Source organism: Arachidicoccus rhizosphaerae, from assembly GCF_900107765.1.
Taxonomy (GTDB): domain Bacteria; phylum Bacteroidota; class Bacteroidia; order Chitinophagales; family Chitinophagaceae; genus Arachidicoccus; species Arachidicoccus rhizosphaerae.
On sequence record NZ_FNQY01000014.1, the window covers coordinates 1 to 57,671 of the forward strand.

Annotated in this window: 46 protein-coding genes (1 of these 46 running past the window's edge); 28 read left to right on the plus strand and 18 right to left on the minus strand. The window is 42.7% G+C overall.

Annotation, left to right across the window (positions count from 1 at the left end):
- Positions 1-347 precede the first annotated feature (347 nt).
- Positions 348-1,325, minus strand: coding sequence for an RteC domain-containing protein (locus BLU80_RS12360; protein ID WP_091398795.1), 978 nt, complete (start codon positions 1,323-1,325; stop codon positions 348-350).
- 659 nt (positions 1,326-1,984) lie between these two features.
- Between BLU80_RS12360 and BLU80_RS12365 the strand changes: the two genes are divergently transcribed.
- From BLU80_RS12365 to BLU80_RS12425, 13 genes are all read left to right on the plus strand, one after another.
- Positions 1,985-2,980 (plus strand): helix-turn-helix domain-containing protein, encoded by a 996-nt coding sequence (locus BLU80_RS12365; protein ID WP_091398797.1) that lies wholly within the window; start codon positions 1,985-1,987, stop codon positions 2,978-2,980.
- Positions 2,981-3,725: 745 nt separating this feature from the next.
- On the plus strand, positions 3,726-3,920 hold the full coding sequence (locus BLU80_RS12370) for a hypothetical protein (protein WP_091398799.1): 195 nt from the start codon (positions 3,726-3,728) through the stop codon (positions 3,918-3,920).
- Between the two features lie 55 nt (positions 3,921-3,975).
- A complete protein-coding gene (locus BLU80_RS20005; protein WP_262482928.1) occupies positions 3,976-4,512 on the plus strand; it encodes a DUF4134 domain-containing protein in 537 nt (178 codons plus the stop codon).
- A gap of 123 nt (positions 4,513-4,635) precedes the next feature.
- Positions 4,636-5,022, plus strand: coding sequence for a hypothetical protein (locus tag BLU80_RS12380; protein ID WP_091398801.1), 387 nt, complete (start codon positions 4,636-4,638; stop codon positions 5,020-5,022).
- A gap of 202 nt (positions 5,023-5,224) precedes the next feature.
- Positions 5,225-5,581 (plus strand): DUF4133 domain-containing protein, encoded by a 357-nt coding sequence (locus tag BLU80_RS12385; protein ID WP_091398803.1) that lies wholly within the window; start codon positions 5,225-5,227, stop codon positions 5,579-5,581.
- Between the two features lie 167 nt (positions 5,582-5,748).
- Positions 5,749-8,415: a TraG family conjugative transposon ATPase gene (locus BLU80_RS12390; RefSeq protein WP_091398805.1), complete on the plus strand. Its 2,667-nt coding sequence runs from the start codon at positions 5,749-5,751 to the stop codon at positions 8,413-8,415.
- A 131-nt stretch (positions 8,416-8,546) separates the two neighbouring features.
- Positions 8,547-9,392 (plus strand): conjugal transfer protein TraI, encoded by an 846-nt coding sequence (locus tag BLU80_RS12395; RefSeq protein WP_139188147.1) that lies wholly within the window; start codon positions 8,547-8,549, stop codon positions 9,390-9,392.
- A gap of 41 nt (positions 9,393-9,433) precedes the next feature.
- The gene (locus BLU80_RS12400) at positions 9,434-10,138 is read left to right on the plus strand and encodes a hypothetical protein (protein WP_139188148.1); all 705 of its coding nucleotides are present in this window, start codon (positions 9,434-9,436) and stop codon (positions 10,136-10,138) included.
- Positions 10,139-10,194: 56 nt separating this feature from the next.
- Entirely contained in the window at positions 10,195-10,938 is a 744-nt protein-coding gene (locus tag BLU80_RS12405) for a TerB family tellurite resistance protein (protein WP_244518894.1), read from the plus strand.
- Between the two features lie 94 nt (positions 10,939-11,032).
- A complete protein-coding gene (locus BLU80_RS12410; RefSeq protein WP_091398817.1) occupies positions 11,033-12,307 on the plus strand; it encodes a TraJ family protein in 1,275 nt (424 codons plus the stop codon).
- Positions 12,308-12,368: 61 nt separating this feature from the next.
- On the plus strand, positions 12,369-13,040 hold the full coding sequence (gene traK, locus BLU80_RS12415; protein WP_091398820.1) for a conjugative transposon protein TraK: 672 nt from the start codon (positions 12,369-12,371) through the stop codon (positions 13,038-13,040).
- 79 nt (positions 13,041-13,119) lie between these two features.
- Positions 13,120-15,069 carry a conjugative transposon protein TraM gene (gene traM, locus BLU80_RS12420; RefSeq protein ID WP_091398823.1) on the plus strand — a complete coding sequence of 650 codons (1,950 nt, stop codon included), beginning with the start codon at positions 13,120-13,122 and terminating at the stop codon, positions 15,067-15,069.
- A gap of 118 nt (positions 15,070-15,187) precedes the next feature.
- The gene (locus BLU80_RS12425; protein WP_091398824.1) at positions 15,188-16,210 is read left to right on the plus strand and encodes a DUF4138 domain-containing protein; all 1,023 of its coding nucleotides are present in this window, start codon (positions 15,188-15,190) and stop codon (positions 16,208-16,210) included.
- 270 nt (positions 16,211-16,480) lie between these two features.
- Here the strand turns inward: BLU80_RS12425 and BLU80_RS12430 are convergent, their stop codons facing one another.
- Both BLU80_RS12430 and BLU80_RS12440 read right to left on the minus strand, forming a co-directional pair.
- Positions 16,481-17,599, minus strand: a complete 1,119-nt coding sequence (locus BLU80_RS12430) for an AAA family ATPase (protein WP_091398825.1) — start codon at positions 17,597-17,599, stop codon at positions 16,481-16,483.
- Positions 17,600-18,087: 488 nt separating this feature from the next.
- Positions 18,088-19,905: a hypothetical protein gene (locus BLU80_RS12440; protein ID WP_091398837.1), complete on the minus strand. Its 1,818-nt coding sequence runs from the start codon at positions 19,903-19,905 to the stop codon at positions 18,088-18,090.
- Between the two features lie 265 nt (positions 19,906-20,170).
- Here BLU80_RS12440 and BLU80_RS12445 point away from each other — a divergent pair, with 265 nt between their 5' ends.
- The 5 genes from BLU80_RS12445 to BLU80_RS12465 all read left to right on the plus strand — a co-directional run bounded on the left by BLU80_RS12445 (position 20,171) and on the right by BLU80_RS12465 (position 22,617).
- Positions 20,171-20,419 carry a type II toxin-antitoxin system ParD family antitoxin gene (locus BLU80_RS12445; RefSeq protein WP_091398839.1) on the plus strand — a complete coding sequence of 83 codons (249 nt, stop codon included), beginning with the start codon at positions 20,171-20,173 and terminating at the stop codon, positions 20,417-20,419.
- 233 nt (positions 20,420-20,652) lie between these two features.
- Positions 20,653-21,363: a transposase gene (locus tag BLU80_RS12450; protein WP_091398842.1), complete on the plus strand. Its 711-nt coding sequence runs from the start codon at positions 20,653-20,655 to the stop codon at positions 21,361-21,363.
- 8 nt (positions 21,364-21,371) lie between these two features.
- Positions 21,372-21,602 carry a transposase gene (locus BLU80_RS20135; RefSeq protein WP_091398844.1) on the plus strand — a complete coding sequence of 77 codons (231 nt, stop codon included), beginning with the start codon at positions 21,372-21,374 and terminating at the stop codon, positions 21,600-21,602.
- Positions 21,554-21,835, plus strand: coding sequence for a transposase (locus tag BLU80_RS12460; protein WP_244518898.1), 282 nt, complete (start codon positions 21,554-21,556; stop codon positions 21,833-21,835). The genes BLU80_RS20135 and BLU80_RS12460 overlap by 49 nt, the downstream gene beginning before the upstream one ends.
- A 155-nt stretch (positions 21,836-21,990) precedes the next feature.
- Complete coding sequence (locus BLU80_RS12465) at positions 21,991-22,617, plus strand: DUF6088 family protein (RefSeq protein ID WP_091398849.1); 627 nt, start codon at positions 21,991-21,993, stop codon at positions 22,615-22,617.
- Positions 22,618-22,727: 110 nt separating this feature from the next.
- Here BLU80_RS12465 and BLU80_RS12470 read toward each other — a convergent pair whose 3' ends face one another.
- The 3 genes from BLU80_RS12470 to BLU80_RS12480 form a co-directional block, all read right to left on the minus strand.
- Positions 22,728-24,641, minus strand: a complete 1,914-nt coding sequence (locus BLU80_RS12470) for a hypothetical protein (protein WP_091398852.1) — start codon at positions 24,639-24,641, stop codon at positions 22,728-22,730.
- An 80-nt stretch (positions 24,642-24,721) separates the two neighbouring features.
- A complete protein-coding gene (locus BLU80_RS12475; protein ID WP_211481834.1) occupies positions 24,722-27,718 on the minus strand; it encodes a DEAD/DEAH box helicase in 2,997 nt (998 codons plus the stop codon).
- 479 nt (positions 27,719-28,197) lie between these two features.
- Complete coding sequence (locus tag BLU80_RS12480) at positions 28,198-30,054, minus strand: helix-turn-helix transcriptional regulator (RefSeq protein WP_091398855.1); 1,857 nt, start codon at positions 30,052-30,054, stop codon at positions 28,198-28,200.
- Positions 30,055-30,717: 663 nt separating this feature from the next.
- Here BLU80_RS12480 and BLU80_RS12485 point away from each other — a divergent pair.
- Positions 30,718-31,641, plus strand: a complete 924-nt coding sequence (locus BLU80_RS12485; protein ID WP_091398863.1) for a sensor histidine kinase — start codon at positions 30,718-30,720, stop codon at positions 31,639-31,641.
- Between the two features lie 325 nt (positions 31,642-31,966).
- On the opposite strand, the gene BLU80_RS12490 is transcribed toward BLU80_RS12485, so the two are convergent.
- From BLU80_RS12490 to BLU80_RS12510, 5 genes are all read right to left on the minus strand, one after another.
- On the minus strand, positions 31,967-32,587 hold the full coding sequence (locus BLU80_RS12490; RefSeq protein WP_091398870.1) for a globin family protein: 621 nt from the start codon (positions 32,585-32,587) through the stop codon (positions 31,967-31,969).
- Positions 32,588-32,631: 44 nt separating this feature from the next.
- Complete coding sequence (locus BLU80_RS12495) at positions 32,632-33,072, minus strand: hypothetical protein (RefSeq protein ID WP_091398872.1); 441 nt, start codon at positions 33,070-33,072, stop codon at positions 32,632-32,634.
- A gap of 611 nt (positions 33,073-33,683) precedes the next feature.
- Positions 33,684-34,517, minus strand: coding sequence for an anti-sigma factor (locus BLU80_RS12500; protein ID WP_091398874.1), 834 nt, complete (start codon positions 34,515-34,517; stop codon positions 33,684-33,686).
- 6 nt (positions 34,518-34,523) lie between these two features.
- The gene (locus tag BLU80_RS12505) at positions 34,524-35,075 is read right to left on the minus strand and encodes an RNA polymerase sigma factor (RefSeq protein ID WP_170831230.1); all 552 of its coding nucleotides are present in this window, start codon (positions 35,073-35,075) and stop codon (positions 34,524-34,526) included.
- A 450-nt stretch (positions 35,076-35,525) separates the two neighbouring features.
- Positions 35,526-37,559, minus strand: a complete 2,034-nt coding sequence (locus BLU80_RS12510; protein WP_091398878.1) for a family 16 glycosylhydrolase — start codon at positions 37,557-37,559, stop codon at positions 35,526-35,528.
- Between the two features lie 794 nt (positions 37,560-38,353).
- Between BLU80_RS12510 and BLU80_RS12515 the strand changes: the two genes are divergently transcribed.
- From BLU80_RS12515 to BLU80_RS12525, 3 genes are all read left to right on the plus strand, one after another.
- On the plus strand, positions 38,354-39,502 hold the full coding sequence (locus BLU80_RS12515) for an ROK family protein (protein ID WP_244518899.1): 1,149 nt from the start codon (positions 38,354-38,356) through the stop codon (positions 39,500-39,502).
- 80 nt (positions 39,503-39,582) lie between these two features.
- Positions 39,583-43,041, plus strand: a complete 3,459-nt coding sequence (locus tag BLU80_RS12520; protein WP_091398882.1) for a SusC/RagA family TonB-linked outer membrane protein — start codon at positions 39,583-39,585, stop codon at positions 43,039-43,041.
- 27 nt (positions 43,042-43,068) lie between these two features.
- Positions 43,069-44,670 carry a SusD/RagB family nutrient-binding outer membrane lipoprotein gene (locus tag BLU80_RS12525; protein ID WP_091398888.1) on the plus strand — a complete coding sequence of 534 codons (1,602 nt, stop codon included), beginning with the start codon at positions 43,069-43,071 and terminating at the stop codon, positions 44,668-44,670.
- Positions 44,671-44,757: 87 nt separating this feature from the next.
- Here BLU80_RS12525 and BLU80_RS12530 read toward each other — a convergent pair whose 3' ends face one another.
- The 6 genes from BLU80_RS12530 to BLU80_RS12555 form a co-directional block, all read right to left on the minus strand.
- Positions 44,758-45,357, minus strand: a complete 600-nt coding sequence (locus BLU80_RS12530; RefSeq protein ID WP_091398890.1) for a hypothetical protein — start codon at positions 45,355-45,357, stop codon at positions 44,758-44,760.
- A complete protein-coding gene (locus tag BLU80_RS12535; protein WP_091398893.1) occupies positions 45,344-45,817 on the minus strand; it encodes an RNA polymerase sigma factor in 474 nt (157 codons plus the stop codon). Before BLU80_RS12535 ends, BLU80_RS12530 begins: the two co-directional genes overlap by 14 nt.
- The gene (locus tag BLU80_RS12540) at positions 45,817-46,668 is read right to left on the minus strand and encodes an alpha/beta fold hydrolase (RefSeq protein WP_091398896.1); all 852 of its coding nucleotides are present in this window, start codon (positions 46,666-46,668) and stop codon (positions 45,817-45,819) included. The genes BLU80_RS12535 and BLU80_RS12540 overlap by 1 nt, the downstream gene beginning before the upstream one ends.
- Positions 46,669-46,964: 296 nt before the next feature.
- The gene (locus BLU80_RS12545; RefSeq protein WP_091398899.1) at positions 46,965-47,195 is read right to left on the minus strand and encodes a T9SS type A sorting domain-containing protein; all 231 of its coding nucleotides are present in this window, start codon (positions 47,193-47,195) and stop codon (positions 46,965-46,967) included.
- On the minus strand, positions 47,192-47,509 hold the full coding sequence (locus BLU80_RS12550; RefSeq protein WP_139188149.1) for a hypothetical protein: 318 nt from the start codon (positions 47,507-47,509) through the stop codon (positions 47,192-47,194). Before BLU80_RS12550 ends, BLU80_RS12545 begins: the two co-directional genes overlap by 4 nt.
- Before the next feature lie 51 nt (positions 47,510-47,560).
- Complete coding sequence (locus tag BLU80_RS12555) at positions 47,561-48,478, minus strand: hypothetical protein (protein ID WP_091398905.1); 918 nt, start codon at positions 48,476-48,478, stop codon at positions 47,561-47,563.
- 844 nt (positions 48,479-49,322) lie between these two features.
- Between BLU80_RS12555 and BLU80_RS12560 the strand changes: the two genes are divergently transcribed.
- A complete protein-coding gene (locus tag BLU80_RS12560) occupies positions 49,323-50,045 on the plus strand; it encodes a hypothetical protein (protein WP_091398906.1) in 723 nt (240 codons plus the stop codon).
- Positions 50,046-50,056: 11 nt separating this feature from the next.
- Positions 50,057-51,799, plus strand: coding sequence for a hypothetical protein (locus BLU80_RS12565; protein ID WP_091398910.1), 1,743 nt, complete (start codon positions 50,057-50,059; stop codon positions 51,797-51,799).
- 175 nt (positions 51,800-51,974) lie between these two features.
- Here the strand turns inward: BLU80_RS12565 and BLU80_RS12570 are convergent, their stop codons facing one another.
- Positions 51,975-52,646 (minus strand): S24 family peptidase, encoded by a 672-nt coding sequence (locus BLU80_RS12570; RefSeq protein ID WP_091398913.1) that lies wholly within the window; start codon positions 52,644-52,646, stop codon positions 51,975-51,977.
- A 461-nt stretch (positions 52,647-53,107) separates the two neighbouring features.
- Here BLU80_RS12570 and BLU80_RS12575 point away from each other — a divergent pair, with 461 nt between their 5' ends.
- The 4 genes from BLU80_RS12575 to BLU80_RS12590 all read left to right on the plus strand — a co-directional run.
- On the plus strand, positions 53,108-54,166 hold the full coding sequence (locus BLU80_RS12575) for a glycosyltransferase (protein WP_091398915.1): 1,059 nt from the start codon (positions 53,108-53,110) through the stop codon (positions 54,164-54,166).
- A 314-nt stretch (positions 54,167-54,480) separates the two neighbouring features.
- Positions 54,481-55,752: a VpsF family polysaccharide biosynthesis protein gene (locus BLU80_RS12580; protein WP_091398917.1), complete on the plus strand. Its 1,272-nt coding sequence runs from the start codon at positions 54,481-54,483 to the stop codon at positions 55,750-55,752.
- A gap of 93 nt (positions 55,753-55,845) precedes the next feature.
- Positions 55,846-57,390 carry a lipopolysaccharide biosynthesis protein gene (locus tag BLU80_RS12585; RefSeq protein WP_091398918.1) on the plus strand — a complete coding sequence of 515 codons (1,545 nt, stop codon included), beginning with the start codon at positions 55,846-55,848 and terminating at the stop codon, positions 57,388-57,390.
- A 75-nt stretch (positions 57,391-57,465) separates the two neighbouring features.
- Positions 57,466-57,671 carry the 5' portion of a glycosyltransferase family 4 protein gene (locus BLU80_RS12590; protein WP_091398919.1) on the plus strand. The gene runs 850 nt beyond the window's last position, so only the first 206 of its 1,056 coding nucleotides appear in the window; it begins with the start codon at positions 57,466-57,468; its stop codon lies beyond the right edge, outside the window.

The window sequence follows — 57,671 nt, forward strand, 5'->3', positions numbered from 1 at the left end:
GAGATTCATAATATTTATGAAGCCCGGAAAAATACGCCACTTGTTAAGAAATTAAAGGCAGATATGGGAAAACTGATCGCAAAGTATAAACAAACTGATGCAGCAGAAATCCTGGAAGGTAAAGCCCAATAGCCGTGTTTAAATTTTAATCGATTACAATAAGATCCCTGTTCCATAAAGGACAGGGATCTTTAGTTAGGCTACTGCCTGGTGTAAAAAAAAGAAGAAAAGTCGGGTTGTCTATTTTTCCATAGTTCGACCATTTTTTCTTTGTTTGCGTAACCAGAAAACCTACTTGACCTCGTTATCCGGATGAAACGATTTAAATATCAAAAGGCATTTAAGGATTAACGGTATCTGGGATCCTCATCCGTATCATCCATCCGCTTTTCCAGGGCCAGGATCAGCTGACGTAGATAGTCCGTACGCTCTGCTCTTTTTCGTAAACGGATATTTTGATTATAGACTCCGTAATAATTGCCCACGCTGGTCTGAAAAAGCGTCTCTAGTCCCTGTATAATGGTTTTAAGGTCGCTGTTGCCGTTGTTTACCGCTCCTTTGGCCTGCAGGGCATAGGCCAGTTCAATCAGGTGCACATTTTTATCCGTCCAGTTCAGACCGCTGGACTTGCCCGCCAAAGACGGCCGGTCCAGGTGCTCTATTTCCAGGCGCAGCTCATCAGATAATCTTTCCAGCGCCTGGAACTTAGCCAGGCGGTAACAGTGTACCGACCCGATATGTATTTCCTTGCCGCTGTCCAGGATGTCCTCCGGCGGGAGGACATCCTGGTTCGCTTCTCTGGTAAAGTAAAAGGCGTCCATATGTACCGCTTCTGTTCTGATATAATTATAAAATTCCTGATGCCTTTCAAAATGATGCTGATAGAGCTGCAGGGCATTATTATAATAATCCGTAAGCTTTTCTTTAGCTCCAAAAGGCTTTCTTGTCTCCAGTATATACCTTTCTGTATAATAGATCAGTTCACTCCAGATGGCCGGCTTCTGATATTTAAAATAAGCGATTTCTTCCGGTCTGGAAGTAAAGCCGTATTGATCCACATAGTGGTTCATTTCAGAGAAGATACGGTAGATGACTTTATGGGCAGACAGGTATTTCTGTAAAGGGTTGGTGGCTTTGACTTCCTGTAACTGCTCCTGGATACGCCTGAGCGCGCTCTGTGCGATGTCTTTGGCCGTCAGGTTGCTGGGCCGGTGGCTATGAGCACCGTAACCTGACGCGACATGCCTCTGTGATGAAAGAGATGATTCCGGGGTGAAGCCAAAGCCTGGCTTAGAAGATAAGGTTGGTTTTTTATTTTCTGACATGTAATTGGATTTTATTAGCAATAAGAATATTTTTTTTGATCGGACACCTGAGGCAGCCGGCTAATACTAATATTCGCTGCATCAATGAGGAAGCTATCTTTAAGAGCTGACGCAGGAACAGAGTTGCCTTAGGATGAGTACTGATGCATGTACTGTCCATATTGTGTATTATTTTGTATAGAAAATCTATATATCGGTTCTGTACGTCGTTTTATATTATAGATGCATGATCTATACATCACCAGGCTGCCTGCTTCATTCACCTGCTGCTGTAGTATGCCGGAAGTGCCATCCGGCTAAAAATCAGGGGAAAGACCTAGCTCTTGATATCCGTATTATTCTTGTCTGCAAGATATGTGTGTAGGCACTTAAGGCGCATTGGTAACAGTTCAGCAGCGCCGTATCGCGGCACTTATTGACGTAAAATACTTTGCGAAGCACCGCTTTATTTTTCCTTGGGTTAGGTAATTTATAACCGGCGTCATTAATTTTTAGCCCATAGATATGGATATATTTATTAAATGTCATAAATTTAGGTTTCAATATTTTGTTTTTAGCCATTTGCAAGCTAGCCTGGTTCGTCTCAAATAAGGTGTCCTTAAAGACATCTTAGGTATCCACAAAGACATTATTGTTACAAACACTTAAAATCTATTTTTATGCTTGAGCTGTTTTCCATTCGGTCCAACCAATTCTCCAGTTTTGATTGGCATACGAAGCCTTTTAAAGGATATAAGGGCGCGTTAATTAAAGAAGGCGTCATCCGCAGTGTCAGCGGCGGGTTCGGGGATTTTCTATTCCAGGGGCGACCCGGTAAACTGGTCAGTACCTGGAATAATGACTATGTAATTCAAAAGAAGTTCGAGGCCCATGCGGGCCTTGATCAGCAGCTTATTGAAGCCAGTCTGATCATGACCGGACGACTGGAACACAGTGACCATTCCGGTAAATGGAGCATGCAGAATAAATTTACGACTAACTTTAACTATGCCACCTGTATGGATCACAGGACCCGTTTTGAGGCAGGCGTACATTACACCAGTTTTGATGTGCATATGGACATCAGTATTGTGCAGGATCTGCTGCCGGAGATGCCGGAGCTGGTGAGCCCTTTTCTGACGTCCTATGAGAACAGGCAGCCCTATAATTTATTTGATGAAGGCACCATAGCCACTGAGGAGATCATTACCCTCTTTGTATGTTTACGCAAGATCAGGACCTATGGTGATGCCAGTGACACGATCACACAAGATTTTACCCGGATGCTGGTAAAGCAGCTCTTCCTCTATAAGGCAGCCATGAGTGAACGCAGAGGACTTACCCAAAGTCAGATGGAAGATGCCGCCGCTATCAATCAGGTAGCGCTTCTGATCCGGCAGGAAAAAGGGCCGTTTAAAGGAATCTCATTTTATGCGCAGCAGGCCAGGATGAGCTGTACCCGGTTTAAGAATAACTTTAATCTATATATAGGGATGCCGCCCGGAAAGTATAGTATGGAAAGCCGGATCGAAGCGGCGCAAAGCCGGCTGCTGTTTAGTCAGGACAAGCTGGATGATATTGCCAAAGAGGTAGGCTACAGTGATCACCGTTCCCTGCATAAAGCCATTAAATCAAGACTGGGAGCGTCCCCCTCCAACATCAGAAGGCTGAGCTAGCGCAGGCCTGAACTGAATGTCATCTAAAAGACAAAAAGGCAAGAGCTGCTTTGTCTTTTAGATGACATTTTTATTCAGAAGAAATCTATTGCTGTTATGCGTGAGGATTTATTTGCCCTTTGAAAGCTTAAGTTGCCGCCAGTCAGGCTGCGCTGCTTCAGATATGTCATCCGGAAGCCGAAATGATAAATCCGGCCATTGTCTTACAGGAGACATCTGTCAGCGCCGGCAATCCAATAAATCGGGGAATCACCAAAATAGCCCAATATACAATCCAATATAGATTGTAGTGCTTCGGCTCTTGTCTTTTATGACCGGCCGTTCAGAGAGATCTGCCACACTTCCATCATGTTGTCATTTACAAACTGTTTATAGTCAGGGGATTCGTTTTAGATTATTGCCAGTTATAGGTCTGGCTGACAGCTGCTATGGGCTTTAAACAAATAGTCCCCGGTAGAAACCGAGGACGTTATGTGCTTGTGAATTACAACAAATTTAAAGGCTTCTTGGCAAAAAAGCAAGGAGTTTCCCTTTTTTTAGGGGTTACCCCCTAAAAAAATCACCAAATATTTTTATTAGCTAATACCAGAGTAGCAAAACTTAAAGGGTGGAGTTTAGAGATTTGTTGCAACAAAATGTAAAGCAGGACTACTATCGTTAACATGCCTTCCGGCCCTTTGACAGATACAGTCCTGATTGGAGCAGATAAAGTCGCTTTTCTAACCATTCAAAAAAAACCTAAATTATGCTGGCAAGTATCAGCTGGGAACTGTATCTCAAAGCAGCGGTCGTGGCAGTCGTTATTTACTATCTGTTGATTGTGACGATCTGTTATAAAAAAGAAGCCCGCCGGTTTTTACTGCAGGCGGGCGGAAAAAAGTCAACCAGTCGGCCGCCCCGAAAACAAACGCCTGACCCCATCGCCAAAAAGCGGCCTTAAGCCGTCCCTTCTTATCAGAACATTTAATTTCTATTCAATCATTAAAACGTAAAACATGCAGATGAAAAAAAGAGTGATTAAAACCGCAAAGAATCCTAATGGTGTATATAAAAGAAGGATAAAAAGAGTACAGCTGGCTGTATATAAAGCCACTAGCTTAAGCGCCGCGCTGTCGCAGGCGCTTAAGCAAAAAGTGAGGGGTTTAGCCAGAAAAAATGTAAAGGCGATCACTATGACTACTATGACTGCTAGGTATTCTACCGCTTATAATAAGCGCAAGGCTGCCAGAAGACCCTACCGGTTTATCCTTCCTTTGGCGCTATTTACATTATCCGTACAGCGCACTCTGGCTCAGGCCGATGGCGACGCCGGCATTACGGAAGCAACCAGCCTTATTAAAGGCTATTTCAATACCGGGGTAAATCTTATGTATGCCATTGGCGCCGTAGTAGGCCTGATAGGCGCCATCAAGGTCTATAATAAATGGAGCGCAGGGGAACCGGATACCACAAAAGTGGCCTCCAGCTGGTTCGGAGCCTGTATTTTTCTGGTTGTCGTGGCGACCGTCCTGAAAAGCTTTTTCAGTGTCTAGGCCGTTTTGGGTTGTTGCCATTGTCAGCAGGATGTTCCCCGGGAGAGCGGAGTCCATACTTCTAAATGCCCCGGGGACAGCTGCTGCTCTTCTTCTTTAAATTCTTATTAAAATCCTTTTATTATGCAAACTTTCCTACCTGTCAGCCGCAGACTACCGGTTGTAGATATCCAGGGTGTGGAGTTTTATATAGATGCTGCCAGAGAAAGACTCTGGCAGGTGAAAAGACCGGGTAATCAGATCCCGTTTGGGGTAATACAGGCCTGTAAGTCAGGCTTCAGGTTTCTCTATCATAAAAAGAAATGCTGCTATCCCTTAAGTAAACTAAATGTCCTGCGCCATTTAAGCAGCTACGCCTGGGTCAACCTGCCGGCACTAATGGAGCTGGATCCCGTAGGCCTGGCCCTGCGGTACGGCATCCCGTTGGAAGCGCTGATTCCGGCAGAGGGCTGGCAGGCGCCGAGGAAAGTCTTTGCGAGCCTGAGCCCGGTTACAGCGCTTAAAGTATAAAGGTGTTTAATGGTGCTTTAAAGGCGCTGACTTGGTGTTAATTAGTGCTAATCAGGCGTCAACCAGTCCCCCATTTAAATAGGCCATAAGGCATGGAAGCGGTTATCCTATTAAAAGGAGCCTTAGTCAATACTTAAAGGGATTACAGGTACGCCCGCTCTTTAATCATTTCTCTTTTTTAAATCATCATAAGAACGTGTCTATGCAGCAGGAATATTCATTCAGCTATAAGATCAATAAAGGCGTGAACCGCTCCATTGAGTTCAAGGGACTAAAAGCGCAGTACATCTATTATCTGGCCATTGGTCTGGCCCTGTTGTTACTGGTCTTTGCGGTATTATACATGCTTGGGCTTTCCGCGTACCTGGACCTTGGACTCACACTTTGTCTCGGCGCTGCGCTATTTATCACTGTAAATAAGCTAAACGTCCGCTACGGCGTACATGGCCTGAAAAAGCGCCTGGCCCGTAGAAAATTCCCGGTCTCCATAAGACCGGTTAGGATTACCGGCCCGACAACCGGGATTTTCAGAGAGCTGTCTTCCGGAAAAGTAGCATAAAGAAGTGACCAGCGTACTAGACTTGCTCATATCAAAATAAGAGCATACCTGTTGCCTTATTAATGATTCAAGCGCTTCACAGGCCCGGTTGTCCTCATTTTTATCTTCTGCGGCTTTCTTTTGTTTTTTTAAGTTTTGCGCTATTGCTGCATTAAAAATACACCCCTATGATCTTTCTTATTATAACGGCGCTCATAGTAGCGGTCTCGGTATTGCTACTCAGTCCCCAACCGGAAAAAGACGGCGCTCAGCTACTGGATGATTATTTTCCGATCTGGAAAGTGGAGAAGGACTGCATCCTTGCTAAAAACGGAGATGTGACTGCCTGTTTTAGGCTGCAGCTCCCGGAAATCTTCTCGCTATCTTCCAAGGAGTATACTGCCTTGCATCAGTCATGGATCAAAGCCCTCCAGCTTTTACCGGCAGGCGCCGTAATGCATAAGCAGGACTGGTTCAGGGACGCTGTCTACCGGGGACAGCGCCCAGGCAGCGACCTCGCTGCTTATGACTTTATCAAAGAGAGTACGGAGCGTTTTTTTAATGAGCGGCCTTATCTGGATCATGAATGCCTGGTTTTCATAACGCTGCCGCCGACGGCAGCAACCGGCGGTTCCGTGGCCGGCAGCGCTGCGCCGGCAAGGTCTGCAGCAGCGAATCTTATTAAAAAGTCTGTTTTAAACGGCCACCAGGTGTCTGAGCACGAGGCGGCTAAAAACTATCAGCTATTGGAAGAGACGCTGAGTAAGTTTTCAGGCGTATTATCGGACAGTGGCCTGCTTGAGCTGCAGCGGCTGCGTTCGGATGATATTACGGGAAGGGAACATAGCGCCGGTATTTTGGAACAATACCTTTTCTTACTGGAAAAAGAACTGGGCGAGGCAGGTGGTTTCCCCACCCAGCTGCGTGATATCGTCATGAAGCCAACCTGGCAGGTGGGCAGCTTATATCCGGCGCTTTTTACACTCTCTGACGCCGGTCATCTGCCGGCCACCTGCGGCCCCAGAACCAACTACCAGCCCTACGCCACGGACAGGACCCGGTTCTCGGTGGGTTTTGCTGCTCCCTTAGGCCTTCTGTTGCAGGTGCCGCATCTGTATAGCCAGTATATCAAAATCCAGGATACGCCCCAGGCTTTAAAGCGCCTGGAGGCCAAAAGAAAAAGGCTCCGGTCGCTCTCTGCCTATAGTAGGGAAAACAGCATCTCCGGCCGGGCCGTCAGTGATTACCTGAATGAAGCCATCGCAGAGAACAGAAAACCGGTGAGCGCGCATTTTAACCTGCTCACCTGGGCCCCGGATCAAAAAAGCCAAAAAATAAACCGGGGCAGGATCATAACGGCTATCTCTCAGATCGGCGCCGTGCCTTATGAAGAAAAGGTCACGGCGCCCGCTATCTGGTGGGCGGGTATCGCTGGCAATGCGCTGGCACTGCCGGAAAACGAGTGCTTTGACAGTTTTCTGGAACAGGCCAGCTGTTTTCTGAATATGGAGTCCGTCTACCGGTCTTCTAAGAGCAGTTTTGGCATCCGGCTCGGCGACCGGCTGAGCGGTCTGCCCGTGCAGGTGGATATCTCAGATGAGCCCATGAAAAAAGGCGTTATTACCAACCGAAATAAGATCGTGGTGGGCGGTTCCGGCAGCGGCAAGAGCATGTTTATGAATCATCTGCTCCATAGTTATGTAGGGGGTGGAGCACACTGCATTGTCGTGGACGTAGGTCACAGCTATGAGGGGCTCTGCAGACTTTTAAAAGGCTATTATTTTACCTATAGTCACGAGCGGCCGATTGCCTTTAACCCTTTTTATGTGCCCGGGTATGATAAAGGGGGAGAGGGCGCCAGCTCCCACGGGCCTTATCTGGATACGGAGAAAAAAGAAAGCATCAAGACCTTGCTGGTCGCTCTTTGGAAACAGGGAGATGAAAGTTTCAGAAGGAGTGAATACGTCGCCATCTCCAGTGCGCTTAGCGGCTATTACGCCTATCTGGATAAAATGAACCCTGAGGGCGAAGCTGATATTTTTCCCTGCTTTGACAGCTTTTATGAATACCTGGAGTCGGTCTTTGTGGAGGTCTTGCAGGCGGACGGGGTCAAAGACCGGGATTTTGATATCCATAATTTCTTATATGTCTTAAGGCCTTATTATAAGGGTGGCGAGTTTGACTACCTGCTCAATGCCCGGGAAAACCTGGATCTGATGCAGCAGCCCTTTATCGTGTTTGAACTGGACAATATCAAAGACCATCCGATATTATTTCCCGTCATTACCCTGATTATCATGGAGATGTTTATCTCCAAGATGAGAAAGCTAAAGGGGATCCGTAAGGTCATCGTCATTGAAGAAGCCTGGAAGGCTATTGCCCGCAGCGGCATGGCCGAGTTTATGAAATACCTCTATAAGACGGTGCGTAAGTATTACGGCGAAGCCGTAACCGTTACCCAGGAGATTGATGACATCATCAGCTCTCCCATCATCAAGGAAGCCATTATCAATAATGCGGACTGCAAGATCCTGCTGGACATGAAAAAGTTTCAAAATAAGTTTGAATCCATCCAGCACGTCATGGGCATGACAGATAAAGGCCGGGATTTAGTGCTCTCTATTAATAAAGCCAATGATCCGACTAAAAAGTACCGGGAAGTATATATAGAGCTGGGAGGACAGCTGATGAAGGTTTACCGCTTTGAGCCTTCCCCGGAGCAGTATTATGCCTACAGCACAGAGCAGACAGATAAACTCCTGGTGGAGCAGTATACGGCGCGCTACGGAGGCGATATAGAAAAAGGGCTGGCGGCCCTGGTAAAAGACCGCCTTATGGATAAGAGCGACAAATAGTAAGTCAAAGTCAAAGTCAAAGTGAATGACCATCTCAATGTCAAATGAACCCCGCTCTTTTTTAAAAAATATCCAAAAGCCGTCTAAAACGAATAACAACGGCCATCCAAATTATCCAAATCATGCTAATCATGACTCGACAAAGCAGTGTAGCCTCTCTACGAATAAAAAGGCTGGTGTCTGCCACTTACCCCGCAAACGCTGCCTCCAAAAACAGCCGTCGTACCGGAAATATACCCGGTAGATGTAGCTGTAGATGCTGCAAATGCTGCCACCGCCTGCTACTGATACTACTGCTGCATACGGGGATGGCTGTAAGCATGGCTTTAGTACCCGGGGCTGGGGCGGGTGGCTCCCGGCTGCTGGCCCAGGATATTCCCGGTGTAGGGAATGTCACGGGGCTTGTCAGCCGGGCCATTAAGGCGATCGATCTTAAAATACAGCGGCTGCAGAATAAAACCATCGCCCTGCAAAATGTGCAGCAGCTGATTGAAAACGCGATGAGTAAGCTGCATCTGGAGGATATCGCCACCTGGGCCAGCCGCCAGAAAGCACTCTACGGCGCTTATTTCCAGGAGCTCTGGCAGGTGAAAACAGTACTTACGACCTACTGGAAGGTTAAAGAAGTGATGCAAAGGCAGTTGCAGCTGGTCAGCGAATATAAAAAAGCCTGGAGCCGGCTTAAAAATGATGCGCATTTTTCATTGTCCGAGATCCAGGATATGTCCCGCATCTATGGCGGAATCCTTGAGGAGAGCGGGAGAAACTTAGATCAGCTCCTAATTGCCGCTGGCCAGCTGACAGCGCAAATGTCAGACGGGCAGCGGCTGGCACTGATAACTGAAGCTGCCACCCTTATTGAAAAGAACCTCGGTGATCTGAGGCGGTTTAACACCCGTAATTACCGCTTAAGTCTGGGGCGGGCCTGGAGTCTGGCAGATCAGCTGCTGACTAAAAAACTATACGGGATGAACTAGCCTTGTTTTAAAATGATTGCCTTTTTAAAAAATCGAATGCCATGAGCTGTAGTGTTAGCGTGTCAGCCGGTAAGTCGCCACGTGTTTACAAAATGAAATATCCGGTGTTAATTAAAGCGGCCTTGCTTGCTTTACCCTTTCTCTTTTCCACCGCCCTTAAGGCGCAGACCTTCGGTGAATGGTTTAGCCAGAAGAAAACCCAGAAAAAATATCTGCTGGCTCAGATTGCGGCCCTGGAGACCTATATGAAAGCCCTGGAAAAAGGCTACGCTATCGCTTGGTCCGGTCTGGGGGCTGTTTCGGAGGGGACCCTTGGAGATTATTTGCAGCATGCGCTTTATTTCTCCAGTCTAAAGACGGTAAGCCCTCCTATCAAAAATGAAAGTAAAGCACTGCAGGTGGTACAGCTGGAGGGTTATATTAATTCCCTCAGAAAGCGCCTGCTTGCAAATAGAGATATCGACCGCTGGCTTTCCGGCAGCGAGCAGACCGCTTTTAAATGCTGGAGTCAGAAAGTCGAGGATGAGTCCAGTCAGGATCTGGCAACGCTTAGCCTGCTGCTTCGTGATCATTCGCTTGAGATGACAGACGGGGAGCGTCTTAGTCAGATAAGTCAGCTTTATCTGAGTGTGCAGAAAAAATACGGCGAAATACGAACGTATTACCGGCACCTGGTGGCGCTTATAGCGGACCGCAAAAATCAGCAAAAGGAAGCTTCCCGCCTAAGGAGCCTCTACGTAGAGTAATGCTTTGCAAAACAGCGTCACTTATTATTTATCCCATCATCTGAATCCATCTTCCTATGAAAGTATCCATATCTGAGTTTAGGGCAGCCGTACTGGTAAAAAAGCACAGCGGCGATACAGCCGGCAATGGTAGAAGACTACTCTGCTTTTTATCCCGCTTTATTCGCAGTATAACTCCAGGGCTTATGACGGCCGCTTTGTTGCTAGCGGGCAGTCCTGGCGCCCCGGCGCAGTCCGTAGAGGTCCAGCAGCTACTGCTGGACGTGACTAAGCTTGCGCAGTTTAAACAGATACTGACAGATCTTAAAACCTCTTATGACATACTGGATGAAGGCTATACAACGGTTAAAAACATTGCCTCCGGCAATTTCAGTTTGCATGAGGCTTTCCTTGACGGCCTTTTGCTGGTAAATCCGGCCCTTGCCAAATACGGCAGGGTGGCAGATATTATAAGAGATGAACTAAAGCTGGTCTCCCGGTATAAACAGGCCTTTGAATATTTTAAGGCTTCCGGCCGCTTCCAGGCGGCGGAACTGGAATACATGACCCGGGTATATAAAAATCTGGTAGATAAGAGCCTGGACAACCTGGAGGCACTTACCACCATTCTTACGGCAGGTAAACTCAGGATGTCAGATGATGAAAGAATCACGGCCATCAACCGCATATATAAGGATACGCACCAGATGCTGGGTTTTCTGCTGGATTTTAATCATCAGGTGGCAGACCTGGCCGGACAGCGCAGCGGCCTGCAAAGGGAGGCAGCGGCAGGTCTCAGGCTCCAGGGGCTGGATCAGTAAAAAGTTAAACAACTAGGTAAGTAACTGGTTGAGTTTGAAAAGTAGGGCATTCCCTGCCTGATCGCATTATACAGTGTATTTAAAACAAGAATCTATGCAAATAAGGAAGTTTAAAAGGATAATGAGTAAAGCAGCCACGGGCAATGTCCGGGCAGCGCTGAAAGGTAAATTAAACATTAAAAAAATCAGGCCGTTTCTGCCTATACGGAGCCTCGTTTTTGTCCTGCTGATTGCTCTTTGTTTATGTGTGCCGACTTTTTCCAGGGGTGCCGACGGCCCCGGGCTTAGCGGAGGCAGCGGCCTTAGCGGTCTGGCAGGCTTATACGGGGTGCTGGACGGTCTTTATGATGAACTCGTGCCTTTGAGCAGTAAGCTCATAGGCGTAGCCAGAGCGCTTGCGGGCTTTGCTGCCCTCTGGTATATAGCGGTCAGGGTCTGGCGCCACCTGGCTAGAGCGGAGCCGGTGGATGTCTATCCGCTGCTGCGCCCCTTTGCGCTGGGGCTCGCCATCTTATTATTTCTGCCCCTGGTGTCTCTGATCAACGGACTGCTGCATCCGGTAGATATTGCTACCAGATCCATGGCTGGGGACAGCAGGCAGGCCATTTTAGTTCATATCCAGCATGAAGAGGCGGAGGCCAGCCGCCCTGCGCCCGCAGGGCTCAACCCGGTAGACGCCAGTATGAGTATGTATGAAGCGCCGGACGGCACAGGTGATATCTCAGACAGCTCCACGGTTTCTGTGGGGCTTAAAAGCAGCTTTTCCTTTCTTAACATCAAATACACCTTTAAAACGGTCATGGTGTCCTTTGTGAGTATGCTCTATGAAGCAGCTGCCCTCTGTATTAATACCATCAGAACCTTTTATCTGATCATACTGACTATTCTGGGCCCCTTGGTGTTAGGTCTCAGTGTATTTGACGGGTTCCGTCATACCCTGATGCACTGGTTTGCCCGGTACATTAATATTTATATGTGGCTGCCGGTAGCCAATATCTTCGGCGGCATTACCACTAAGATCCTGGAGCATATGCTACGCGTGGATCAGGACTTTCTAAGCAGTACGGCCTATGTTATTTTTATGCTGATTGCCATTGTAGGGTATACGGCCGTGCCCAGTATTGCCAGTCATATTGTTCAAGTTGGGGGACATGACAGCCTGCTCGGCCGCCTGGGGCAGTTATCTACTCATACGCTATCCTCAGCTGCTGCCACGATGGACAGCTTTATGACCGGAGAATCTCCGCACGATGGTTATAGGAGCGGAGAGGCAGGTGCCTTTACTGCTTCTGCTCCCGCTGCGGCTGATAATACGACTGCTTCCAGTCATCCGCCATCATCTTCATCTTTACCCGGAACGGGCTATTAACGCCGGCCGAGGGAAGCAAAGGGGGGAATGTATATTTTATGACTTTTAAATCTTGTATGCCATGTTTGAACAATTAAAGAATATAGACAAGGCTTTTCAGCATGTGAAAAAGCTGAGTATCGTGGTGACGCTCGCAAGCCTTGCGACCTGCTGCTTTGCCATCGCTAAAAGTTACCAGATGGTCACAAGGGCTGAATCCAGAATTTACCTGATTGCCGGCGGTAAAGCACTGGAGGCTTTTTCCGCCGGGCGGAAGGAAAATATCCCGGTGGAGGCTAAAGATCATATCAAGATGTTTCATTATTACTTTTTCAGTCTGGATCCGGATGAGAAAGTGATTGAAGCGCATCTCACATCGGCGCTTTATCTGGCGGACGGGTCCGCCAGATCTAAATATGAGGACCTGAAGGAAAAAAGATTCTATGCGGGTATTATATCCGCAAATATCAGTCAACAACTCAAGATGGATAGCATTGTCTTTAATATGGATGTCTACCCCTACCGCTTCCGCTATTACGGAACAGAAAAGATCATCAGGCCCACGGTCATCGTCACCAGAAGCCTGATCACAGAAGGAGAGATGCGCAGCGTTGCCAGAAGCGATCATAATCCGCATGGTTTTTTAATTGAACGCTGGCGGGTTCTGGAAAACCGGGATCTGAAAACATCTGCCAGGAGTAGCCGGGATATCATGACTGCGGAACAGGGTGTGTCGACAGCAAGCGCCGAGTAGCAATAGCAGTGTAGTAATAGCAGTCTTTCGGTATATATTATAAAAAAGATTTACTTATCTATAAAACAAAAAAAAGCATATGGAAAAAAAGACAGGGGAGCCAATTGAAAATAAAAAAAGTAAGGAAAGCGGAGAACACAGTAGCAGCCTTGATAGCCCTAACCGCCTGGGAAATCATAAAGAACCGTCTGAAAAGAAAAGCCCTACATTTTCTTTGAAAATGACTTCTAAGAAAAGTATAGCTCAGCAGATGGCGGAGCATGTTCCGGACGCTGTCTGGGATTTCCCTTTGGAAGCGGAAGGGGTAATTGATAGTGATAGTATTAGCGGTGATGATGATGGTAAAAAGGCCCTCGAAACTGCGCCTGAAGTAGCGCCTGAAACTACGTCTGATGCTGATATGGTGATGACAGGCAAAGGAAAAAAGGATGCTTCTGCGGATGACTTGCAAGGAGAGCAGGGTTTTGCAGCGGGTAGAACAGTGAATCCTGCCATTAGTCCTGCTATTAGTAGACGCCGTAAAGGGTTACTGATACTGCCCGTCTTTGTATTGCCGCTGGTCTCGCTGGCTTTCTGGGCGCTGGTGGAAAACAAGGAGCCAGCGGTTGGGCCCGTTACGATGGAAGAAGGGCTCAATATGACGGTTCCAAGAGCCAGCCTGAGTCAGAAGACAGGGGATAAAATGACTTTATATAAAGAAGCAGCGCAGCAGCGTAAGGAGCAAGGTAGTGGGGAGAGCAGTGGGCAGGGTAATGAGCAGCTTAATAATCCACTTGATGGGGGATCCCGGGCTGCCGGTGGCTTTCTTGCAGGAAGCTTTAGCGGCGATGGGACCCAGGAGGCTGATTTAGGCCGCAGCGTTGTAGAAAGGGACTACGAAGATCCCCATACAAGGCAGGTGGAGGAGAAGATTGCAAAGCTACAGGCACTTATTCATCAGCCCGGAACTGCCGACTATGGGTATAACAGCAGCGGCAGCTTCACTGGCAATACGCTTAGCCGTGGAGCGAAGTTTACGGGTGTAACCGGCGGCTCTTTTAGTAAGGACGATCCTGAGTTACATACCCGTAGTCTGGAAGAACTCCAGGGGTTAAAAGAGCTGGTGGCCGGGACTGCAAATAATGAGAAAGGGCAAGCCGCAGGCGATCCGGAGACCAGGGAGATTAACCAGATGCTGGACAAGGTACTGGCTATTCAAAAGGGGATGCAGGGAGCCGGCGCTTCGGTTTTACCAGATGAGCAAGGGGCAGATATTGGCAGTACAGGGCTTACGCGCCACAGAGAATATGTCAATCACGTGATCCGGCCTGGAAATGAACTGGGCGTGCCGCTGCTTGCGCCCAGTGCACTAAAGGATCCAGGTCAGGAGGGTGGGCAGTTGGCGTATGCGCAGCCAGCTGCGGCTGCGAGTACGGGGACAGGTGTTGAATCTGTAACAGGTCCTGCTGCACCGTCCTACAGCGAGGATACCCATGATATCAGTGGCGGTTTTTATGATATTGATGGCGGGGAGATATTAATGGACAGTTCAGACGGAGGAAGAGCAGGGAAGGGGACCATAGCTCTCAGCGGTATACCCGCCCTAGTCACAGAAAGCCAGACGCTGGTCAGTGGGGCCGCAGTGAAACTGCAGCTGGAAACGGCTACTCGTTTTGGCGGGACGCTACTTCCCAAGGGTAGTTTTATTTACGGAACCGCTACGGTGGCGGCAGAAAGGCTGAAGGTTATGATCAGCCATGTCAGAACAGGTAGTCAGCTGCTGCCTGTGAATCTAAGGGTCTTTGATATGGACGGGATGGAAGGTATCCGGATACCGGGATCTATCAACCGGGACGCGGCAAAGCAGGGAGCGGACAGAGCCCTTAGCAGTATGCAGCTGATGAGCATGGATCCTAACCTGGCCACGCAGGCGGCCTCGGCAGGCATCGAGGCTGCTAAGGGGCTGCTGAGCAAAAAGGTAAAACTGGTACGGGTAACGGTTAAAGCAGGATATCCGGTGTTACTGGTAGACGCGAATAGCAGTAAATAATAGCGGTATATAATAGCCGTTTTTGCAACCTGTTGATGTGTTGATCCCTTTTTGAATGTAATTCATTCTAAATCAAAATTAATTCTCTACTGATTCACTTTTAAATCAATCTATTTCTATGAAAAGAATCTTAATGGACTTTTGGCGTTTTTCCTTGCGTGCGTTTCATCCGGGCTTTGAAAGCGCTGCTTTATGGACGCAAAAAAAAGGATTTGCGATCGCCACACTTTTTTTAGGGATAAGCATGGCGCTTTTCTCATATAGTACAGCCCGCGCTCAAAAGATTAATGCGCCTGCCTTATTGGTAGATAATGGAGTCGATTTGAGGGGTAAGGCTCCCGCTTCCTTAAATGTAAGCACCCGGTTTCTACCCCTGCAGTCCTATGATTTGGAAGTGGGCTGTAATAAGACCTGTATGCTGGTTTTCCCTACGACCATCCAGAGCGCCGACAGGGGCGCGGCTTATGTGCTGGCAGAAAGGGTGGCAGGGTCAGAAAATGTCTTAAAAGTCAAAGCTGGTAAACCGGGATTCCTGCCTTCCAGTCTGACGGTTATTACCGCAGACGGGGAGATTTTTTCTTTTAAAGTGTTCTATAAGGCTAACCCTTCTTATCTGGTCCTGACACTAAAATCTGACCTTGCTGTAGAGACTAAACGGCCTCTGGATGTAGATAAAGTGCAGTTTGCCGGAGGCAGGCTAAATAGCGCTGCTATGGACAGCGCCATGCAAAAAGTGTTGCAAGGCCCGGATTATTTGCACGGGGCAGGCGTTCACGAGAGAAAATACGGGCTTAGGCTAAGCGTAACGGGTATTTATTATTTAAAGAATCTGCTGTTTTTTAAATTAAGACTACAAAGTGAAGCGTGTATGCCTTACCTGGTAGAATCTCTCCGTTTTTTTGTCCGGGATAAAAAAACGACCAGAAGAACCGCTGTGGCAGACCGTGAACTCCGACCGCTGGCCATGCGGTCGGAAGGTAGTGCCGAGACGGACACTGGTAAAGTAATCCTGGTGGCTTTGCCCAGGTTTAGTATAGCTGATAATAAACAGGTGGCGGTCATCCTTACGGAAAAGCAGGGCGACAGAACGCTTTGTTTTTATATCAGACAACATAAAATGAAGCAGATCAAGTTACTGTAATGGACGTTTATTTTAAAAGCAGTGGCCTATAACTTCTGCAGTATACTTTGGTTTTGACAATTATAGCAATCCTGGGTTCAGGTCATAAATGCAATTTTTTTGAGAGACAGTTATGCCGCTTAAGACTTGTGCTCACCAAATAATAAAACCCTGTGGGCTGTAGCCCACAGCTGAAAAAAGTATGCGCCCCGCGCATACCGCTTGTATTGAGACTTTCAGAGAAAGTTGCATTTATGACTTGAATCCACCCCTTCAAAAATGAATAGAATATTACTCGATATCGAATGATCCTGCTTTATACATTTTTTCTAAATCATGTGCTTCTCTTAACTCTTTTTGTGTGCTTTTTGACAAAGAACTGATGCGGTTTTTCGTCATTTCAAAATAACAATCAGGACGCAGTAAATCATTTGTCATAATGGCAGTATTATGAGTTGTAAGAACAAATTGAACACCTGTTTCTTTTAGTTTTTCAACGATCAAAGATGATAAAGAATGATGATAAAAAGCGTCAAATTCGTCAATAAACAAAAATGAAACTTTAGAATTTTCCTTAAAGTCTTGATACCAAAAATAGAAAAGAGATAGCGCTATTGTACCTGTTGAAGCAACTTCATAAAAAGGTAAATCTTCACCATTCAGATTAAATGCAATAGTCTTTCTTCCAAGTTCTTCAACCTCGGACAATTTACATTCTATTCCTGCTTGATTAAGAAAGGTTTCAAAATTCTTTGTATTCTTCTTTTTTGCAATGTCTTCCAAAATATTTTTTCCATCAATATCAAAGCCAAGGTGCGTAGTGCTATTAAGTAAAGAGCGGAAATAGAGCATTTGCTCTATGAATGTAAAAAAAGCTTGAAACGTTGTATTGACATCATTGTGTACTAATTCCGTATTATTCTTTATATACTTCAAAATAGACAATTGATTGTTTTCAATATCTGTTTTTAGCGTCTCGGCACCTTTAAAAGATATTGTTGCATTAGAAGTTTTTGTTCTGTCAAATAGAACAAGTTCCTCGTCATCTATTTGAAACCGTTCGTAAACAATAGTCTTGTAGTCGGATTTTTTATATTCATATACTACAATTTTTGAGTTAATTGAAAATTCATAATAAAAATATGCTAAGTTAGGGTCACAATAAGCATTAAGATAGTTTTTATAAACCGCTTCATTTCTTTGTTTGTCAGTCAAATGCTCGATGATGTCAAAAATAGCAAGTGCCAAATTAGATTTACCGACACCATTATGTCCATAGATTATAGCATTATTGACAACCCCACTTTTAATAGAATCTTTATTAAATTCATACCCGTTTACGTTGGTCAGGTCAAGTTCAAAGCCTTTTTCAAAACTTTTGAAATTTGAAACTTTAAATTTTCTAAGCATTTCTCCTGCTATTTTGTAGGACAAAGTAGTAAAAAAATGATTGCCGTAAAAAAATACTGCATTTTTTAAGCAATGTGATTCGGTATTATTGCCAACTTTCGGATTGGCGAAAGTTCGTTTATATTACAAAATTCTCAATTGTTAAATTACAAAAAGTCAATGCAATATTGCGTTGACTTCCTTTAATCGATTTGATTTTTTTTTGCTGAAAATATATTTTATGAAGTCAGCTGAGCGAGCCTTAAATCTGCATCAAATGAATCCAAATGGAAATAATGGCATTCAACCGAACTGAATGCAAGGCCATTCCAATGTTTTTCCCTGTTGCGACAGGTGTAATAGTATCCGTGGCAGCCTTTCTTTATAGGAATGGCTGCCACGTGTTACGGGAAAAAGAAATACTGAAAATGAGGGCTGTCCTATTACCAACCAGGCTGGATAGGATAATAGCCCGCTTGTCTTAGAGTTATCTGGTTCTGTGATCCCCTTTACAGCTCATTAAACGGCTGCGGGTAACCGAGACCGGGCAGGTAGCCCAGGGTTGCCAGCCGGTTATAAAAGGCCTGTTTGTGGGATCTTTCCACTATGATAGTAAACTGCTCTGCTTTAATGATCAGTTTACGCAGGATTTCATCTCTGGCAATCAGCTGATGCAGCTCGCTGGCCTTGGGAGATATTTTAAAAACCATGACATCAGATACTTCAGATAAATAGCCGGAGCGTTCTAGCACCTGCTCAAACTGCTCTTTCCAATAAGCGGGCAGCGGTTTGGCAACCGATTTTTTGAATTTTTCGATGCTGTTCTTAAAAGACATTTCATGGCTATTGTTCTTAAGTACTTTGACAAGATCAAACAGGAGCGTTCCATCCCCTGACGGACTCGTCCAGTTTTCCAGGAGGCCGGTGGCTTGAAGGGGGTTGCCGGTATAGCTGATCTGCAAACTTTCCGGGTCCAGGGTGAAACTGGGAGCTGAACTCGTGGCAGGAGCGATATAATCTTTGCTTTCCTGCATGATATGGGCTCCCAGTGGGGTCAGCCGGCAGGCTGAGAAACGGCAATCCTGGTAATTTACGGTGTCATTGAACCAGATGGTCGGGTCCTGCGGGTCGTAGGCCAGATCCAGTAAGCCGTAGGCAGCTGCCATCAGCAAGGCTCCCGTGACCAGTATTTGGCGGGTAGCCTGATCTTTGGCAGCAGTGCCGCCTTCATTAAAGGACTGATAATAGATGGAACTGGTGCTTATTTGTACGTCAAAGTAGGACTTGACTGGAATCAGGTTAAAAAAGTGAGTAGCGACGTATTGCTGGATATTGTCTAAGGTAATCCATCCGCCAACGGGTAGTATTTTTAAAAGACCGAAAACCGTTTTAAGGCTGTCCGGTTGCAACTGATAATAGTCGACTTTTCTGATGCCATTAAGGGGGAAAAGCGCAGCGTCCAGCATAGCAGGCTTTAAATCCTGCTGATGAAAGACATACTGAAGGACCCCCGTAATGGATTTATCCGCCGGAAACTTATAAAATGGCGGCATCAGGCCGTTGATCACGAGACTCATGATATGTCCCGGATCATTGGGGAAGGCCTGCAGACGGAGCTTCTTTTGCATAGCCTTTACGGCAGGAGGATTTAAAAAGCCTTTGGTTGTTCTTTTGATCTTGTCCTGTTGTATATAGGTCAGTACGGCGGGCAACTGTTCAAAAACGGTGGTTTCTGTCAACAGCACCTGCCATTTTTTGGGTATTTGAATGCCTTCCAGAAAGTAGCCTTTTGGCTTAGGCAGTATCCGGGCATAAGCCATGCGCATAAAAGGGGGTAACTCATAATAGAATTTTCCGCTTTCCATTTTCTGTGCCACTGTCTGCTGCAAATAACCAAATACATAATCACCGTTGAATAAATAAGGATACCAGCGCTTATGGGCCTGCACGGGTTCAACGCCATTTCTGCCTTTATTTGAAATAATCACCAGATCCTCCCCGAATAGCTCATAGGCGTCACTGTAAGGCAGACTACCTTCCCAGGTAAGCCTGGTTATAAAATCCTGCCCTTCCCGTTTAAGGGATTTAAAATAATATTCCAGTAGTTCCGGGTCACCAAATAAAAGTGCCAGCCGCTCCGTTATTTCTGATATATTGGCAACGGGCTTTGCTTTTATGAGACTTTGTAATTGTTTAAAATTATCATTTTTAATGGGTTGTAGCAGGTTTTGGCTGATAAATTGCACAACCTCCTGATGCCAGCCTTTATAACCACTCGCATGCTTTATATTTCTGGCAATAATTTCTTTGAATTCCTGTTGATCCATTAATGAATTGATTTTTTATACTGTTTTTTCTCTGAATGACGATTTTTGCCTGAGGTTACCGGGCAAATTTAAGGTATTGCTCTGTTTTATTTATATACTGACCAGTTTTACAGCCCCGAAGGGTAGAATTTATCTGGTCTTATGAATTAAGGTTTTCCTTTTTTAAGTATTTTTCTGGGTAGTCAAACTTTTATTTAATTCAATCCTACATTCAGTCATATTTGTTATTTACACAAAGTTGGTAACTTTGAAGCAATTTTAAAATATGAAAAACACAACGATAACACTTGGAAATTATTTTGACCAGTTCGTTAGCCGCCAAGTTTCATCGGGGCGATATAAGAACGTTAGCGAAGTTATTCGTGCAGCCCTCCGACTTTTAGAAAATGAGCAGAATAAGGTCGCCACTTTGAATAATGCTATTCGACAAGGCTTAAACAGCCCAAGAGTTGAAAACTTTGACTTTGATGAACACTTAGCCAAACTGAAATCTGAAAAAGGAAGAAATAGCTAAGGAAATACTATGACAGGCTGTAATTGATGACCTAACCGGTTTCACGAAAAAGTGGATTTAAAGAACAAAATAGATGGGCAGAAAATAGCTGTCATTGCAAAGGCTAAGAAACTATAGAGCCTTAATTGATAAAAGAAAAATATGGTTCTTCGTCTAAACCAGTGGATTTGCTATATAAATTATAAATTTGCGCTATACAAATCCATAATATAAAAGCCGCCTTTCGTGAAGTAATGTCTGTTCAATTACCATGGGTAATAAATGATGTTCAAATTTACCACAAGAATAAGTTGGTGGAGGTATCTATAGGATTTGCCAGGGGGAACGAATTTAGCTGCCCTGAATGCGGTCTAGCGTGTAGTGTGCATGACAGCGTAACGCATAGATGGCGATATCTGGACTTCTTCGACTACCGATGTTACCTAACTATGAATGTCCCGAGAGTTCGGTGTGAAAAGCATGGCGTCCTAACCCTAAAAGAGACCCCCTGGGGTCGAATGGGAAGCCATTACAGCTTTATGGTAGAGCATGAAATCATGAAGCTTAGTTCTGAGATGAGCATGTCGGCCCTCAGTAAGCACATTGGCGAACCAGACTCTAATTTATGGCGTGTTTTTAAGTACTATGTGTTCAATGCAGTACATAATGATTTGGACCTAAGCATGTTAAGGCGAGTAGCGGTGGATGAGAAACCTCAGAAACGAGGTCATATATATGTTACCATATTTTCTGACCTGGATACTGGTAACGTAATCAACGTTACCGAAGGGCGTAAAAAGGAGGTGTTTAGTGAATTTCGGGCCTGGCTACCTAAGCATGGGGGCGACCCGGAAGTTATTGAGTTGTTTAGCATGGATATGTCTGTTAGCTATAAAGCGGGACGGGCAGAATACTTTAAAGAGGCCGATGAAGTATATGATAGGTTCCATATAAAAAAGGGCTAAATGAGGCAGTGGACAAGGTACGCAAGGCAGAAGTAAAGCACAGCGACGAGTTCAAAAGGACGAAATACATATGGTTGATGGATCCAAGAAGGCTCAATTCACATCAAGAAATAAAGCTAAATGACTTCCTAAGAGAAAGTACATTAAAGACGGCTAATGCCTATCAAATGAAAATAGCATTTGACCAGCTTTGGAAGGTACATTCAAGCACATCGGAGCAAGTTTTAATGCCTGGTTAATGAATGCAGACCAGAGTGGAATTAGGCCAATATTGAGCTTTGTAAATACCATTAGAAAAAACTTTAAAGGAATACTGAATTCGATTAAATTAGGCATTACAAATGCTGTAGCCGAAGGTATAAACAGCAAAATACAAACGGCAAAATCAAGGGCAAAGGGTTTTGGAAAAATAGACAACTTTAAATCTATGATCTACTTTTTAGGAAATAACTTCAATTTTGAAATCCACTAATTTAGACGAAGTACCCGTTAAATTTATTATTAAAAATGTAATACAAATGTTTACAAATATAGTTTAATTATAATATTGTTATTATTTTACAATTTTAAACAACAATTATGTTATTATAATTCAAAATATAATAACAATTTTCGTACCTTCGAAGTATGGAAAACAGTGTAACAGATATTATTGATCAAAAAATCGCCAAACAAAGACCTGGCAGTATCCTGGTACAAGAAGATTTCAGAGGTACGGGCACAGCCACGGCTATTAATATGGCATTGTCCAGATTAGCGGGAAAAGGGAAGATATATCGTTTGACACATGGTATATACTATAAACCGAAGCAGGATCCCTTATTCGGAGATCTTTTACCGTCGCCTCAAGAGGTCGCAGAAAGCATTGCTCGCAAAGAACATATCCGAATTCGCCCTTCAGGAATGTATGCGCTTCATAAGCTTGGAATTTCCACACAGGTACCCACCCGAATGGTTTATTTAACCAACGGGCAGCGCCGTGAGATACGAATGGGTAAGACGGAGATAATCTTTAAACCCACTACCGCAAAGAAAATGGCGCTTAAAGGACCATTAAGCAGTCTTGTAATACAAGCATTAGAAGAATTGGGAACAATAGATTTGCCTGAAAAGGTTCAGCAAAAAATGAAGGATTTTTTGAACAAGGAAAATCCTGCACTTTTAAAAAACGACTTAGCTTTGGCGCCAGCCCGTGTTCATGATTTTATTTATCATCTTTTAAAAGGAAATAATGACAGAATGGTTAACGCTTAGTGATGAGCAGCGTATAAATTAGACGAAGAACCAAAAATATCTCCGGCTTCAAAACATCTGGACTGCTTTTGCAATAGTATAAGGAGTGCTAACTGGATTTGCACCTATGATTATTTGCCTTTCTTTTGGCCTGTCAGGAGATTGAATTCATGTATATCCGTACTATCCGGGACCGTATCTGGATTAAAGCTGGTGAGCTCAGGGCCTACAAAGTCCGTCTCCTCTATTAAATAACCCAGCTTTGCGAGCCTTTTGATAAATACTGCAATGTCCTCAGCAAAGATAATAATCGTATGTTTTTCTGCTTTCAGGCAATGATCTTTTAAGACGCTGTCCTGGGTTAGCAATTTAAGGAGCTGCTGGTCATAAGGCGAGACCCTCAGGGTCAGGGTTTCCCGGACCGTTTTTAGTGCGCCGGTGGCGCTCAGCCATTTCATCAGGGTGATTTTCCAGAAGTCAGGTAATGGCATCCCCAGCACCTGATTAAAACGTCTGATTTCTTCTTTTAAATCTGACAGGTAGGTGCACCGTGTAATGATGCGTTCCTTGTCCCAGATCAGGTGATTGTCTGCAGCGCGTCTGAACCAATTGCCTAAGTGTGTGATGGCGATCTCGGTGCTTCCTGATACCTTTATTTCAAGGGCAGTTGTTGAGAGCTCATAACGGGTCGGTGTTACCTCCTCCGGCGCCTGATAACCATCTTTTCCTTTGAGGATATAAGCGCCGAGGCTTGTCATCCGGCAGGCGGAAAACCTGCCGTTATGCAAGACTTTATCTTTGGGCTTTGTCAGCGGATCCTGAGGGTCATAGGCTAATTCTATGAGCCCGAAACTGGCGGCTGCAAGAACGGTGCTGATAATGGCTTGTTGTCGGATTATGGTTATTTGCTGGTAAAGCGAGCCGCTGGCAAAGGCTCCGCCGTCCATCTCCATAGTGGGTTCTTTGAGATCTCTAATTGCACCCGGCTGAATCAGATCAAAATTAAAAGTACGTGCGTTAGCGTAAAATAACAGATTGTCTGTACTGACCCAGTGGTCTTCAGGCAGCCTTGTTATAAATTTGAACAGATTATCCAGTATATGCCCATTGATATGATAACTGTGGATTAACCGGGTACCTCCATAATAAAAAAGCATCGCATCTGCCATTGAGTAAAAATACGCATCGCTAAAAATTCGTTGAATCATATCCAGGGTACTGTTTGATTGACGCAACCTTTTTTCTTCTGCTATAAAACTGGCTAAAAAAAGTGTTCTGGTGTACCCGCTGTCATTATAAAATGGCTGAATGCCGGATTTTTTCTGCGCTGCCTTACAACTGGCTATATTATACTCTCCCTGTTTGGTTCTTTTGATGAGGTTTTGTTGTAATAACAACAACATATGGGGCAGCTCTTTAAAGATCGTCTTTTCAAAGCTTTGAACCGGCCATTCTGCGGGCAGGGTAAACTCAAGCAGTTCATACTGGCTGGGTTTAGGTAATATTTCAATAAAGGCGGCTTTTAGTAGTTCTGGTAATATAAAGCCCATTTTCAGCCCTTCAATGAGGCCGTCTATGCTGTCGTTCCCATACATGGCCTGCCCGAGCTGATAACCAAGCTTTAGATAAAGCTGCAGGTATTTTACTTCTTTTTTCAGATCCAGATTGTTTCCGAAAGGGTCTCGGGTGTTGGCGATGAGATGCCGTCCACCGTTGATGGCCTGAGCCTCCTGATAAGGGACCCAGCCGTTAAAGCACATCCGGGTGATGATTTTTTGGGTGGTAGCGTTCAGACTTTGATAGAAAAAATGCAGTATGTCCGGTTCACTGAAAAATCCGGCACATATCTGTCTTATTTTTTTATTAGAAATAGCGTCAAAGTCTTGACTGGCATATTTAATAAAGGGCTTAAATGCTTTTGGCAGACCAGGTACCGCTGCGTTTTCAAGGGTAAATTCCAGTATCTGCTCCACATAGGGATAATAAGAAATATCCTCAGCAAAGGCGCTTTGCTCAATTAGATTGTATAACTGGTCCTTATTCATTACACGTATTTAATCGCCAGGAACTGGCGTTTTTGACAGTACTTATGTTTTTGTTTTTTTTATCGGCTTTTCGGTCTTGTTTATCCCAGTATAAACCGGATGTCTTCTTCAGTCATGGATTTAACGGAGCCGGTATTGCCTGCTGCATCTGCTGAGATCAGATCTTCAAATAGGGCTGATTTTAGCTCTTGCAGCTGAAGGATCTTTTCTTCGATACTGCCCAGGGTGATCAGCTTATAGCTTTGTACCTTATGGGTCTGGCCGATGCGGTGTGCGCGGTCGATGGCCTGGTTCTCGGCGGCTTTATTCCACCAGGGGTCAAAAATAAAGACCATGTCTGCTGCTGTCAGGTTAAGACCGGTGCCACCGGTCTTAAGGGTGAGGATAAAGACACGGATTTCCGGGTCATTTTGGAAACGGTCTACCAGCCCCTGCCGGTCTCTGGTGGAACCGGTCATCGTCAGAAATCCGATGCCCAGCTTATCCAGTGCGGCCCCGATGGATTCGATGGCAGAGAGGTAGTTGACAAAAATCAGGATCTTATGATCATTGGCGATGGCCTCCTCTAATTGTTCCATTAAGGCTTCCAGCTTGGGGGATTCTATCCTGCCCTCGGTTTTTGCTTCCGGGATGGAGGCTATCTGGCGCAGTTCGTTCATCGCCTGGAATATAAAAAACTGGGATTGCTGTATGCCTTTGGTGGCTACCTGCTGCTCGATCGCTTCTTTGTAGAACAGGCGGCGCTCTTCATAATATTTTGCCTGCGCTTTGTTCATCTCGACATACATGGTCTGTTCCTGTTTATCGGGCAGATCTGTGAGTACGTCTTTTTTTAATCGCCTGAGGATAAAGGGATATATTTTTCGTCTCAGCTCCGTAATGACTTCCCGGTCGTTGTTTTTCTGGATGGGATAGATATAATCGCTCTGGAACTGCTCCGTCGTACCCAGCAGCGCCGGATTTAAAAACCTAAATAAGGCATAGAGCTCGCCCAGGTTGTTTTCAACCGGGGTGCCGCTGAGTGCCAGCCGGTGGCGGGCACGTAGAAGCAGTACGGCCTTATGCACCTGGCTGTTCATATTTTTAATGGCCTGGGACTCGTCCAGGATGCCATACAGAAATTGTTGTTCTTTCCAGATCTCTATATCGTTTCTGTACATGGAATAAGTGGTAAGGATGATCTGGTGACCCGTGGCCTGCCGGATGTCTCTGTTCTGGCCGTACCAGATATATACACTAAGCCCCGGTGCGAACCGGCTGAGTTCATTTTGCCAGTTGTATAACAGGGATTTTGGCATGATGATAATGGAAGGCGGGAGCGCTTCCTGATCAGCAGCAGCCGCGGATTTGAGGGCGCTTTTTTTATCGCTGGCAGCGGCCTTTGGCGTTTTGCCTCTGGCTGTTGTCTTTTTGCTGCTGCCCCGTTTATCATGGGCGCTGTATGCTGCTGCCAGCACCGCAATGGTTTGTATGGTTTTACCCAGACCCATATCGTCTGCCAGGCATCCCCCCAGCTGATGAGTCTGCAGATAGCTTATCCATTGAAAGCCTTGTAACTGATAAGGGCGCAGCTCTGCCTGCAGGAAAGGCAGGCTGATATTTTTTTGCTGCAGATGGTTGAAGCCTTCATAGACGGCTCTGGCGTCTGCAAAAAGCTGGGTACGCTGATTTTTTTCTATTAATTCTTCCAGTGCGGGCAGATCAAAGAAGGAAACGGTAATTTCTCCTTTTTTGTCTTTACTTTTTTTGAAGAGCCTTTTTAAGCGGTTCATATAGCTCTCGTTGATCAAGGCATGCGTGCCGTCGGTCAGCCGGATATATCTGTTTTTGTCATATTGCCGGATGGCGTCCATAATGGATACTTTCTGGCCCTCAAAATCAAGACTGGCGGAACCGGAGGATTCTAAAAAGTCAATCCGGTGACCCAAAGACAGATCGAGCCTCGGTTGGTCTACTTTGATTTTGAAGGCTTTGAGTTTCTCGTGGCCAATCAGGTCAAATTCTTCTGTGAGCTGGGATAACTCCTTGTAAATAAAGGGTTCTGCCAGACTTTCGTGCAGGGTGAACTGATGATCCTGCACCGTGAGTAAATCTAAGGTCTTTTTCTGGCCCTTGGGGAGGTGTTTTTTGAGAATAGTGGATATCCTGTCTACATGTTTACGGATGTCCACGGGTTCTACATTATAGACTGAAACGACTTTTTCCATTTCATTAATAGCAGCCAGGCGGCTGACAGCATACTGCTCCAGAAATTCGACCGGGGTGTTGGGCAGATGCTGACCGATGCGTATGGTCAAATGCTGCGCTTCATCTACTTTTTCAAAGATAATGGCGGGTCTGGGCTTTAAGATGTCCTGCTCCATCCGGATACGGTAGCCGGGTAAATCCACGCTTACGGTCTCTATATAGGTGAAAAGCAGCGACAGATATTTAAAGAGGTCTCCCGGCAGTATTTTTTCTGTATTGAATATACGGACCTGGCTGAAAAAAGGGCCTACCGGCTTCGTCTCTATTATGCGGTTTTCTTTTGGCAGCAGCACATAGTTCTCGGTCAGAAACCAGAAATTACGGTATATGGCCGCTTCCTTTTCAAAAGAGGCGCCTGATGCCTCCAGTAACAGCTCCGCGCTATAGCTGGGTAAAAGGGAGGAATCTGCTTTTGTTTCCAGTGGTGACAACCTGAGCCTCAGCGTGGGTAGTTGCGCGCCGCTGTTGCCGGCGACGGGTTTATCCGACTCAATGGGTCTGAAGTCCTGGTCCACCAGCAACCCGCTACTGAGTATTCCCTGGATCAAGTAGGCATATTCATTCAGGTAGATGCGGTTTTCCGGATTATCCCAGCTAATCAGAAAGGCGTTTTTGTCCATAATGCTGCTGATGGAATGCATCAGGCTTCTGACAGCCCCTGAAAAAGCGGAATAATCCGGGTATACTTCCTCGCCCTTTTTATTAATGATCTGTATATAAGCGCCCTTATCATCCAGGGTTAAGCGGATCAGTATATCTGTGGAGCTTTGTTGCCTGCGTTGCTGGTCTAGTTCAATTTTCTGTTGTCTTAGGATGTCAAATAAGGACATGATAGGATTATATTTTAATCGTTTGCTCCGGTTAGCGTGTAAGAGGGAGACGATTTTGTGTACGTGTATTTTACAGTAATCGTAAGACAGCGAAATCAATCTATGATTAATGCGATTGCAAAAATAATAAATAGTGCATAAAATGAGGAAAGTGGCCTTCGAAATTAAAATCTTTATAAATAAGCCTCAGTTTAATAATAATGGTCACCCGTCGTGTGAGGGATCTAAGTCAATCTTTAGTATAAAAAGCAGTTGGTAAATTTCCAGTAGGTGGTGGCATAGTGAGCATAAATGATAACCGGGTGCGGTATCTATCCTCATTGCAGCGTAGAGTAGCTGATTTTCAATAACTAATGGTTAGCTTTCTATTGATATTTGTGTTTTTTTTGGATTTGGTAGCGCCAATATTTGCCGGGAAATAGTACAATTTATTGTATGGATTCATCCATTTTCGTGCTTAAAATAAAATAGATGGGTATTTATATTTTCTCCTGTTTTAGCTGCGCAATAAAATAGGAAGGAGGCATCCCCGTATGTTTTTTAAAAACAGTGATAAATACCTGTCTGGAAGCAAAACCACACACTTCGGCTAGATGGGTAATCTTATATTCCCGGTACAACGGGTCTTCATAAAGTTTCTTTTTAATGTAATCAATCTTTAACTGATTGACATAGCTTACATAGGTAGTGCCTCGATGGGTTTTCAAAAGTTCGGTGACATAGGTCTGGTTGGTGCCAAGATAATGGGCCAGATAGGCTAGATTGATATCTCGTCTTAAGTATCTGTGCGTACGTTCAAACTTTTCCAGCCTTGCAAGCAGTTTCGCTTCGGTCTGATCAGAAATAATAGTGCCGCTGCCGTTTATAATGACCCGCTGCTCCAAATTGGCGTCGGCATCCGGATCCTCATCGACGCCTTTTAATAAGGACGACTCATTAGTGGGCGTGTTTTCTTCCGAAAATTCTGTTATTGGAGGTAGCGCTGAATCCGGGCCTGTGCTGACGGTTATAGCTGTGCCTGACCCTGCCCCTGCTCCTGTTCCAGGCTTTGTATTTCCGTCTGCACCTTTATCTGTTATTGTAATGGTCTTTTCTGCCCGGCCTAACGGCAGGCCGCTGGAAGCTGAACCATTTGCTGCCGATAGAGCATGTTCTTCCCGAAGCTGCGCCATTTGCGATTCATATTTTTTGCGCAGCATGCTGCTTTTTATTTTCCAGAAGATAAAGGCAAGGAAAAGAACGGCTAAAATGCTGGAAACAGCCCACTGAATAAGGATGCTCGTTTTCTTACTATGGGCCTTGTTCTCTGAGGCCAATAACTGTTTTACAGTGGCTGAAGTCTGTCTCTTCTCGCTGTACTGGAGGCTGTCTTTAAGGGCCGTATACAGATTCATATATTGGGCGGACGCCTCCTTACTATTAGTAGCCAGGTAGGATTTTGCCAAGGTTTCATAGATACTCACTCTGTCATAGGGAGAAGGGGCACTGACTTCCAGGCTCAGCCCTTGCTGACCAAACTGGATAGCTTTGTCAAAGATTCGCTGGGAGCAAAAGCTTTGGGCTATGGTCGCCAGAAAGGTAAGTTTGTTGGCGATCATTACTTTTCCTGCTCCTTGTTCATATAGCTTCAGGGCGATTTCAATCTCTTTTTCCGCTTTTTTAGGATCAGAAGGTTTACGGATATTGAGATAATAATCGGCCAGATCCCGGTGTCCGTATAAAATAGCATTGAATTTATAATTGGAGGGCATCCTGCTGTTGGTGTCCGAGATCATCTCTGCTTCCCGGATACTTAGTTTATAATAGTATTCAATGGAATCCAGGTGTTGATTGGTCTGCTCAAAATAGCTAGTGAGGTTTTCATAGGAGATTGCCCTTAGGTAATGCTGAAAATCAATTGTTTTGACCAGGTTGATCGCATCTAAAGATTGCCGGTACTCTTCCATGGCCTTATTATACAGCCCAAGATTACTATAGCAAAGCCCCATCATCCTATGTGCTTCGGTGGCGGTTGTCGAATTGATAAAGTTTTGATGACCACTCGTGACCTGCCTACCGAACTCTATGGCTTTCTGATAATGACCTTGGCGCATATTGTACCGCAAGAGTGCAATGCCGCAAATTTCTTTGCCCAGCTGGTATTGCCGCTTTATAGATTGATTATATAGATGTTCTAATGTATTGAATTCGCTTGCAGTGATACTGGTGTCACTGTTGTCCGCCTGGATAATGATCTGATGGATCTGCTCAACGGCCACGGCCAGGGTGTCGGAGGGCTGCGCATTGCTCATGAAGGCGCAAAAGAGTACAGCAGAAAGCCAGATGAGTATTTTCATAAAAACGTTTATCAGAAATATTGACCGGGCCTTAAAATTACGACCTAAGTTTCATATATCCATTGAGTGTCAGACTTTATCTTCTATAACGTTGATTAACAGAGTTATTTTATTATCAGAAAGTTATATGATAATAATTTAAATGTAAAGGTGACAAAATAGGCCGGTTTTGTATGGTTGATATTTATCTATACAAATAAGTCTGACAAAATAGCGTATGGCTTTCCGCACGGATTGTTAGGTAGGAAAGACCCTTCATTGGCTGACCCTTAAAATGTGAAAATTAATGCGTGCTGAGCGGGCATTTATAAGAAGGATTAGGGTTAGCTGTAAGGAATTTAAAAACTAAGGTATTTTATGTTTTTATAAATAACTGTAAATGAGGTGAATGTGTTTATATGTGTTGATTATTATTAATATATAAAGTTAGCCTCTTCAAACGCTGGATTTTCCCTTGGTTTTGGTTTTCCTGACATAGAGTGCTTTTTTCAGGGCTTTGCACTTTGTAAACTTGCATCATTAACCGAAGGTCAGCTGTCTGGTCAACAGTCTCCCAACTCTATTAAATACAAATACGGTTAATGCTAAGGATGAAAAGCGGGAGCTTTTAAAGTTCCGGGCCGGCAATTTTTATCGTGCTACAAATTTCAAAGTTGATGAAATATGGTTGACCTTTTTAACACCGGATATTTGATATTACTGAGTTTGCTTTTAATGGCGGTTGCAGCCCTTAGGTTGTATCAGCGAAAACTGGCACTGCTCAAAAGGCGTTGTAAGCAGATGGAGACTGTGTGCATGCAAAAGACGGCTGCCTTACAAGAAAGCAAGGCGCAGTTACTGGAACTGGAACAGACTATATTTGATTATTCCGCTACTGAGGATCAGCTCTTGTTCACTATACTCCATGACCTTAGATCCCCCCTTCATTTTCTGGGGACCATCAGCCGGAGTGCTGTCCGCAAGTATACAGCCAGAACAAATAAGGAGAATCTGGAACACTTAGCCAAATTGAACGCATCAATAGAAGGTATTATAAATTTTGTAGAGACTTCTTATTATTGGATCAGGCAGCAGCAAAAAGGGTTTCACCTGAGGATTAGACCTGTTGCGGTACAGGATATTTTTGATCACTTATTGCATTTATACGGGGAGATCATGTATTGTAACGGCAACCGGCTGGAGATGATCAGAACAGATCTGATCTGGAATACAGATTCCGATATACTCACCATGCTCATCCGTAATTTACTGGACAATGCCAATAAATACACCACAAATGGTCAGGTCTGTCTAAGTAGCTATACGCTGAATGGAAGACTCAGAATTGTAGTACAGGACAACGGCCAGGGGCTTTCCACAAAAAATAGCAACCTCTTTCAGGGGGGCAGCGTTAGAGCGCAGCGTGCGCCTGCCTGTAACAGCGGACACGGAAGCCGGATTATTTTAAAATTGCTGCAAAAATTAAACGGAAGGCTTTTAATGGATTCCCATGCGGGTAAAGGAAGCATATTCACACTGGAACTGGACCCAGGCCCCATTATGACTAAGAGTCCGGCTTTGGTTAAAGAGGTCCCTTGTTACGAATAAAAAATATGAATGGGTTTACAGAGGCAAATCCTGTTATAAGGCTCTGTAAACCCATTGCTCAAAGTGTCCAACCTTCTTGTCAGATAGCGTCTGTTAGTTTCCAGCTTGCTTGGTCTTATAAGCCACCTGGCTATAAGGTCAATATTTGGTGCATTTGCTGACTGCCAGGCTTGATTTTATTTCCTACGCCTCATTAAGCTACCTAAAGAGAGAGGTATTTAGATAATTAGTTTTGCTAGCGGCCCGCTATTTTGAATGCCATTTGACCTGGTTGACAAGACAGGGGGAAAATCCAGTCTTGTAGAAGATTGCCCTTTTCCAAAAGCTAATCCGCATCGGAGGCAATATCACCTTCCGTTGTATATAGAAGAGCACCCAGTTGATTGATAACACTTACGGGCACATTTAGTTCGGTGGCAGCCTGGGCCACATCTCCGACAAATATGTCAAAGTCTTTTTTATCGCTGGTCGGATGTTCTGTGGATCCAAATCTGGCGAAAGTGGCATGGTTATGCACGGTTTTCATATCGGGGCCTGTATATACATCCTGCTTACTGACTGCTGTCTGTACAAAATCCGTAAAGGAGTTTAGCAGGTGGGCCAGCCCGGTGGTATTGCCATTTCCTACTTCGGCCAGTAAGGTTGGAAAATAAACAGCCAGCCGGTTATCAGATGCAATGACTCCTAGTGCTTTATTTACTACTGTTCTGATTGCCAGGCGGCCGGCCTGTATTTGCTGTCCTTCATTATCCGGATCATCGATCATCTTGGTCCCCTGCCCTGAAACCTGTCCTGTCGCGCCCTGGATAAACCAGCCGAGTGTATCATATAGTGGTGTCGTGGGCAGGACCGTCATATCTTTTTTATCGCTATGACAGGACGTGAAAAAAAGTAGAATGCAGGCAAAGGGGATTGTAATCAGACAAATTTTTGATTTAGTTTTCATCTTACTGGATTTATATGTTTTTTAATTTGAAATACTTTGAATGATTAGTTGACAACTTTTGATATGACGGTCGTTAACTTCCCATAAAAGGAATGGCTATTCATTACCGGGCAGCCTTTCTTTAGGTCTTCACTGGTTACCGTATAGCGTTTAGCTGCTGTTTGGGACTGATTGATGGCGTGGTTATAGATGTTTTGTGCTGTATTTTCCCTGTTATCGAACGTGTAGACGATATTACTTTCCGTAGGGTTATAATAGATTGTTTTAACGCCTTTCTGGGATTTAAGATTATTAGACACCTGTTTAACCTGATTGCTATCCAGTGGTTGAATGAAATCAGCCCTTGCCATCTGGATATATTCAAAAGGTAAGGGGCCTTTATGATAGACCATGACCGCTATATGTATAACCAATGTCAGAAATAACAGTGCGGCCAATCCAAAGATTCCAAGTAGCAACCATTTAATTTTTTGTCGTGTTTTCATTGTAGCGATTTTTAAAATCATGGTAAATTTTAATTCAGAAGTTTCTGTGTATCCAATGCTAAAGCGGTAGCCCCCGCATTCATTCTCCCTGTTTAATATATACGCAGTAACAGCCCCTTTGGATTTTTAAAACGCCGGATTTTTTAAATAAAAATTGAGGAATTTTATTTTGTTCTTGTTATCAGTCTGTAACATATATTTTGTATTGTATATGTGAATTGCCGGCACGAACAAATAAGACGAGTATCATTTATTTTTAGCTGCCGGAAGCCGTGACAGATCCTGAGAGGCAGCAAGTGGTGCAGCAGATGGGAAAGGTAGATGGCCAGATAGGTCGCAGCGCAGGCAGTCAATTGTTGCCTGTTTGACATAAATCTAGGTTGCGTTATTGTCAATTCGTTGGTAGAAACTACCGTCTTTCAGTCGAAGCCTCATCACTTCAAACTGTACTAATATTTTATGTCCTTTGAGATATTTATCTTTGTGCCACAATTTTATTCGGTTAGCCTTATTGACCATTTCTGCTAGTAGGGTAAGGACAGGTTATCAGACCTCCGCCAGAACACTATTTTTTAATAGGGATTGCTGCCCCTTAGGAGCGAAGGATTGCCTTAGGAGGAGGTGGAGCCCATTACATACATCTGATCCATGGTTGGTGTAGGACTGCCTCCCTGATTTTCTAGCGTTATGGCAAAAGCCTGAACGCTACCGGGCTGTATTTTTTTAAGTTCAATCGGTAAGTTGACCTGGTCTTTGGGGGTAAATAGTCCAAGATCTACCGGTTTCCCATCAACAATTGCCCATAATTGATAAACTTTACCAGCTGGCGTAGCAGGTAGATCTGCATTCGCCAAAAAGGCTGTCTGCTTATTGGCACTCCAGTATATCATTGCCTTTGCATCCGTATGTTGTTTTACCCCATTCATTGTTACCCGGCGTATATCTGGGTTATACAATAATGTGAGCGCTTTACCTTTTTGATCAAGTTGGTTATGAATCCTTTGATTCTCGGCTTTTAACTGTTCTGACTGAGTGGAAAGAGTACCAACTTTTGCTCTTGCCACCTGTATCTGATTGCTTAAATATATATTAAGGCCAATGCTGCAAAGCAAAATGAAAGCAGCCGCCACAGCCAGTTTGCGCAAGCGGCTATATTTGGCCAGCGGAGGCTGAATCGGTACTGGCTGACCTTTTTGCCCCTGATCTGATCTATTTTCAATTTCCTTGCGGATGCCCGCCATTACCTGGTCTTTTAATCCATCAGGAGGCCGCACTTCATATAAGCGGCTATAGGTGTCCAGGCTGGTTTGAAGCTTATGAACATAATCAGACACCTCAGGATGAAGCTGCATCATATTCATAACTTCTCCTGCCTCCTTTTCGGAGAGCAAACCGAGAACATATTGTTCAAGGACACCGGATGATATGAACTGTTTTAAATCCAAAACGATCTATACAATATTTAAAAGTTTCCTTAACTGAATTAATGCATTCCTTACTTTAGTTTTCACTGTTCCAACAGGAAGTCCCATTTCCTTAGCGATTTCATTTTGGGTGAAACCATGGAAGTACGCAAGATCAATGACTTTCTTATGAGATTCATCCAGAGCAACCAGTACTTTGTCCACCCCAATATGATCCAGCTTGGGTTGAATCGTGTTTTCCAGGGTACCGCTGATGTTTTTTTCCTCCAGAGGTAACGTCCGCCTGTTAGTTTGATACTGCTTTGATCTTAATTTATCCAGAGTGGTATTGCGTGTTATCTGGATTAACCAGGCGTATAGCGGACCTTTTTGGGGATCATAAAGATCAATCTTCTGAAAAATTTTAATGAAAACTTCCTGTAATATGTCTTTGGCCAATTCCTGCTCCTTGGTCATATGAATAATAAAACCGTAAAGCGCCGCACCGTATTGATCATATAAATAACTATATGCCGTTTCATCCCCCTTTTTAAGGGCAATGATAAGGTCAAATTCGTTATTTAAATGTTCTTTCGTCAATAGAGTAATTTAATTATAGCCGATTGATACACAAAATAGTCTTTAATTTTGATAATTAATAAAGTTTGAACCAAAACGCTTCAAACTAATCAGTTTTCTGGGATGATTTTCATTTCCGGCGGTGGTGTGAACTGTTTTTGTACTGGCTGTTAAGTTGCCGTCAATAGCACGAAGCACAGCAGTTGACTAAAGGCGGCTTGGTTAATATATTTACACTAAGTAATTGTTTATCAGATTGTAAAAGGTTGCTTTTACAGCATTTATGTTGCTGGAATCTATTAGTATCCTTTTTCACGCTTTCAGAACAAGCCTTTTTTAACTGTTGAATTTGGGTTTCGGTACTTTAGAAAAACTATACTGGCTTATTTTGCCAATTGTCTTTCGCAGGATAAGGACCTTAACCATTTATGAGATATTTTATACTTGTTTAGGTAAGAGTGCCAGCTTTTTTTACTTAATAATCAGTTTACAGGTCTTTTTAATGCCCTTTATCTGAAGGCTGATAAAATAGATACCGCTGGACAGCCCATCGGTACTTAGAGGTATAGACTGCCGGCCGACTTTTATTTGCCTGTCAAAAGCGGTAAGCCTGCGGCCACGGAGGTCTGTTAGGACAATATGACCGGTAGCGGCTGTCCGGCTCGCCACCTGAAGGGTAAGCCTGCCACCACCTGATGCGGGATTGGGATAGAGCATCATCTGCAGCGTAGTATCACTGGCTGTTGTCTGCAGGTGGACGGTATTGCTGATGGAAGAGACGGCACCTGTTTTGTCCATCGTAAGGTATCTGTAATAATTATCTCCCGGCAAAGGATTTTTATCCAAATAAGTGTAGGTGAGAGGCTGACTACTGTTACCGGCAGCGGCCATGGTGGTAAGCCTGGTAAATGAGCTGCCGTCCTGACTCCTTTCTATAATAAAATAGTCGCTATTGATCTCTTTGTATGTTTTCCACTGGAGCTGCACCAAGGATCCGCTAAGCCTTGCTGTAAGAGCAGACGCTTCAACGGGCGTTGTGATATCTTTTAAGCTATAGGCCACCAAAGAGGGACTTAAGCTGTCTACTGTTTGCCCGGCCGTGTTTTTGAATTCTTTTGAAAAATAAGTGTACCCGGAGTTGTATTGCTGGGTACCGCTGCCGATGGCATAGCCTTGCAAGACTAGTGAAAGCGTGTCCGGAAGATTGCCGTTTTGAATCATTTTCTGAATGGTATCTGTGATATCCAGATACAGATAATGCGCATCTGTTTGTATAAAATCATCACTGATTGGATTTGGAATACTGGCGGGTTTTAAGGTGCCGTCATCCAGCACTGTGTCCAGACTGTCAAGAGCGCCTGCATCCGTTAGCTGTGAGTTCCAGGTAAGGGTGTTTTCTTTCCAGGAAGAAAGCCTGGAAAGGGAAACCTTGACCCCTTTTGACTGGTTCATAACGTCTTTGTTATAATAGCATAAGCGAAGCAGCACCTGCTGGATATTGTTTAGTGAACGAAGAGTTGCGGAAGGGAATTTTAAGTAGGTTCTTCTATTGTAACCGATTGCGGAGGGTAAGGTCTCTAGAGCGGTCCCGCCTCCGAATTTTGACACCAGGGAGGTGGAGGAGCCATAATTGCTGTTGATACCGGCAGCGGCGTCGTAGGTATAGGTATCCGCTGTAGCAGTAGTGGTAGTGGTGTCCTGCAAATCTTTAAGGGAATCCGGGGCCTGAACTGGCTCGTAAACGCGCACATAATCATAAATGACACTGTCTGGGTACTGCCCCAGTGAAGGGTCTCCGCCAAAACCTGTCAGTTCTGTGCTTAAAATCATGTATTCTGTTCTTTTGGATAATCCAAATGTGGTCTGATAGGTTTTCTGCCCGTCTACATAAAAGGTATAGGAAGAGCTTGTCCAAAGGACCCCGAAGGTATGATATCCGGTGTCCACCGCCGGATAGGCAATCTGCTGCCCTTCCTGGATGTGATCGTCTCCATAGCCATTGATATGTATGGTTTGCCAGACGACACCCGGGCTTTTACGGTGGTACTCAAAAACATCTATTTCTGCACCGTTTATATCCGGTTGATTATACGGGGTGTTGCCCATGGTAGGAGACTGTAGCCAGAACGCGACATGGGGACCGATATACTTATTGACTCTGGCACGGCATTCAAAATAACCGTATTTTTTTTCATAATGCCCGTTGGTGGTGAGCTGGCCCACATAGTACTGATCGCCTTCCTTGGTCACGCTGATGACCAGGTGGCCGTTGTTGTCCTGAGAAATGGTTCTGGCTCCGTCAACGATTGCATAATTGCGGGTAGAACCGTTGGACCGGTAGGACCATTTGCTGGCATCGAAAGTGGGGCCGTCGAATTCATCGTTCCAGACCATCTTGTAGTTTTTGAGCAGCTGGTCTACTTCCGTCTGTTGGGCAGTGGATTTTACAGATAGCAGGGCCATCAGGCCAATAAAAAATAGCCTTTGAATCGTCATTGTTTGCATGGATTGAATGGTTTGTTTGTTTTAAAATTTTATCGGTTTGGAAATAAAATGATCAGCAATAAAGGGGGCTTCAGGCAAGTAGCAAAACTTCTTAAACGAGTTGTAAGGGATGAATCAATTTTCGTTTTTTTCATATTGCCATCTGCCGTTAGTGGGGTACGGCCTCCTCCTATTGTCAAATCGCCATGAAATTAAAAAAGGATTTTTTTAAATGAAAGCAGCGCCGTGCAAATAGCCAATTTAAGTTATCAGTCGGTTTAAATGATTTAAAAAAGGCGGCCTGATGTATTTGTTTTGTTGGAAATGAATTTGTCTAAGCGGATGCTCAGATGGAAAAAATGCTTGTAAAAATGAAATTAAAAGCAGGGTCACCCGTGTGGGAAAGTCCGGTAGAAAAATTCAAAGGCTGGAAGGTTCTGGAAAGCGCTCTTTTACCGAATTCCGGGAGGTCTTTTTTGCTTTAGGCTCATGAACTATGATCATTTTTGTGCTAAATAAGTGTTAACTCGTTAAAATAATGTTGGACATAATAAATTATTTGTTGGGCTTCATAAATGTTATAAAATGAATAATTACAGGGTATATTGACTCTTTTTTTATAAAAACCGGGAAGCATTTACAATAAAAAAGTAAAAAACAATAAACTTTATTTTTTTTGAGAAAAGTATTCTGTTAACTTTAACCTAGCATTTGGCATTGAATTGTTAATGGTAAAATTTTAAATCATCGCCAAGCAACTAACATATAAGCGTGATATTCTCAAAGTTCTGTTTTTAAACGGTCCGCTCTCTGCCGTGGATATCAGTTTAAAAGTGGGTAAGAGTTTTACTTTAATTGTAAAAGTTTTGTCCAGCCTGGTAGCAGATAAACTGATTGAAGAAAATGGTCTGGCACCCTCCAGTGGCGGACGCCGTCCTGTTTTATACCAACTGAAGCAGGACAGTTTCTATATTATTGCCGTGGCAATGGATCAGTTTATTACCAGGATTTCTCTTTTGAATGCGGCCAGGGTTCAGGTGATCACGCCAATAAGTTTTGAACTGAACTTGCATGAACATGATTCGCCCTTACAATTTCTGACCGGACAGATAAAGACGGTCAGTCAAAATAGAGGTATCGATCCAAAACGTATCCTTGGAATAGGCATAGGCATGCCAGGATTTATCAATCCTGAAAAAGGGATTAACCATACTTTTATGGGTGCCGGCATCAGGGACTATATCCAAAAAGAAACAGGACTGCCTGTATTTATAGAAAATGACTCCTCGGTAATCGCCCTGGCTGAATACACTTTTGGTAAAGCGGGTGGAGTACAGCATTCCATGATTGTAAATTTAGGCTGGGGAATAGGGCTGGGCATGATCATCAGCGGGCAATTATTCAGAGGTGAATCAGGTTTTGCCGGAGAGTTCAGTCATATTTCTCTTTTCAAAAATGGTAAATTATGCAGTTGTGGTAAGACCGGATGCCTGGAAACAGAGTCTTCTCTTACCTACATGCTGGGAAGAGCGGCGGAAAAACTGGCTGCAGGTCAGGCAACCTGCCTGAAAAATACGGTGATGCATTCCGATGATCACCAGTTAAAAAGTGAGGCATTCCTGAAAGCCGTTGCCAAGGGGGATTCGCTGGCGATGGAGATTCTTTCAGAAGCCGGATATAATATCGGCAGAGGAATCGCTATACTGATTCATCTGTTGAATCCTGCCAAAATTATCCTGAGTGGCAGATGTGCCGAACCGGGTCAGGTCTGGCTGCCGCCCATCTGGCAGGCTTTAAATACCTTTTGTATCCCTACGCTGCTTGAAAATACAAAAATCGAAGTTTCTGCTATGCATAAAAATGCCGGACTGGTCGGCGCTTCGGTTTTGGTGATTGAACAAATTGCTCCCGAAGATATCCAGTCGATGCTGGACCAGAGCAAACAACGTGCGCAGGTTCCTTAATATCCATTTTTCTATCTTAATACTTGCGGCCATATTATAAGGCACATAATCACTATCTATTCATTCTAAAAAAACTGTCCATGAAAAAAATTAACGCTTTATGTAGAAGGACATTGCTGATTTTTCTGCTGCTATCCTTTGTCAGGCTGGAGGTTAGTGCACAACAAAATAAAGTACATGGCCTTATTAAAAATCAGGAAGGGACGGTCGTCTCCGGAGCAACTGTCCAGGTTAAGGGCAGTAGCCGCTACGCTGTCTCTGATAATAATGGAAATTTTGATATACAGGCTAGTATTGGAGATTCCTTAGTCGTTACGCATATAGGGCTGGATCCAATAACAGTGGCTATCTCCTCTGAGGATATACAAATTGTGATGCAGATCAGCGAGGCGGCCACTGCGGGAACCGATGTGATCGTAACGGCACTTGGTATCAAAAGAGAAGCCAAGTCCATCGGCTACTCCGTACAGAAGGTATCAGGTGATGACATCACCAAGGCCAGCGCACCGGATCTGGCTTCAGGATTGATGGGTAAAGCGGCTGGTCTGAATATTTCTTCTTCCAACGGTGTTCAGGGCAATTCTCAACGTATTGTCATCCGCGGGAATAACAGTATTCTGGGCAGCAATCAACCCTTGATTGTCGTGGACGGGATACAGGTTCAAAATGACCCGATTGGTGGACAGTCTGCCTCTACCAATAGCACGGACCTTGTCAGTCCTAAAGACTGGGGCTCCTTTTTAAACTCTCTGAATAGTGATGATATTGAAGATATTACGGTGCTGAAAGGTGCTTCTGCCGCCGCTCTTTATGGTGCCCGAGGTTCCAATGGCGTAATTTTAATTACCACCAAGAAAGGAAAAAGTAAACCAGGACTGGGTATCGATTATAATTTTTCTACTTATGCCACAGACCCTTATCAATATCAGGATCTGCAGAATTCTTATGGTTATGGCGGCGCCAATGCGATGTGGTCTGCTAACCTGGATTTTCCTAAGACCACAGACGGGCAGCTGCGCTACCCGGGAAATTACCCTTGGGACGGCACACCGGCAGGTGACCAATATGAAATCGCCGGCCCTATACCCGGCGGATATTCCACCTGGGATGTTTTCAGTTGGTACGGTCCGGCTGCTTCCTGGGGTCATAAACTGGATGGGACAGAAATTATCTGGTGGGATGGTGTAAAGCGAAAATGGGATCCCCAGCCGGATAACAGATCCGCATTTTACCGCACGGGTCATACCACGACCCATAATGTCGCCTTTAGCAATGCCGGAGACTGGGGCAGCTTCAGAGTGGCTTATACCCGGCAGGATAATTCTGCTATTATACAAAATAGTGACTATAGTCAGAATACCTTCAATTTTGGAGGAACCTTTAAAATCTCAGACAAACTCCATGCAGAGGTTACCGGTACTTATACCAATTACAACAGGCTGAATGTGCCCGATATCGCAAATGATAATGGCTGGAGTCAGTTTACCATTTATAATATGTCCAGAGATTATAAGCCCCTGGAATTTGACAGCTATAAAAATGCGGATGGCAGCAAAAATGTCTTTACCAATAGCTCCGCCTTCGGATTCTATCCTTATAACAATAACTGGGCACAGGACCTCTTCTGGCATGTTTTTGAACAAAACCAGAACCTGACCAGAAATCAGTTGCTGGGCTCCGTTAAGTTGTCCGCAGATCTGCTGCCTTGGTTGAATATTACCGGGAGAACTTCCATCAATTATGCGAATACCAATATCGAAAGCAAATATTCTCCCATAGATGCCGGCGGGGTTGAGGGACAGTATGGTATGGAAAGTATCCAAAACAAGGATATTAACTTGGAGCTTTTTACCACCATTCATAAAGATAATTTTCTGACCAGCGGCTTAAATGCCAGTCTGATGGTTGGTAACAGTGCCCTGAAGAGCCGCAGTTATGATAACAGTGCCTGGAATAGTGGTGAGCCAGGTGCTACTTATGGCCGTGCCAGCACTAGTCCATGGTCGGTCCCTTTCAAATATTTCCTGTCCAATACGACGGCCACCGGGATGACGCCTCCAACAGAAGTCTGGAATGATTATAATATCAACTCCCTGTTTGGAATTGTAAATCTGTCCTATCAGGATTATTTATACCTGCAGGTCAGTGGACGCAATGACTGGTCTTCCACTCTTCCGGTAGAAACCTCTTCTTATTTCTTCCCTTCAGCCAGTCTGAGTTTTGTCTTTACACAGGCTATTAAGTCTATGAAGAATATAAAATGGCTGGATTATGGTAAACTCAGGGTCTCTGCAGCGGGAAGTGCTAATGGTACGGATCCTTATCTTTCTACTTATACCTATAGCTCAGACGTGGTATCTAATTACCTGAACGGAACCGCACCGACCTCATTTGGGGGGTTGCCTGTCAGAGGGTATAAAACCGTATTGCCGCCTGCAGGTTTTCTGGTACCTCAGCGTAACTCTTCCTATGAACTGGGGCTGGAAGCTTCCATGCTGAAAAACAGGTTGAGTGTTGATTTTACTTATTACAAAACCAAGGCTACCAGCCAGATTTTACAAGGCAACCTTGCCTGGTCATCCGGCGCCTCTAAAGTAACTTTCAATACCGGAGAATTATCCAATCAGGGTTTTGAATTCATCATTCGCGGCACGGCTGTTAAAAGCAGAAATTTCAGTTGGGATCTTACCTTAAACGGTGCGCATAACCAGAATAAAGTCATCTCTCTGGCAGAAGGAATCGATAAATATCCCCTACAGGATTTATGGGGGGTAAGCGGAGTGGAAATGTATGTAAAAGCCGGTGAGAACTACGGGACTATTTACGGTTATGACTATACGTATCTGAATGGCAAAAAAGTAGTTAAACAAGTATTTGATAAATCTGATCCGACTAAAGTAGTGGGTACACAATATGTGACGACGCAGGATCTGGTGCCAATAGGCAATGCAACCCCTAAACTAACCGGCGGTTTAAGCAATAACTTCAGATATAAGAATTTCAGCTTATATTTTCTGACGGACTTCAAACTAGGCGGTCAGATCTGGTCAGGCGATTACTCTGCCGCCATGGGTACCGGGCTCTCTCCGGAGACTTTAAAAGAAAGAGAAGGCGGCGGGCTGCCTTATACCTATCCTGATGGCACTACCGCTAACCATGGGGTGATTCTGGATGGGGTGCTGGCTGATGGTACACCTAATACGGATGTTGTCCATTATCTCTGGAAATATGCAGGACAATATGAAGCCTGGTCCAACGTGCCTATGCCACGCAGTAACGCAATCTTTACAAACTCATGGGTAAAATTAAGAGAAGTAACCCTTACCTATAGTGTCCCCAAAGACTGGATCCGTAAATCCAGGGTCATTCAGGGACTGGATATTTCACTGATCGGCAGAAACCTGTTTTATTTCTATACCAGCCTGCCTGATCATTTAAATCCTGAAGCTATTAATGGTATTGGCAATGGACAAGGGGTTCAATGGGCGGAATACCCATGGACCAGAGATTATGGTTTTTCCGTTAAGGTGCAGTTTTAATTTTTATCATCGTTCAAATTATTTATCATGAAAAAAATAATGATCCATAGCAAAAGTTACCTGGCGGTGATATTGGGTGTACTATTATTTACTGCCTGTACCAAAAACTTTGAAACAATCAATACCCCACATAAAGATGCAACAACGGCCAGCACACCGGAATTGTTTAATTTAATTATCAGTTCGCTGCCACTGACAGGAGGGGAGCAGTCCGTATTTAATTCCTGGATTTATCCGATCACCCAGCAGGCGATTGTTACTTCCGGCGCCTATCCTTACGATAATGCTAAAAGTGCTGTCTGGTCTAATTACTATCAGACCTTAGCCAATTACCGTTTGGTTGAACAGCGTATCGCTGATTCTGCGGGAACCAGGTTTGATAATATGTATGCCATGCTGAAAACAGTGATGGCCTACAAAACCTTTAAAACCAGTAACTATTATGGGGATATGCCGCTTCAGGGTGCCGGATATGCCCCTTTAAAGGGAGCGGACGGCTATAAGGTGGTCTATGAATCCCAGCAGGATATTTATAAGGATATATTGGCGGATCTAGACTGGGCGGTGGCGCACCTAAGTAGTAGTACAGATCAATATTCGGTGGGCGCTTATGAAACGCTTTTCGATGGAGATTTGGATCAGTGGCTTAAGTTTGCCAACAGCCTGCGGCTGGTGATCGCTGTAACCATGTATGACAAGGATCCTTCTACTGCGGCCACTGAAATAAAAGCGGCCCTTGCCGCCCCGCTGCTGGCAGATGGGGAGGACGTAGGCCTATGGCCTTCTAAAATATCTGGACTGGAATTTGATTGGCGCCAATGGTCTTTTTCTGCCAACTGTTATTTACGGATGGGAACGACTATGTGGGATCTGATGTCAGATGGAGATAAGACCGATGGCTCACAGATTTTTGATCCAAGATGTAAGATCTTCTATGAACCCAATAACAGCGGGGAGTGGGTCCCCTATCCTCAGAATCCACCGACAGGAATACCTGCAGAAGGTGGCGCTCCTTATGATACCAAGCGCTTTACGGATTGGGATAATAAAGGCGCCGGCTGTATTTATTCTCCTGTGAATCTGTATTTTGAACAAGACATAGACTATATTCCTGAACTTTTCCTCACAGCAGCGCAGGTTCATTTGTTTAAGGCGGAAATCTATAACAGAGGTCTGGGAGTGACAGCGAACCAAACCACTGCTCAAACAGAATATGAAGCCGGTATTAAAGCGTCTGTAAATATGTGGACCGGTATTGCTTTTAATTCCACAACCTGGAAAGAAGGAAAACCTGCAGCAGCTACAGTATCTCAATCTGTACTCAATACGCTACTTGCTAACGCTAAGGTCAAATATGAAACCGGTGATGCCAGTGCTTCCCTTAAAAAAATCTATGCGCAGCTTTGGATAGATCAGTACAGACAGCCCTGGGACGCCTGGACCTTACAACGCAGAACAGGCAATAAAACACCAATGTCTACCACCAATCCTAATTACTATAATACCAATTTTGCAGGTAAAGTAAGGTTTGTTTATCCTGATGATGAACAAAGCTATAATACAGTTAACTGGAGGGCCGCAACCAATGGCAGCGATCTGAATACGAGCAAGATTTGGATAATGCCGTAATACTTATTAACAACTAACTGAAAGAAGTCCGGCTGGGAAGTAATTCCTGGCCGGATTTTATATATTAGACGGCGTTGGGTTGACCTACTATTCTTTTTCAGTTAATTGGTGGTTTATTGATCTATAAATTCTAATTAATTCCTCAAGGCTTGCTTGTTCTTTTTTGATGGTTTTTGGCCGGACGTAAAACCAGTTAAAGCCTATCCAAATAAAAGTAATTAAGTAAGAAAAAATAGCCCAGCCAATCGTCATTTTCAAAGAGAATTCATACATATACAAGCAAACGCCTGAAAATAGTAAGATGAAATATAATCTCGATACCTTGTTTTGTAAAATTTTTTGTTTAACCTTTATTAAGGATAAACTTTTCACATAATCAACATTGCTTTTAGTATTGTCAATGTTATTAAAAATGGGTATTAGCTTTTTGCTGGCGAGTATAAACATTACGATAGCTATAATGATCAGACAAATTCCGATTTTTGTACTGATAAACTGATACTGATATTTATGCCATATATAAACAATAAAACCCAGTGTTGCGGCGAGTAAAATATTAGTAATTATAAGTTTTCGTAAACTTGATTTTTTATATTGCTTTATTTTACTAAGCAATTCTTCAATATCAGGAGGACATCCTTTTTGTTGTTTCCAAATAGTTGACAGGTCTATATTATCGTAATTCATGTTCTTTAAATTTTTTCATTAATTTTTCTTTAATCCTATGAACCTTCACTCTGACGTTAGATTCCGAGAGACCGACGATGCTTGCAATCTCTGCTTGTTTTATATCTTCTAATTCCAGTGAAATGATGATGCGATCTGTTTGGGGCAATTCAGAAATAAATTTGTAAAGCAATTTGATTTGAGGCTCCTTAGATTCATGCTCTTCTGCTTTTAAATTTAAAGGTAACTCAACGTTTATGATGCGTTTCTCATTTTTAATTTGCCGTAAACAATTATTTGAAGCGATTCGAAAAATCCAGGTTCCAATATTAGATTCGTTTCTAAATTTAGGGAGTTGTTGCCAAATGGTTATAAATGTTTCTTGTGCTAAATCTTGGGCGACTGCATGATCGTTTACATAGCCCATGCACAAACGATATATTTTTTGCCAATAGGATTGATAAATTTTTTCAAAATCCATTATTTATTCATTAAGAAATTTGTTAATTGGTTGAAATACCATTGTTTGTCATCATACATTATAAAATGTAAGCCCCTAGTCGCATATTGTAATTTGACGGATTTTAAATTTTTATATTGTGCTTCTATACGTGGTTTAATATTTGAAAAATAGGGCTCTAATAATACAAGAGCTGGACATGTAATGTTTTTTATTTTGTCTCTTAAATCGGTATTGGAAAAATCGCAATACATTTTAGCAAAAGTGCTACGGTCTGATTTTAAACTCCAATTTATTACTTTTTCCTGCATTGCAGAATCTGCTAAGAGGCTTTTTACACCGGCTTTCTGCATTTGGTAGAACTGATCCTCTGTCATGGTTTTCATTTGATTTATTACTTTGGAACAGTCATTGTCTTTTTTTGATTGGAAAGAGTCATTGGATAATGCCAGCAGGCAAGGCAAGGCATCTACAACAATTATTTTTCCGACCAGGTCCGGATAGTCTGAAGCCAGTGCTAATGCTAAGCCTCCGCCCATACTATGTCCTACCACAATCGGGTGGTCAATTTTATTGTCTTTTATAAAATCAGCAATTGACTCCTCCCAATTATTAAAACTGGGGGTCGTCTGTGGCTGAGCACCTGCGAAACCGGCCATTGTTAATGTATAACAAATATACTTATTTTTAAATGTTTTTACTGTCTCATCCCACACTTCCCCGGAACAAGCAAATCCTGGGATAAAAATTATGGTTTGATTCCCTTGTCCCGTTTTTTGAAAGTTAAAAGCATATTTTTTTGTTTGCCCATATACATTTACGCATAAAATCGTAAGTAGGAAGATAATAATCCTTATTTTGTATTTGTTCATTTTTTGAAAGGTTAAATGGTTATTTTTCCTTTAGAGACAAATATTGCTGAAATGTTACAGGAGGTACAAGAAATTTTTTTGAGGCATGACATCGATTTTTGCCAAATGCCTAAAAACAAGAATGGACAAGCTGGATTTTATCATCACAATATTAATAACTAAAGCAAAAAAAGGTCGTCCGACTGGATGACCCTTCTAGATATAACGTTGTGGATGATTACAGAACCGAACCAACGAATCCTGTAATCATATCAAACAGATCTCAACAACAACTATTGTTTAATGAATTTACCGGTTTAAAGGCGCTTGCCGTCTTTGGTAATAATGACCAGATATAAACCTTTACTCAGGCCTTTGATGCTGAATTTACTTCCATGGCCTTCTAGCACCTGCCTGCCGGATGCGTCATAGATGGTGACAGTTGCTTCTTGTCCCAGCCCTGGAATATTAATGTAATTCGTGGCAGGATTGGGGTAAATCGTCAGGGAGTTTTCGCCGCCAATGTTGACCGATATTACTCTATTCAAAGGATTTTTACACTATTTTTAGTCATCTCAAAGAGACGATAGTAATGAATCCCTGCAGGTACATTTTGTGCTATATAGGAATACTTAAGGTCAGATGAACTATTGCCGCTGGCTGATTGTGAAGGTGCGGTATACAAGCTGCCCCAATGAATAGCATCTGTGCTTGTTTCCGGTAAATAACCCTGTACGTTCTGTTCGGAGGCTGATCCCCATTGAATGAGTACACTTTGATCCTTTTGGGCAGCGGCTGTAAAATAAGTAAGATTCACAGGCAGGGGAACGTTTACTTCGCAGATCGTAGTTGGGCCCGTCAAAAATTACTATCTGATATATTTCGTTATAAACAAATTTTGAATTGACTTTTCCTATTTTTTATTTTTGGAATTCAATGGGATTAAATCAAAGACAAATTTGATCAACTCATTTAAAGGTGTTGTATCACTGAATTCTTTTTCAAAAAAATCAGGTCTTTGGCCCAGAAACGATCTGACCCCTTGATCAAAAGGAACAAAATGGCCATCTTTATTCTTGTATGATTCAGGATCTTTCTGCCGGTTTTCATAATATTTCATTTTTAGCTGTTGAAATTGCGTTAGGGGAATTAAGTAAGAAAAACTACCATGGTCTATTTTTCCAATTATCCAAAGTAGGTTGTCAAGCTTATTAAAATCATGTATTCCGGATTCGTGATTGAGTTTGTTTAAAGCATCAAAATAACCAGTGAAGTTACAATAATCAAGATTGGCAATCAATGCTTGGGTATTAGAGAAATATTTTTTTTTGAGGCTTTTATAGGCCTTCTTGGCCAGACTGTCATAAATAGGGAATCTATAGTTCGTTGCAAAATAAAGATATTTTGAAATCAGAGAGACTGCATGACGTCCATCAATTGGACTGCCTTGAGCATCTAATTTTGGTTCCTCTTTATTGATTCCATAATGTCCGCTGAATATATTGTGAATGATATCTTCTGGATCAGCATTGACACTGTTTAAACGGTTTAAATATAAATTACAGCATTCAATGAGTCCTTCCTTTGACTCGTGTAATTTAAATAAGGCCTCACTAAGTTCATGAAAACCAAATATGGGTTTCATCTGGGTGGAATATAAACTATCCAGTACATATAGTCTCAAACGGATATTTTCTACTGATGGAGCTTTCTCTTTAAATAATGCTGCAAGTGCATCCTTATTGGCTTTAAATTCAATTCCTTTATTGGCCGATTCCAATATTATATTAGCTTTATCCGCCCATTCTTTTACGGGAATATCTGTAGTCATAAATGTTATTTTGGCTTTGTACGAATGAAGGTAAGTTGTTCTGGACAAATGGAATCAATTTGTGCTGGATATACTATATTTTCCAACTTTTCCTGATAGCCGAGTAGGTACATTTATATAAGGTGGCAATTTGTAATAAAGACTTCAGAATAACCGCAAGAAATACAGTTATTAGATTAATTATTCGCCACAAAGCTAAAAAGAGTATAAAACTGGCAGACTAGTGGAATGCAGGGCGGCCTATGGAGCTAAATTCAAATAAATTAAGGAGACAGCCCTAAATCGGCTGTTTTAATTGTTTAGTTTAGTAGTTGTATGTAAGAAAGTTTTCTTTTTATAATAGTTGTGAATATCAATAGTTTAAGTATATTTTGATTTCTAAGAAGGAAAATAAATCTTGCTTAATGAAAGAAAAATTGAATAATAATACAAGAAAAGTTGTTTTTCTGAAAATCTTATCTATATTTGCAGTGAGATATATCGTTAGTGTTTCCAAATTGTAAACAGGGTAAGACATATAAAGCCTGTTTAAAACCAAAATTAATGAGTGCCTTTATCGCCACACTTTTAGAGAAAAGGCAAGAGAGAATATAGAAAAACGATATAGATGTTATGTGAATAGGAAAAGACTATTTAACTTCTACCTCCGGAATTAATATATCAACGATTAGGAAGGTGGTTAGAAAATTGGAAATCTTTTTCCGCCAATGGCTGTCTCTGCAGCCATTTTATAACTGTTATGAGGATTCAGCAAAGTGTTTCAAAAGATTTGTGTTTGTAAGGTCGTGGTTATGGCTGTTTTTTAAGCTAAGCGCATCTGAAGATGAAATGTAAATTATTACTAATGATGGTGGTTTTGTGGATGGAAACGCTAGCGTTTGTAACAGTCAATGCGCAGCGAAGTAATAGTTATAAAAATGTGGAAGATGTTATGGTGGGCTACTCAATGGGGGCGCATGTAGGTACCCAGGGTTTTGGACTAAACGCGGCATATGCAAGCAGTGAGGTTTTTGCCTTGCGACTAGCAGGATCAATAGCACCATTAGGTATAAGTAAAATGAGAAGCTGGGGCAAGCATGATTATGATATGGATTTGAAGGGCCGCTTTTATAACGCATCGCTGATGGCAGAAGTAAAACCTTTTAGACGCTCCAGTAATTCAATGTTTATACGCAGACTAGCGGTAGTGGGCGGCGCAGCCTATTTTTTCAGGGCCGAGGCCGACGCGCTAGCTGTTCCAAGCGAGGATTATTACTACGGAGAAATAGTGATTCCTAAGGAGGAGCTGGGCTCCGTTAAGACAAATGTCGACTGGAAAGGCTGGGCACCTTACCTGGGATTGGGCGCAAGAAATATTTATTTGAAAAGCGGGATTAAAGGCGGCTACCTGGGGCTTAATATTGATATCGGATCTTATTATCTGAGATCACCTAGCGTGAATGTAACAGCAGACAAAATGTTGTCGGGCAATACAGCTAATGAGTGGATAATTGAACGCAATTTGAAGAATTACAGGTGGCTCCCTGTTATTCAAGTGGGGGTTTCCTATGGTTTTTTTAATTATTAAAACTGGATACAATGAAAAGAAATAAAGTAATAGTAGCCTTAGTGGCGGCACTCATGGTAGTTATGAGTCTGGTAATGACCCGTTGCACAGATGCTTTAAAGGACGTCCAGATTACAGTAAATTCTAAAGTATTCAAATACACCACTTTATTTGAGGTGTCGGGCAGTTCGGGTGCAGATATGCAGGATGCTACTGTTACTTTAAGCGGAGAGGACGCCTCAAGGATCTTTAATATGAATGGTTATCAGGATTTTAAGATTAGCGGGGGTGTTTTGGCATTTGCTGTGGATCCCAATAATTTACCGACTGAAGATCATCCTGTTGCTTTTAATGTGATTATTAAAAAGTCAGGCTATTCTACTGTAAATATACCCGTAGAAATTACGGTTGCAGATAGTAGTTCCATGCATTATGTTGTAATGATCGACAGAGCCAACCCACCTGCAGGAGTGGAATCGAAATCCAATACGCTGAAATTAGAGAACGGTAAGGTCATTAAAGACACGGTCATATATGTCGGCCCCGGAACCTGTACCTGCACTACTGGTAAAACAACTGTAGGGCTTAAAGCCGGAACAGGATTTAAAACGGGGGATGGGACAATCCTTGGCAATGAACTTTCCAGTATTCAGATTACGTCGCTTTATGTTGAAACGTCAAGCAATGATGCACTGCAGGTATTTCCCGGCGGTGACCTGACCCAAAAGAAAGTACTGGTTCAGAGCGGCGAGTTCCAGGCGGGGACATTAATGCCGGCAGGCCTAATTGAGCTTTCTATGACAGGAGCAGGCAAGGACATAAAGGGCTTTACCACACCTATTGATATTACCATCCGACTAAACCCTGATTATATAAATCCTGAGACGAAAGCGCCGGTGAAAGCAGGTGATCAGTTAAAAGTATTCAGTTATAGTACGGATAAAGGATATTTTCAGTTTGAGACTATGGCTACGGTAGAAGACCTGGCAGGAAATTTATCTGTTCATTTTCCAGTGGACCACCTGAGCTGGTTTATGGTGGGTGATTTCATTAAAGCCTGCAATAGTAGTATTGCAACAGTTTTATCCAATAACACAGCCATGGTTAGTCTGGCCTTTAAAATTAAGGCTGCCTGGCTGGCCGCAGGCGTGACCACCCCGGTTACCATAAAAGTGTATTCCACAAAGGATGGCGGGACTAATCCGGATTTATTAATCTACACCCTGAGTGGAACCATAATGGACGGTCAGCAATTGGCCGCAAGTATCATCCCCGGAATGCCGATTATTATAAAAGTATTTGATGCCTTTGGTAATCAAATGTTTTCCGGAAATGTCAGTGATCCTTGTAGCGTCGCAACCACACTTGGAAGTGAGGGTGGTGGTGTAGATCTGCCACTTAATCAGACTGCTGCGACCAGCAATGCCAAGACGACCATGCAACTATATGTCAGATGTCCCAATAATAAAAACCCAATCACTGTGCTGCCGACCTTCTATCTTTATTTTAAGGATGCCGGAGCCGCTGACAATACTTATAAATTGGTGGGTATGGTGACCAATGGCTATATAACTACCAATTTACTGAGTGTAAACAAAAGATATGATTTTAAAGCAATCTGGGGTAATACGGTAAAAGTAGTACATGATAAAACTGTCCTGGTTGATAATACGGCCACTGTAGGAGATAATCAGGGTGCAGGAGAGTTAATAGGAACTAAGGCGGGGGCAACCAATCTGGAGATGCTGAAAGAGAATTGCGACGGGCTGTTATGATTGAGTATATAGCAACCAGGGAGGTACCATGAATTCCGTCTCAATTTATTGGAGCCTCTCTGGATTGCTGCTCAAATGGTTTAATAGGTTTTACAGGGCTGATATTTATAAGAATTAAAAGGGTTCGCGTTAATGCTGCGGTTTACAAAAAGAGAATAATTTAAGGTTCAGGCAGTTATTCAAGATGGATTCCGCCTCGGACAAGAGCCATGCCTTTGATTTCAGAACGAGCGATTTCAAATGTATGGAAGGAAGGATTGTCGCTGCTCATTTTAAAATGGAGCTCATCTTTGCCTTCTAGTATTCTTTTGACAATTACACCCTGGCTGGTAGAGAGAACGTAAATTTTATTCCATTGAATGAAATCTGTTGACTGGATGAGTTTACAGGCGATGAAGTCTCCACTGTTGTATAAAGGAAAGAGTGATAAATCGCGCACTCTAGTGAAGAAGTCGGCATCGCTGAATTGGGTTTGAACATAGTTAGTAGGGAAATCTGGATTGGGTTCAGTTTGGTCTCCTGCTAAAAATGGCGCAAGGTATTCAGAAGGGATTAAAGGCAGCCCAATCGGAGTGTCAGTAAGTTCGTGACCGGTGCCTGGCTTTGTGGATGCGCCTAATAAAGACGCTTCCTGACCTAGCATATCTCCGATCCCTACTATTAACCAAACAATGTTTACTTCTGGAAAGGACTGGATGAATTTTAGAATGTTGCTTTCGGTAATTCCATTGTCCTGATCCAGTATGCCGCGAGTGATACCGGTGGTTTTATAGAACTCATATTTGGTAATACCTTTAAAGGTAACGTATTGTATGATACGTTTTTTAATGGATGATTTTTGTTTCATATTTAGAATTGACCTATTTCTGTTTATTTTTTGTTTCTAAATCAGAAACAAAGCATTATGCAAGGTCAAGCAGTTATGCAATTATACACAAATTTACGTATGAATTTCAATCTAAATATTAAAAAGTATTAAAGTATTGTGGACAACAAATCGGCTTATAATCATAATATCTTTCTATCATTTAGTTATATATTATTTCAAATTAAAATTTTAAATATACTGAATTGTCAATGCTCCAAAACCGTTATGCATGTTTTTTGATAGGCTAAATTATTGATTATCTTCAAAATCAAAACTAGTGCCAATTTGGAAATTCTTTGCAGGTATTGCAAGAGGCTGCATTCAAAACTAACATTTAGATCTGTTATGATACTTTGCGCAATACTTGCATTTTTATGACTTGAATTAAGGCTGGGTAATAATGAGCTGATTAAGAGCATGTTTTAGCAAAAGATAAGAATATGAGAATTTTACACTTAATTTTTTCATTTAATGTGGGTGGTGCCGAAGCCATGTTGGCTGATATTATTAATAGCCAATGTAAGCAAGCGGTCATGAAACTGATTATAGTCAATTCCGGCATTAATGAGACGTTGAAAAACTCGATTTCTCAAGATGTGGAAATTGTTTGTTTAAACAGGAAACCTGGCTCTGTTAATCCGCTTCCGATGATTCAGCTCAATAGGGAGATCCTTAAATTTAAACCAGATGTTATTCATTGCCACAATCATAATATGGTCAATACCATTTGGGCTTTGTCTTATAGACAAAAGACAATTCTGACCATTCATGATACGGGAGGGGATATTAGGAACCTGGAAAAATTCAGAAAATGCTTTGCTATTTCAGAAGCTGTCAAAAACGATGTCTATGACAGAAGTAAGTTGGATATTGATATTGTATATAATGGAATCAGATGTAACGACATAAAAATCAAAGGTGAAGGATTTGACTCTGCATTACAAGTCAGCAATATAAAAATCGTTCAGGTTAGCCGTCTGCATCATGAAAAAAAAGGGCAGCATCTGGTATTATTTGCTTTAAAAAGGATAATCCAAAAAGGATATCCACCTTTTCAACTGGACTTCATTGGTGCAGGGAAGTCCAATGAATACCTTCAAGGGCTGGCAAGTGAATTGGGCATTTCTGATTATGTACATTTTTTAGGAATAAGAAGCAGGGAATATATTTATGAACATTTAAGAGAGTATGACTTGCTGATCCAACCCTCACTGAATGAAGGCTTTGGGCTTACTATTGCTGAAGCAATGGCAGCCAAGGTGCCTGTCCTGGTTTCCAATATAGAGGGGCCGATGGAATTAATTAAGGATGGTAAGTACGGATCTTATTTTGAAAGCGGAAATGTGGAAGATCTGACTTTTAAACTTATTGAATTTTCTCGAATGAGGACATCTGCCGTTTTGGAAAAAAGAGTAGAAAGTGCATATGACTATTGCAATGGTAATTTCAATATTGCTGTTACTGCAACCAAGTATTTAAATAGCTATAAAACATTATAGATATGGACTATTATGACTTAAATGAATATAATTAATATGGGATGAGTTAAATGGTACGTTATTAAGCTAGACAAAACCTGAATAAAATTACAGGAGTATTTTTTTATTTGAAACATAGGTGTCATTCGTCCGAACGTATTTAAAGTATATGCTGATCCAATTATTTCGGTTCATTAGAACTGTTATACGGTTTGTTTTACCAGCCATTTTCTTTACCAGTAAACCCATCGGAATTGCAGCTGCTGGATTGCTGGCAAAGAAAATAGTATAACTGCTTAAGTTTTGATTCTCATCATGATTTAATAATTAAATGAATGAAAAATTTAATTTTATTGTTTTCGTTTTTCTCTCTATTTGTATTTACTCCTCTATTAAACAAAATTGGTTATGTGGGAGGTGATACAGGTCCGGCATATTTTAAAATATTGCCGTCAACTTATATAATCCTTATTGGTTTTGTATTTGTTCTATTTTACAAAGCAGAGATGTTTTGGAGTATTCTTTATAGGAAAAAATATGGGTTTGCCTTATTGGCCCTATGTTTATTGTTATTGATGTATATTATCTTTCAGAAAAGAACAAGTGCCATTTCTTTTATTGGTGATACACTAATAGCCAGCGCCATGTTGGCCATTATTTTACCTAAGTATGATTATAAACTTAATCTTTCTGTGCAAAGAATTATTTTGATATTTTTTGTTGTTGACTGCTTGTTTGCAGTTGTTGAAAGGTTGTTGAGCCGTAATTTTTTTCCACCGCTATCTTTAAATGTACTCACTGATTATTATGAAGCGGCTTTCCGATCAACTGCTTTATTAGGGCATCCATTAAATAATGCGCTCAATCTGATCGTGATTATGGGTTTTCTTTACCTGAGCCGCATCAAGTATAAAAATCTATTACTGTTACTGGGCATGATTGCATTACTTTGTTTTGGATCCAGAGGCGCTATATATGGTTTTTTGGGCCTGACTATTCTTCATTATTTTATTTATAGGTATTTATATAATAAAAGTACTTTCAGTTTAATTAAATCTAACAGTAAATTTTATACCTATCTCTATTTTATATTCGGAGGCTTGGTATTAACGGGGCTGCTCTTTTTTACTCACTTTGGAGATAGACTACTTTCTGTTTCCTTGTATGACGAAGGAAGCGCAGGAGCAAGGGTTCGCATCCTGTCTATCATGGATTATGTTAGTGTAAATGAGATTTTATGGGGTATATCCTCCCACAAAATCGAGGTATTACAGATGAAGTTGGATCTGGCAATTATTGAAAACTTCTGGTTGCAATGGATTCTTCGATTTGGGTTGGTATTTACCGTTTTATTGAGCATCAGCATAGTGGCATTATTGTATAACAGGCTGTATTATTTATATATTAACGAACGATTATATTTGATTGCCTTGTTCTTGTTTGTGGCCTCTACGAATAACTCCCTGGCTACAAATACGGGTGCAATCAGTACTTTCATTCTTTGTACCGCTGGCTTTAATCCATTCCGGTATGTAATAAGAGTCAGTCAATCCGGGACCGGTTATAGTGTGCCTGCCTTCCCAAAACCAAATCTGGAAATAATTTAGTTGTTGACCTGATATAGGTACTGCTAACGATTGGTTTTAAAACTTTAAATGCCTTAAGGTGTAAAAATGCCTTTAAATACTTAAATAAATAGAATGGGCGCAAGTCGGAATATAGTTAAAAATACGGGGTTTTTATATGTCAGGATGATCGTTATGATGGTCATTACTTTTTTTACATCCAGAATTCTTTTGAAATCATTGGGTATTAACGATTATGGGCTTTTTAGTATTATTGTCGGTATTGTTGAGATGTTGGCATCATTAAGAGGCGCGTTTTCTTCTTCCATTCAGCGTTTTTTAAATTATGAAATGGGTGTAGATGGCAAGGAAAATCTGCAGAAAATTTATAGTATGGGTGTCAATATTCATATTCTGATCTCGCTTGTCTTTTTAGTGATTACAGAAAGTGCCGGTTTATGGTTTTTAAATCACAAACTGGTTATACCTGCTGATAGGTTAGGGGCTGCCAATTGGATTTTTCAATTTGCCATCGCTTCCAGTATTGTAACAATAATGACTATTCCGCAGGATGCGGTGATTATTGCAAATCAGAAAATGAAAATTTATGCCTATATCACAATATTGGAGGCTTCTTTAAAATTGGGAACTGTATTGCTCCTTCCTTTTTTCGGGATGGACCGCCTTATTTTATATTCTTTCTTTATTCTGGCGGTTTCTTTTTTAATCAGGTTTGTAACCTCAATTTACTGTATTCGAACATTTGATATCTGTAAATATAGATTTGTGTGGGATAAATCTTTATTTAAGCAATTAGGATCTTTTGCAGGCTGGAACTTCCTGGGAACCTCCTCTTATACGTTGACAACTGAAGGGTTAAATATTATTCTGAACCTCTTTGGAGGCCCTGTAGCCAATGCTGCCAGAGGTGTTTCTCATCAGATCCGGACGGCTTTAGGCTTGTTTAATATGAATATCCAGCTGGCCAGCTCTCCACATTTAACAGAGTTGTATGCCAAAGGGGAGCACAAGCGGTTTGAAGAGCTGTTTTGTTCCATTACCAAGCTTGCTTTTTTTATAATGTCTATTTTATGTTTGCCGCTTTTTTTTTATACTAATTTCTTATTAGGTATTTGGTTATATGAAGTACCTCAATATACTGTGGTCTTTACACAGTTGACCTTGGTTTTTATTCTAATCAGAACCTTTCATTATCCAATAGATATGATAATTAAGGCTGTAGGTGATATAAAATTGTATCAAATTCTGGAATCCATTACTTTACTATTGCCTTTACTAGTGGCTTATCTGCTGTTAAGGGAGGGTTATGCGTTATATACAGCTTATGTGGTGGTGGCCGTTTTTGAATTGATTAATCTGGCGCTGATATTAAAGATTGCGGAGAGGATTGTCAAGATAGACTTAATGCGTTATTTAAAAACGGTTATTCAACCTATTATTTTGGTATTCACAGTGAATATGGGCCTTGGCTTTTTCATCAGCCGCTACTATATGACCAGCAGTATACTATATAATTTTTCGACTATTTTAGTGATTGTACTATTGGCCTGTTTGATAACATGGATTTTGGGACTGAACTTAAAAGAAAGGCAATTCGCGAAGAATTTTGTTTTGAAGGCACTTGCACGAATAGGCGTTGGTCGTTTGAGTGAATGTTGATTTAATTTTAAATTATCCGCAAAGCAAAATTTGATTTTGCTTTGCGGATTTCTTGGATAATTAAAATTATAGATTATGGGATATGAAGATATATTATTTATTGGACCTAACTATAAGAATCATACTGGGGGGATAGGTGCTGTTTTGGAAGTCTATTCGAAAAATATTAAACCTTTTAATTTTTGTCCTTCTTTTGATGGTAATTATAATGCACTCGGTAAAATGGTGTTTTTTGGTCTTTGCTTATTTCGTGTTTTTTTTAAGTTGCTTACTGTACCTCA

Coding starts and splice junctions, on each gene's coding strand:
- BLU80_RS12390 (WP_091398805.1), top strand. CDS start 5,749: ATGATCTTTCTTATTATAACGGCGCTCATAGTAGCGGTCTCGGTATTG.
- BLU80_RS12480 (WP_091398855.1), bottom strand. CDS start 30,054: ATGAAAATACTCATCTGGCTTTCTGCTGTACTCTTTTGCGCCTTCATG.
- BLU80_RS12560 (WP_091398906.1), top strand. CDS start 49,323: ATGATGGTGGTTTTGTGGATGGAAACGCTAGCGTTTGTAACAGTCAAT.
- BLU80_RS12400 (WP_139188148.1), top strand. CDS start 9,434: ATGAGCTGTAGTGTTAGCGTGTCAGCCGGTAAGTCGCCACGTGTTTAC.
- BLU80_RS12555 (WP_091398905.1), bottom strand. CDS start 48,478: ATGACTACAGATATTCCCGTAAAAGAATGGGCGGATAAAGCTAATATA.
- BLU80_RS12405 (WP_244518894.1), top strand. CDS start 10,195: ATGAAAGTATCCATATCTGAGTTTAGGGCAGCCGTACTGGTAAAAAAG.
- BLU80_RS12585 (WP_091398918.1), top strand. CDS start 55,846: ATGGGCGCAAGTCGGAATATAGTTAAAAATACGGGGTTTTTATATGTC.
- BLU80_RS12430 (WP_091398825.1), bottom strand. CDS start 17,599: ATGCTTAGAAAATTTAAAGTTTCAAATTTCAAAAGTTTTGAAAAAGGC.
- BLU80_RS12450 (WP_091398842.1), top strand. CDS start 20,653: ATGTCTGTTCAATTACCATGGGTAATAAATGATGTTCAAATTTACCAC.
- BLU80_RS12570 (WP_091398913.1), bottom strand. CDS start 52,646: ATGAAACAAAAATCATCCATTAAAAAACGTATCATACAATACGTTACC.
- BLU80_RS12465 (WP_091398849.1), top strand. CDS start 21,991: ATGGAAAACAGTGTAACAGATATTATTGATCAAAAAATCGCCAAACAA.
- BLU80_RS12365 (WP_091398797.1), top strand. CDS start 1,985: ATGCTTGAGCTGTTTTCCATTCGGTCCAACCAATTCTCCAGTTTTGAT.
- BLU80_RS12470 (WP_091398852.1), bottom strand. CDS start 24,641: ATGAATAAGGACCAGTTATACAATCTAATTGAGCAAAGCGCCTTTGCT.
- BLU80_RS12410 (WP_091398817.1), top strand. CDS start 11,033: ATGCAAATAAGGAAGTTTAAAAGGATAATGAGTAAAGCAGCCACGGGC.
- BLU80_RS12525 (WP_091398888.1), top strand. CDS start 43,069: ATGAAAAAAATAATGATCCATAGCAAAAGTTACCTGGCGGTGATATTG.
- BLU80_RS12490 (WP_091398870.1), bottom strand. CDS start 32,587: ATGAAAACTAAATCAAAAATTTGTCTGATTACAATCCCCTTTGCCTGC.
- BLU80_RS12385 (WP_091398803.1), top strand. CDS start 5,225: ATGCAGCAGGAATATTCATTCAGCTATAAGATCAATAAAGGCGTGAAC.
- BLU80_RS12425 (WP_091398824.1), top strand. CDS start 15,188: ATGAAAAGAATCTTAATGGACTTTTGGCGTTTTTCCTTGCGTGCGTTT.
- BLU80_RS12495 (WP_091398872.1), bottom strand. CDS start 33,072: ATGAAAACACGACAAAAAATTAAATGGTTGCTACTTGGAATCTTTGGA.
- BLU80_RS12510 (WP_091398878.1), bottom strand. CDS start 37,559: ATGCAAACAATGACGATTCAAAGGCTATTTTTTATTGGCCTGATGGCC.
- BLU80_RS12520 (WP_091398882.1), top strand. CDS start 39,583: ATGAAAAAAATTAACGCTTTATGTAGAAGGACATTGCTGATTTTTCTG.
- BLU80_RS12475 (WP_211481834.1), bottom strand. CDS start 27,718: ATGTCCTTATTTGACATCCTAAGACAACAGAAAATTGAACTAGACCAG.
- traM (WP_091398823.1), top strand. CDS start 13,120: ATGGAAAAAAAGACAGGGGAGCCAATTGAAAATAAAAAAAGTAAGGAA.
- BLU80_RS12440 (WP_091398837.1), bottom strand. CDS start 19,905: ATGGATCAACAGGAATTCAAAGAAATTATTGCCAGAAATATAAAGCAT.
- BLU80_RS12380 (WP_091398801.1), top strand. CDS start 4,636: ATGCAAACTTTCCTACCTGTCAGCCGCAGACTACCGGTTGTAGATATC.
- BLU80_RS12580 (WP_091398917.1), top strand. CDS start 54,481: ATGAAAAATTTAATTTTATTGTTTTCGTTTTTCTCTCTATTTGTATTT.
- BLU80_RS12395 (WP_139188147.1), top strand. CDS start 8,547: ATGACTCGACAAAGCAGTGTAGCCTCTCTACGAATAAAAAGGCTGGTG.
- BLU80_RS12535 (WP_091398893.1), bottom strand. CDS start 45,817: ATGGATTTTGAAAAAATTTATCAATCCTATTGGCAAAAAATATATCGT.
- BLU80_RS12530 (WP_091398890.1), bottom strand. CDS start 45,357: ATGAATTACGATAATATAGACCTGTCAACTATTTGGAAACAACAAAAA.
- BLU80_RS12575 (WP_091398915.1), top strand. CDS start 53,108: ATGAGAATTTTACACTTAATTTTTTCATTTAATGTGGGTGGTGCCGAA.
- BLU80_RS12445 (WP_091398839.1), top strand. CDS start 20,171: ATGAAAAACACAACGATAACACTTGGAAATTATTTTGACCAGTTCGTT.
- traK (WP_091398820.1), top strand. CDS start 12,369: ATGTTTGAACAATTAAAGAATATAGACAAGGCTTTTCAGCATGTGAAA.
- BLU80_RS12565 (WP_091398910.1), top strand. CDS start 50,057: ATGAAAAGAAATAAAGTAATAGTAGCCTTAGTGGCGGCACTCATGGTA.
- BLU80_RS12360 (WP_091398795.1), bottom strand. CDS start 1,325: ATGTCAGAAAATAAAAAACCAACCTTATCTTCTAAGCCAGGCTTTGGC.
- BLU80_RS20005 (WP_262482928.1), top strand. CDS start 3,976: ATGCAGATGAAAAAAAGAGTGATTAAAACCGCAAAGAATCCTAATGGT.
- BLU80_RS12485 (WP_091398863.1), top strand. CDS start 30,718: ATGGTTGACCTTTTTAACACCGGATATTTGATATTACTGAGTTTGCTT.
- BLU80_RS12370 (WP_091398799.1), top strand. CDS start 3,726: ATGCTGGCAAGTATCAGCTGGGAACTGTATCTCAAAGCAGCGGTCGTG.
- BLU80_RS12540 (WP_091398896.1), bottom strand. CDS start 46,668: ATGAACAAATACAAAATAAGGATTATTATCTTCCTACTTACGATTTTA.